The organism is Rhizobium sp. BK399 (genome assembly GCF_014194695.1).
Taxonomy (GTDB): domain Bacteria; phylum Pseudomonadota; class Alphaproteobacteria; order Rhizobiales; family Rhizobiaceae; genus Rhizobium.
Genome location: NZ_JACIAH010000011.1, coordinates 111920 through 167732 on the forward strand (window position 1 = coordinate 111920; position 55813 = coordinate 167732).

Annotated in this window: 61 protein-coding genes (2 of these 61 cut by a window edge); 48 read left to right on the forward strand and 13 right to left on the reverse strand. The window is 59.5% G+C overall.

Features of this window, described 5'->3' with window-relative positions; all coding sequences use genetic code 11:
* The 11 genes from pyrH to lpxB form a co-directional block, all read left to right on the forward strand.
* On the forward strand, positions 1 to 338 hold the 3' portion of the coding sequence (gene pyrH / locus FHT97_RS21385) for a UMP kinase (protein ID WP_016553824.1). Its footprint begins 385 nt before the window's first position; 338 of the gene's 723 nt are visible here — the last part of the coding sequence; its start codon lies off the left edge, out of view; its stop codon occupies positions 336 to 338.
* Positions 339 to 389: 51 nt separating this feature from the next.
* Positions 390 to 950, forward strand: coding sequence for a ribosome recycling factor (gene frr, locus FHT97_RS21390; protein ID WP_016553825.1), 561 nt, complete (start codon positions 390 to 392; stop codon positions 948 to 950).
* Positions 951 to 992: 42 nt separating this feature from the next.
* On the forward strand, positions 993 to 1739 hold the full coding sequence (locus FHT97_RS21395; protein WP_183864177.1) for an isoprenyl transferase: 747 nt from the start codon (positions 993 to 995) through the stop codon (positions 1737 to 1739).
* Entirely contained in the window at positions 1739 to 2572 is an 834-nt protein-coding gene (locus FHT97_RS21400) for a phosphatidate cytidylyltransferase (RefSeq protein ID WP_183864178.1), read from the forward strand. The genes FHT97_RS21395 and FHT97_RS21400 overlap by 1 nt, the downstream gene beginning before the upstream one ends.
* Positions 2573 to 2600: 28 nt before the next feature.
* Entirely contained in the window at positions 2601 to 3734 is a 1134-nt protein-coding gene (gene rseP, locus FHT97_RS21405) for an RIP metalloprotease RseP (RefSeq protein WP_183864179.1), read from the forward strand.
* Positions 3735 to 3929: 195 nt separating this feature from the next.
* The gene (gene bamA / locus FHT97_RS21410; protein WP_183864225.1) at positions 3930 to 6266 is read left to right on the forward strand and encodes an outer membrane protein assembly factor BamA; all 2337 of its coding nucleotides are present in this window, start codon (positions 3930 to 3932) and stop codon (positions 6264 to 6266) included.
* A gap of 50 nt (positions 6267 to 6316) precedes the next feature.
* Positions 6317 to 7378 (forward strand): UDP-3-O-(3-hydroxymyristoyl)glucosamine N-acyltransferase, encoded by a 1062-nt coding sequence (lpxD, locus tag FHT97_RS21415; protein ID WP_183864180.1) that lies wholly within the window; start codon positions 6317 to 6319, stop codon positions 7376 to 7378.
* The gene (fabZ, locus tag FHT97_RS21420) at positions 7371 to 7838 is read left to right on the forward strand and encodes a 3-hydroxyacyl-ACP dehydratase FabZ (RefSeq protein ID WP_183756936.1); all 468 of its coding nucleotides are present in this window, start codon (positions 7371 to 7373) and stop codon (positions 7836 to 7838) included. Before lpxD ends, fabZ begins: the two co-directional genes overlap by 8 nt.
* Positions 7835 to 8653, forward strand: a complete 819-nt coding sequence (lpxA, locus tag FHT97_RS21425; RefSeq protein WP_183864181.1) for an acyl-ACP--UDP-N-acetylglucosamine O-acyltransferase — start codon at positions 7835 to 7837, stop codon at positions 8651 to 8653. Before fabZ ends, lpxA begins: the two co-directional genes overlap by 4 nt.
* Positions 8654 to 8656: 3 nt before the next feature.
* Complete coding sequence (locus FHT97_RS21430; protein WP_183864182.1) at positions 8657 to 9538, forward strand: LpxI family protein; 882 nt, start codon at positions 8657 to 8659, stop codon at positions 9536 to 9538.
* Positions 9535 to 10716, forward strand: a complete 1182-nt coding sequence (gene lpxB / locus FHT97_RS21435; RefSeq protein WP_183864183.1) for a lipid-A-disaccharide synthase — start codon at positions 9535 to 9537, stop codon at positions 10714 to 10716. Before FHT97_RS21430 ends, lpxB begins: the two co-directional genes overlap by 4 nt.
* Before the next feature lie 30 nt (positions 10717 to 10746).
* On the opposite strand, the gene gltA is transcribed toward lpxB, so the two are convergent.
* Together gltA and FHT97_RS30985 are read right to left on the reverse strand one after the other, a co-directional pair.
* Positions 10747 to 12036 (reverse strand): citrate synthase, encoded by a 1290-nt coding sequence (gene gltA, locus FHT97_RS21440; RefSeq protein ID WP_016553835.1) that lies wholly within the window; start codon positions 12034 to 12036, stop codon positions 10747 to 10749.
* 190 nt (positions 12037 to 12226) lie between these two features.
* A complete protein-coding gene (locus FHT97_RS30985) occupies positions 12227 to 12448 on the reverse strand; it encodes a hypothetical protein (protein WP_246712713.1) in 222 nt (73 codons plus the stop codon).
* A gap of 91 nt (positions 12449 to 12539) precedes the next feature.
* On the opposite strand from FHT97_RS30985, the gene FHT97_RS21445 reads away from it, so the two are divergent.
* On the forward strand, positions 12540 to 14783 hold the full coding sequence (locus tag FHT97_RS21445; protein WP_246712714.1) for a ComEC/Rec2 family competence protein: 2244 nt from the start codon (positions 12540 to 12542) through the stop codon (positions 14781 to 14783).
* Here FHT97_RS21445 and lexA read toward each other — a convergent pair.
* Positions 14764 to 15480 (reverse strand): transcriptional repressor LexA, encoded by a 717-nt coding sequence (lexA, locus tag FHT97_RS21450; RefSeq protein ID WP_016553836.1) that lies wholly within the window; start codon positions 15478 to 15480, stop codon positions 14764 to 14766. The two genes, FHT97_RS21445 and lexA, sit on opposite strands and share 20 nt — an antisense overlap.
* A gap of 200 nt (positions 15481 to 15680) precedes the next feature.
* Between lexA and FHT97_RS21455 the strand changes: the two genes are divergently transcribed.
* From FHT97_RS21455 to FHT97_RS21525, 15 genes are all read left to right on the forward strand, one after another.
* Positions 15681 to 16565 carry a VOC family protein gene (locus tag FHT97_RS21455; RefSeq protein WP_183864185.1) on the forward strand — a complete coding sequence of 295 codons (885 nt, stop codon included), beginning with the start codon at positions 15681 to 15683 and terminating at the stop codon, positions 16563 to 16565.
* A complete protein-coding gene (kdsA, locus tag FHT97_RS21460) occupies positions 16562 to 17404 on the forward strand; it encodes a 3-deoxy-8-phosphooctulonate synthase (protein ID WP_183864186.1) in 843 nt (280 codons plus the stop codon). The genes FHT97_RS21455 and kdsA overlap by 4 nt, the downstream gene beginning before the upstream one ends.
* A 141-nt stretch (positions 17405 to 17545) precedes the next feature.
* The gene (gene eno, locus FHT97_RS21465; RefSeq protein ID WP_037127725.1) at positions 17546 to 18820 is read left to right on the forward strand and encodes a phosphopyruvate hydratase; all 1275 of its coding nucleotides are present in this window, start codon (positions 17546 to 17548) and stop codon (positions 18818 to 18820) included.
* Between the two features lie 141 nt (positions 18821 to 18961).
* The gene (locus FHT97_RS21470; RefSeq protein WP_007532419.1) at positions 18962 to 19282 is read left to right on the forward strand and encodes a septum formation initiator family protein; all 321 of its coding nucleotides are present in this window, start codon (positions 18962 to 18964) and stop codon (positions 19280 to 19282) included.
* Between the two features lie 146 nt (positions 19283 to 19428).
* Positions 19429 to 20475: a pyruvate dehydrogenase (acetyl-transferring) E1 component subunit alpha gene (pdhA, locus tag FHT97_RS21475; protein ID WP_016553840.1), complete on the forward strand. Its 1047-nt coding sequence runs from the start codon at positions 19429 to 19431 to the stop codon at positions 20473 to 20475.
* A gap of 17 nt (positions 20476 to 20492) precedes the next feature.
* Positions 20493 to 21872, forward strand: coding sequence for a pyruvate dehydrogenase complex E1 component subunit beta (locus tag FHT97_RS21480; RefSeq protein WP_183864187.1), 1380 nt, complete (start codon positions 20493 to 20495; stop codon positions 21870 to 21872).
* Between the two features lie 18 nt (positions 21873 to 21890).
* Complete coding sequence (locus FHT97_RS21485; RefSeq protein WP_183864188.1) at positions 21891 to 23231, forward strand: pyruvate dehydrogenase complex dihydrolipoamide acetyltransferase; 1341 nt, start codon at positions 21891 to 21893, stop codon at positions 23229 to 23231.
* Between the two features lie 19 nt (positions 23232 to 23250).
* Positions 23251 to 23892, forward strand: coding sequence for an SGNH/GDSL hydrolase family protein (locus FHT97_RS21490; RefSeq protein ID WP_183756927.1), 642 nt, complete (start codon positions 23251 to 23253; stop codon positions 23890 to 23892).
* A gap of 2 nt (positions 23893 to 23894) precedes the next feature.
* Positions 23895 to 24476, forward strand: a complete 582-nt coding sequence (locus FHT97_RS21495; protein WP_183864189.1) for a GNAT family N-acetyltransferase — start codon at positions 23895 to 23897, stop codon at positions 24474 to 24476.
* A 15-nt stretch (positions 24477 to 24491) separates the two neighbouring features.
* On the forward strand, positions 24492 to 25937 hold the full coding sequence (gene lpdA, locus FHT97_RS21500) for a dihydrolipoyl dehydrogenase (RefSeq protein WP_183864190.1): 1446 nt from the start codon (positions 24492 to 24494) through the stop codon (positions 25935 to 25937).
* Between the two features lie 76 nt (positions 25938 to 26013).
* On the forward strand, positions 26014 to 26268 hold the full coding sequence (locus tag FHT97_RS21505; protein ID WP_007790427.1) for a GlsB/YeaQ/YmgE family stress response membrane protein: 255 nt from the start codon (positions 26014 to 26016) through the stop codon (positions 26266 to 26268).
* A gap of 15 nt (positions 26269 to 26283) precedes the next feature.
* On the forward strand, positions 26284 to 26532 hold the full coding sequence (locus tag FHT97_RS21510) for a GlsB/YeaQ/YmgE family stress response membrane protein (protein WP_183756923.1): 249 nt from the start codon (positions 26284 to 26286) through the stop codon (positions 26530 to 26532).
* A gap of 40 nt (positions 26533 to 26572) precedes the next feature.
* The gene (gene lipA, locus FHT97_RS21515; protein ID WP_183864191.1) at positions 26573 to 27547 is read left to right on the forward strand and encodes a lipoyl synthase; all 975 of its coding nucleotides are present in this window, start codon (positions 26573 to 26575) and stop codon (positions 27545 to 27547) included.
* A 74-nt stretch (positions 27548 to 27621) separates the two neighbouring features.
* Positions 27622 to 28194, forward strand: a complete 573-nt coding sequence (locus tag FHT97_RS21520; protein ID WP_183864192.1) for an AAA family ATPase — start codon at positions 27622 to 27624, stop codon at positions 28192 to 28194.
* Between the two features lie 9 nt (positions 28195 to 28203).
* Positions 28204 to 28647 carry a type II toxin-antitoxin system RatA family toxin gene (locus tag FHT97_RS21525; RefSeq protein ID WP_113363054.1) on the forward strand — a complete coding sequence of 148 codons (444 nt, stop codon included), beginning with the start codon at positions 28204 to 28206 and terminating at the stop codon, positions 28645 to 28647.
* Here the strand turns inward: FHT97_RS21525 and FHT97_RS21530 are convergent.
* Positions 28638 to 29138: a CinA family protein gene (locus FHT97_RS21530; RefSeq protein WP_183864193.1), complete on the reverse strand. Its 501-nt coding sequence runs from the start codon at positions 29136 to 29138 to the stop codon at positions 28638 to 28640. The genes FHT97_RS21525 and FHT97_RS21530 overlap by 10 nt on opposite strands.
* Before the next feature lies 1 nt (position 29139).
* The gene (locus tag FHT97_RS21535; RefSeq protein ID WP_183864194.1) at positions 29140 to 30351 is read right to left on the reverse strand and encodes a bifunctional 2-C-methyl-D-erythritol 4-phosphate cytidylyltransferase/2-C-methyl-D-erythritol 2,4-cyclodiphosphate synthase; all 1212 of its coding nucleotides are present in this window, start codon (positions 30349 to 30351) and stop codon (positions 29140 to 29142) included.
* A 146-nt stretch (positions 30352 to 30497) separates the two neighbouring features.
* Between FHT97_RS21535 and dusB the strand changes: the two genes are divergently transcribed.
* The 8 genes from dusB to hflX all read left to right on the forward strand — a co-directional run bounded on the left by dusB (position 30498) and on the right by hflX (position 40615).
* A complete protein-coding gene (gene dusB / locus FHT97_RS21540; RefSeq protein WP_183864226.1) occupies positions 30498 to 31514 on the forward strand; it encodes a tRNA dihydrouridine synthase DusB in 1017 nt (338 codons plus the stop codon).
* Positions 31511 to 32665, forward strand: coding sequence for a nitrogen regulation protein NR(II) (locus FHT97_RS21545; RefSeq protein WP_183864195.1), 1155 nt, complete (start codon positions 31511 to 31513; stop codon positions 32663 to 32665). The genes dusB and FHT97_RS21545 overlap by 4 nt, the downstream gene beginning before the upstream one ends.
* Positions 32662 to 34113, forward strand: coding sequence for a nitrogen regulation protein NR(I) (gene ntrC / locus FHT97_RS21550; RefSeq protein ID WP_016553855.1), 1452 nt, complete (start codon positions 32662 to 32664; stop codon positions 34111 to 34113). Before FHT97_RS21545 ends, ntrC begins: the two co-directional genes overlap by 4 nt.
* A 188-nt stretch (positions 34114 to 34301) precedes the next feature.
* Complete coding sequence (locus FHT97_RS21555; RefSeq protein ID WP_183864196.1) at positions 34302 to 36572, forward strand: PAS domain-containing sensor histidine kinase; 2271 nt, start codon at positions 34302 to 34304, stop codon at positions 36570 to 36572.
* Positions 36562 to 37926, forward strand: a complete 1365-nt coding sequence (locus tag FHT97_RS21560; RefSeq protein ID WP_183756917.1) for a sigma-54 dependent transcriptional regulator — start codon at positions 36562 to 36564, stop codon at positions 37924 to 37926. Before FHT97_RS21555 ends, FHT97_RS21560 begins: the two co-directional genes overlap by 11 nt.
* Before the next feature lie 60 nt (positions 37927 to 37986).
* Positions 37987 to 38850: a D-amino-acid transaminase gene (locus FHT97_RS21565; RefSeq protein WP_183864197.1), complete on the forward strand. Its 864-nt coding sequence runs from the start codon at positions 37987 to 37989 to the stop codon at positions 38848 to 38850.
* Positions 38851 to 38960: 110 nt separating this feature from the next.
* Positions 38961 to 39203, forward strand: coding sequence for an RNA chaperone Hfq (gene hfq / locus FHT97_RS21570; protein ID WP_064692060.1), 243 nt, complete (start codon positions 38961 to 38963; stop codon positions 39201 to 39203).
* 77 nt (positions 39204 to 39280) lie between these two features.
* Complete coding sequence (gene hflX, locus FHT97_RS21575; protein ID WP_183864198.1) at positions 39281 to 40615, forward strand: GTPase HflX; 1335 nt, start codon at positions 39281 to 39283, stop codon at positions 40613 to 40615.
* 69 nt (positions 40616 to 40684) lie between these two features.
* Here hflX and mazG read toward each other — a convergent pair whose 3' ends face one another.
* A complete protein-coding gene (mazG, locus tag FHT97_RS21580) occupies positions 40685 to 41518 on the reverse strand; it encodes a nucleoside triphosphate pyrophosphohydrolase (RefSeq protein ID WP_183864199.1) in 834 nt (277 codons plus the stop codon).
* Between the two features lie 6 nt (positions 41519 to 41524).
* Positions 41525 to 42112: a nucleoside deaminase gene (locus FHT97_RS21585; protein ID WP_183864200.1), complete on the reverse strand. Its 588-nt coding sequence runs from the start codon at positions 42110 to 42112 to the stop codon at positions 41525 to 41527.
* Between the two features lie 262 nt (positions 42113 to 42374).
* On the opposite strand from FHT97_RS21585, the gene cysG reads away from it, so the two are divergent.
* From cysG to FHT97_RS21610, 5 genes are read left to right on the forward strand one after another with little or no spacing between them, the layout of a single operon-like run.
* Positions 42375 to 43811: a siroheme synthase CysG gene (gene cysG, locus FHT97_RS21590; protein WP_183864227.1), complete on the forward strand. Its 1437-nt coding sequence runs from the start codon at positions 42375 to 42377 to the stop codon at positions 43809 to 43811.
* A 2-nt stretch (positions 43812 to 43813) separates the two neighbouring features.
* Positions 43814 to 44128 carry a DUF2849 domain-containing protein gene (locus FHT97_RS21595; protein ID WP_016553863.1) on the forward strand — a complete coding sequence of 105 codons (315 nt, stop codon included), beginning with the start codon at positions 43814 to 43816 and terminating at the stop codon, positions 44126 to 44128.
* An 8-nt stretch (positions 44129 to 44136) separates the two neighbouring features.
* Complete coding sequence (locus FHT97_RS21600; RefSeq protein WP_183864201.1) at positions 44137 to 45807, forward strand: nitrite/sulfite reductase; 1671 nt, start codon at positions 44137 to 44139, stop codon at positions 45805 to 45807.
* A gap of 10 nt (positions 45808 to 45817) precedes the next feature.
* Positions 45818 to 46330: a DUF934 domain-containing protein gene (locus tag FHT97_RS21605; RefSeq protein ID WP_183864202.1), complete on the forward strand. Its 513-nt coding sequence runs from the start codon at positions 45818 to 45820 to the stop codon at positions 46328 to 46330.
* Between the two features lie 39 nt (positions 46331 to 46369).
* The gene (locus FHT97_RS21610) at positions 46370 to 47581 is read left to right on the forward strand and encodes a UbiH/UbiF family hydroxylase (RefSeq protein ID WP_183864203.1); all 1212 of its coding nucleotides are present in this window, start codon (positions 46370 to 46372) and stop codon (positions 47579 to 47581) included.
* On the opposite strand, the gene FHT97_RS21615 is transcribed toward FHT97_RS21610, so the two are convergent.
* The 5 genes from FHT97_RS21615 to FHT97_RS21635 all read right to left on the reverse strand — a co-directional run bounded on the left by FHT97_RS21615 (position 47561) and on the right by FHT97_RS21635 (position 50578).
* Complete coding sequence (locus tag FHT97_RS21615; RefSeq protein WP_183864204.1) at positions 47561 to 48511, reverse strand: AEC family transporter; 951 nt, start codon at positions 48509 to 48511, stop codon at positions 47561 to 47563. The genes FHT97_RS21610 and FHT97_RS21615 overlap by 21 nt on opposite strands.
* A 40-nt stretch (positions 48512 to 48551) precedes the next feature.
* Positions 48552 to 49301 (reverse strand): cytochrome c biogenesis CcdA family protein, encoded by a 750-nt coding sequence (locus tag FHT97_RS21620; RefSeq protein ID WP_114712656.1) that lies wholly within the window; start codon positions 49299 to 49301, stop codon positions 48552 to 48554.
* Between the two features lie 183 nt (positions 49302 to 49484).
* Positions 49485 to 49775, reverse strand: a complete 291-nt coding sequence (locus FHT97_RS21625; protein WP_183756905.1) for a hypothetical protein — start codon at positions 49773 to 49775, stop codon at positions 49485 to 49487.
* 259 nt (positions 49776 to 50034) lie between these two features.
* A complete protein-coding gene (locus FHT97_RS21630; RefSeq protein ID WP_183864205.1) occupies positions 50035 to 50262 on the reverse strand; it encodes a hypothetical protein in 228 nt (75 codons plus the stop codon).
* A gap of 163 nt (positions 50263 to 50425) precedes the next feature.
* Positions 50426 to 50578, reverse strand: coding sequence for a hypothetical protein (locus FHT97_RS21635; RefSeq protein ID WP_016553871.1), 153 nt, complete (start codon positions 50576 to 50578; stop codon positions 50426 to 50428).
* 477 nt (positions 50579 to 51055) lie between these two features.
* Here FHT97_RS21635 and msuE point away from each other — a divergent pair, with 477 nt between their 5' ends.
* The 6 genes from msuE to FHT97_RS30990 all read left to right on the forward strand — a co-directional run bounded on the left by msuE (position 51056) and on the right by FHT97_RS30990 (position 54150).
* The gene (gene msuE / locus FHT97_RS21640; RefSeq protein ID WP_183864206.1) at positions 51056 to 51619 is read left to right on the forward strand and encodes an FMN reductase; all 564 of its coding nucleotides are present in this window, start codon (positions 51056 to 51058) and stop codon (positions 51617 to 51619) included.
* A 19-nt stretch (positions 51620 to 51638) separates the two neighbouring features.
* Positions 51639 to 51797 (forward strand): hypothetical protein, encoded by a 159-nt coding sequence (locus FHT97_RS21645; RefSeq protein WP_183864207.1) that lies wholly within the window; start codon positions 51639 to 51641, stop codon positions 51795 to 51797.
* Positions 51798 to 51985: 188 nt separating this feature from the next.
* The gene (locus FHT97_RS31455; protein WP_259129730.1) at positions 51986 to 52117 is read left to right on the forward strand and encodes a hypothetical protein; all 132 of its coding nucleotides are present in this window, start codon (positions 51986 to 51988) and stop codon (positions 52115 to 52117) included.
* 39 nt (positions 52118 to 52156) lie between these two features.
* Positions 52157 to 52756 carry an alpha/beta hydrolase gene (locus FHT97_RS21650; RefSeq protein WP_183864208.1) on the forward strand — a complete coding sequence of 200 codons (600 nt, stop codon included), beginning with the start codon at positions 52157 to 52159 and terminating at the stop codon, positions 52754 to 52756.
* A 214-nt stretch (positions 52757 to 52970) separates the two neighbouring features.
* Positions 52971 to 53630, forward strand: a complete 660-nt coding sequence (locus FHT97_RS21655) for a peroxiredoxin (protein ID WP_183864209.1) — start codon at positions 52971 to 52973, stop codon at positions 53628 to 53630.
* A 337-nt stretch (positions 53631 to 53967) separates the two neighbouring features.
* Positions 53968 to 54150 (forward strand): hypothetical protein, encoded by a 183-nt coding sequence (locus FHT97_RS30990; protein WP_246712715.1) that lies wholly within the window; start codon positions 53968 to 53970, stop codon positions 54148 to 54150.
* 31 nt (positions 54151 to 54181) lie between these two features.
* On the opposite strand, the gene FHT97_RS30995 is transcribed toward FHT97_RS30990, so the two are convergent.
* Positions 54182 to 54370 (reverse strand): hypothetical protein, encoded by a 189-nt coding sequence (locus tag FHT97_RS30995; RefSeq protein WP_246712716.1) that lies wholly within the window; start codon positions 54368 to 54370, stop codon positions 54182 to 54184.
* A gap of 342 nt (positions 54371 to 54712) precedes the next feature.
* Here FHT97_RS30995 and FHT97_RS21660 point away from each other — a divergent pair, with 342 nt between their 5' ends.
* Together FHT97_RS21660 and FHT97_RS21665 are read left to right on the forward strand one after the other, a co-directional pair.
* A complete protein-coding gene (locus FHT97_RS21660) occupies positions 54713 to 55714 on the forward strand; it encodes a glycosyltransferase (RefSeq protein ID WP_183864228.1) in 1002 nt (333 codons plus the stop codon).
* Positions 55707 to 55813, forward strand: partial view of a GtrA family protein gene (locus FHT97_RS21665; RefSeq protein ID WP_183756900.1) — the start only. It continues 307 nt past the right edge of the window; 107 of the gene's 414 nt are visible here — the first part of the coding sequence; it begins with the start codon at positions 55707 to 55709; its stop codon lies beyond the right edge, outside the window. The genes FHT97_RS21660 and FHT97_RS21665 overlap by 8 nt, the downstream gene beginning before the upstream one ends.

Below are 55813 nucleotides of genomic sequence, written 5' to 3' on the forward strand. Positions count from 1 at the left end.
TCGTGATCTTCGCTGGCGGCACAGGCAACCCGTTCTTCACGACGGACTCGGCAGCAGCACTGCGCGCCGCCGAAATGGGCGCGGAAGCGATCTTCAAGGGAACACAGGTCGATGGTATCTATTCGGCTGACCCGAAAAAGGATCCTGAGGCGACACGTTTCAACCATCTGACGCACAAGGAAGTCCTCGACAAGGGACTTGCCGTCATGGACGTTGCAGCCGTCGCTCTGGCGCGCGAGAATTCAATTCCAATCATCGTTTTCTCGATCCACGAGAAGGGTGGTTTTGCTGAAATCCTCAAGGGCGGTGGCCTCAAGACCGTCGTCTCTGATAACTGATTGAGTGGGCGGCTCGTTTGCCGCAGCTTCTACCAAGACGGGAGCAATGAAATGAGTGAAGGCATCGACATCAAGGAACTCAAGCGCCGCATGGATGGTGCGATTTCCGCGTTCAAGCACGATATCGCATCGCTGCGCACCGGCCGCGCCTCGGCCAACATTCTCGACCCCGTCATGGTCGAGGCCTATGGTTCGCGCGTGCCGCTGAATCAGGTGGCAAACGTGACCGTCCCAGAGCCGCGTATGCTTGGCATCTCCGTCTGGGACAAGTCGATGGTCAACGCCGTGGATCGCGCGATCCGCGAGGCCAACCTCGGACTCAATCCGATCATCGATGGCCAGAACCTGCGCATCCCGCTGCCGGAACTGAACGAAGAGCGCCGCAAGTCGCTGGTGAAGGTCGCCCACGACTATGCCGAGAAGAGCAAGGTTGCGATTCGCCACGTGCGGCGCGATGGCATGGACGGCCTTAAGAAAGCCGAAAAGGACGGTGTGATTGGCCAGGATGAAAGCCGGGCGCAGTCAGATCGTGTGCAGAAGATGACCGACGAGACGATTTCTGAGGTCGACCGCTTGCTTGGCGACAAGGAAAAGGAAATCATGCAGGTTTAGGCGCGCTGCGGCTGCGCCTTGGCTGCAAGAACCGGACGGGAAATGTCGGAACGAACATTTTTGACTGTGCCAGAACACGTTGCCATCATCATGGATGGCAACGGCCGATGGGCAAAGCAGCGCGGACTTCCGCGAACGATGGGACATCGAAAGGGCGTGGACGCCGTGCGCGAGACGGTTCGTGCCGCCGGCGACGTGGGGATCAAATACCTTACTCTCTTCGCCTTTTCCTCGGAAAACTGGCGCCGCCCGGAAACGGAAGTGTCCGATCTGCTCGGCCTGCTGAAGGCCTTCATTCGCCGCGACCTAGCTGAGCTTCATCGCCAAAACGTGCGCGTAAAGGTGATCGGCGACCGATACAGCCTGAAGAGCGATATCCTCAATCTTCTCGTGGACGCCGAAGAGACGACGAAGTCGAACACCGCGCTCACACTCATTATCGCTTTCAATTATGGGTCGCGCGACGAGATTGCTCGCGCAATGGCAAGTCTTGCGCATGACGTTGAGGCGGGGCGATTGAGGGCCCAGGACATTTCTCCCGCGTTGATCAACGCGCGGCTCGACACGGCTGGTATCCCGGATCCCGATCTGATCATTCGCACGAGCGGCGAAGAGCGCCTTTCCAACTTCCTCCTTTGGCAGGCCGCTTATTCGGAGTTCATTTTCGTTCCGGAATATTGGCCGGACTTCAGCCGGGATATCTTCTATTCAGCACTGGAGACCTTCGCGTCACGCGACCGTCGCTTCGGCGGACTGGTGGCGCAGACTGCTGCGGCAGTGGGCACCTGATGCAGCAGGAGCTGAAGCTACGCATCGTCTCCGGCGTGATACTTGCCGTTCTCGTGCTGCTGGCCACCTGGTATGGTGGCGTCGCCTTTAGCTTGCTGTCCGCATTGATCGGACTGCTTATCTATTATGAATGGTCGACGATCACGAGGCTCGCGACGGAGCAGCCGGTTGCCAACGCCATCGGTTGGTTAGGGCAGGCGGCGATCGCGGTGGCCGTCGTCGCGGGTACGCTCGGATATTCTCTGATTCTCCTTGCGTTGTTCTTTCTGATTGCTGTCGGCTTCGTGTTTGTGTCCGGCGTATCGCGCTGGTTTCCTACAGGCATCGTGTATGCCGGCCTTACGGGAATTGCCCTCTCGAGCATCCGCGGTGCCGATAGCGTCGGGCTTTTCGCGATGCTCTTCGTATTCGCAGTGGTGTGGTCGACCGACATTCTTGCCTATTTCGTCGGGCGCGCCATCGGTGGTCCGAAGCTGGCGCCGAAGATATCCCCCGGAAAGACATGGTCCGGCGCCATCGGCGGCGCCGTCTCCGCTGTGATCGCCGGCAGCCTGGTTGCCTATTTTGCCTTTCCGCAAAGCGTCGTCCTCGCAGCGTCGGTCGCCTTCATTCTGTCGGTCTGCAGCCAGAGTGGCGATCTTTTCGAATCCTTCATCAAGCGCCGCTTCGGCGTCAAGGATTCGAGCCATCTGATCCCTGGGCACGGCGGCGTCATGGATCGCGTCGATGGGCTCATTTTCGCCTGCTTTGCGGCGTTCTTGCTAGCTGGGCTTTTTTCGCTGATAAAGGGCGGCGAAATAACGTCGCTCGGTGCAGCCCTGTTCGGCGTATAATGTCTGCAAAGGCTGGCGGAAAAATCAGATGCTTGGCTTGACCGGTATACTCGCGTTCCTGACGGGCTACATCGTGCCCTTCGTCCTCGTATTGTCGTTGCTCGTCTTCGTGCACGAGATGGGACACTATCTTGTCGGGCGCTGGAGCGGCATCCGGATATTGGCGTTCTCGATTGGCTTCGGCCCGGAATTGATCGGCTTCACCGACAGGCATGGAACGCGCTGGAAGCTCTCCCTGATACCGCTCGGCGGCTACGTGCGGTTCTTCGGCGATGAGGACGTGTCGAGCAAGCCCGATGACGACAAGCTGGCGGGAATGTCGGAAGAAGACAGAGCACGGTCTTTCGCCGGCGCCAAGTTGTGGAAGCGGGCAGCGACGGTTGCCGCCGGCCCGATTGCGAACTTCATCCTGGCGATTGCGATTTTCGCGGTTCTTTTTTCGATCTACGGCCGGTCGGTTGCCGATCCCGTCGTTGCAGAGGTTAAGGCCGGCAGTGCCGCTGCCGAAGCTGGTGTGGTGCCAGGTGACCTCTTGATCGCAATCGATGGCACGAAGGTCGAAACCTTCGATGATGTTCGGCGCTACGTCAGCATTCGGCCCGAGCAGCGGATTGTCGTGACGATCGAGCGCAACGGCGAGAAGCTGGATGTGCCGATGGTGCCGGCCCGGACCGACATGACCGATCAATTCGGCAATAAGATCGAGATCGGCCTGATCGGTATCGTCACCAACCAGGAGGTCGGCCACTTCCGGGTGCAGACCTACTCGCCGCTGGAGGCCGTCAAGGAGGGCACGATCCAGACCTGGCACATCGTAACCGGCACCTTCAAGTATATCGGCAATCTCATTTCGGGTTACATGAAGCCTGACCAACTCGGCGGACCCATCCGCGTCGCCCAGGCTTCCGGCCAGATGGCGACCTTGGGCGTTGCAGCTTTGCTGCAGCTCGCCGCTGTCTTGTCGGTTTCCATCGGATTACTGAACTTGATGCCGGTTCCGGTACTTGATGGTGGTCATTTGATGTTCTATGCGATTGAAGCGGTGAGGGGAAAACCGTTGGGTTCGTCTGCCCAGGACATTGCGTTCCGCATTGGCTTGGCGATGGTTTTGAGCTTGATGGTTTTTGCCACCTGGAACGATATAAGCGCTTTGATTGGTTGATTGCCGGACGAGGGAAAATTACCGTTTATTTACGATGTTTCAAAGGTGTAGTGGCGAATGCGTCACGCTTTGAAATGAAGTAAACAGAAATTAACTTGCTCCCTTGCTTGTATGACAAAAGCGGGTAAAACGACACACGTGGCCGGAATCGGGGGACGCCTGACGCCGGGGACGAGAAAAAAGGTAATGGGTGAAATGAAGGCTGGTTCAAGATTTTTGAACGCAGTATCGGCGGTTGCGCTGTCTGCAGGTATTGTTGCTTCGGGGGCAGGTGCAACGGTTTTCGTCTCGGCAACGACGGCAGAAGCTGCAGTTATTCAGCGTGTGGATGTGCGTGGCGCCAGCCGTGTTGGTGCTGAGGCCGTTCGCTCAAACCTCACCATCCAGCCCGGCAAGAGCTTCTCTAATACCGATATCGATGACTCGGTGAAGCAACTCTACGACACCGGCTATTTCTCCGACGTCAAGATTTCGGTCTCGGGTAGCACGCTCGTCGTTACCGTCGAGGAAGCTCAGCTCGTCAATCAGGTCGTCTTCAACGGCAACCGCAAGATCAAGGACGACAAGCTTGCGGCTGTCGTAAAGACGCATGCCGCTGGCCCTTACAATGAGGCGCAGATTCAGTCGGATATTCAGGCGATCAAGGACGCGTATGCCGCGACGGGTCGAAGTGAAGTTCAGGTAACCACGCAGGTCGTTCCCCTCGGCGAAGGACGCGTGAACTTGGCTTTCGTCGTCGACGAAGGTGACCGCACCAAGATTGCTGCCATCAATTTCGTAGGCAACAACGCCTACAGCTCCGGCCGTCTCTCCTCGGTCATCGCGACCAAGCGCTCGAACTTTCTGTCTTTCCTGACCCGCAAGGACGTTTACAGCGAAGACAAGCTTCATGCGGACGAAGAGGCGCTGCGCCAGTTCTACTACAACCGCGGCTACGCAGACTTCCGTATCATATCTTCCGACGCGGCTTTCGACGAGGCAACGAACAAGTACACGCTGACCTTCAATATTGAAGAAGGCCCTCGGTATGATTTCGGTGCTGTATCCGTGCAGTCGACGGTCCCGGGTATCGATTCCAATCAGCTTCAGGGGCTCGTCCGGACACACGAAGGTCAGGTCTACAGCGCCAAGGAAGTGCAGAAGTCCATGGAGGCGATCTCCGATCAGGTCGCTTCCGCCGGCTATCCGTTTGCCCGCGTTACGCCGCGCGGTAACCGTGATCTGGGCAACAACACGATCGGTGTCGAATACCTGGTTGACCAGGGTGAGCGCGCATACGTCGAGCGCATCGAAATTCGCGGTAACAGCCGTACGCGTGACTTCGTCATCCGTCGTGAGTTCGACATGAGCGAAGGCGACGCCTTCAATCAGCAGATGATCACCAGGGCCAAGCGCCGTCTCGAAGCTCTCGGCTATTTCTCGTCGGTTAACATCTCGACGCAGCCGGGCAGCTCGCCGGATCGCGTTGTCGTCGTCGTTGACGTCCAGGACCAGGCGACCGGCTCGTTCGGCATCGGCGCAGGTTACGCTGCCGGCGGTGATGGCCTTCTTCTCGAAGCCTCAGTTGAGGAAAAGAACTTCCTCGGTCGTGGTCAGTACATCAAGGTTAGTGCCGGTGGCGGTCAGGAAGGTTCGCAGACTTACGGCCTGAACTTCACCGAGCCGTACTTCCTGGGCTATCGTTTGGCGGTTGGTTTCGACCTCAACCACAGCGAGACGTCGAGCAACGATAACTACGACTACGAGGAAAACAGCGGTGTTCTGCGTGCGACAGCTCCGATCACGGAAGACCTCGCGACGACGTTCCGCTACAACTACAAGCAGATGAAGTACGACCCGTCGGGTTCGCTGAGTAACTTGTCTGCGCCGTACCAGAACCTCGTTGAAAATAGCCCGTGGGTGAAGTCGTCTGTTTCGCAGACGCTGACCTACAACACTCTTGACGACATGACGCTGCCTCGCGAAGGCATCTATGCAAGCGTTACGCAGGAAATTGCCGGCCTGGGCGGCGACTCGCAGTTCTACAAACTCTACGGTAAGGCACGCTATTTCCACCTGCTCGCTGACGATGCCGACATCATCGGGTCGCTTACCGGCTCGGCGGGCTATGTTGTCGGCTTTGACAAGAACCTGAACGTCTTTGACCAGTTCACGCTGACCAACGGCGATATCAGAGGCTTTGAAAACAAGGGTATCGGCCCGCGTATCGCCGGCTCCAACGACGACCCGCTTGGTGGCACGACCTACTTTACCGTGTCGGCTGAAGCGACATTCCCGCTGCCGTTGGTCCCGCGTGACTTCGGCTTGCGTGGCGCCTTGTTTGCCGATGCCGGTACACTGTTCGGCAATGATGTCGACCCGCTTGGTGATACCGTCAACGGCGAAGATGCATCGCTGCGCGCGTCCGTTGGCGTTGGTCTCATGTGGGCGTCGCCATTTGGTACGCTGCGCGTCGACTACGCTATTCCGGTCGCCAAGGAAGACTTCGACAAGACGCAGCACTTCAAGTTTGGCATAAACAACCAATTCTGATATCGGCAGTCCGGAACCGTAAAACCGAATTCCGTTCTGGAGATTTGCCGATGGAGCAAAATGGCTTTTTTCTGCCCCATGATGGCGTGAAACTCTCGGAGTTGGCGCAGTATCTTGGGGCAGAGCTTGCTGACCCCAAGGACGCAGATGTTGTGATACGCTCCGTTTCGCCCGTAAGCCGGGCGAAGGCGGGTGACATCTGTTATATCATGTCGAAGAGGAGCAAGGACGAGCTCGCGACGTGCGCGGCATCCGCTGTGCTTTGCACCGCCGGCTTGCGATCGTTGGTACCCGATCATCTGCCTGTCCTGATTTCGAAGAATGCCCATGCTGCCTTTGCTATGGCGGGTGGCTATCTCTACCCGAAGGCACTTCGGCCGGAGGCGCTGTTGTCCGAAGGCTCCGGCATCTCGGATCGTGCAGTTGTCGACAAGACGGCGCGTCTGGAAGGCGAGGTCTCGGTCGAGCCTTTCGCGGTCATCGGCGCACATGCCGAAATCGGAGAGGGCACGCACATCGGAGCCGGCGCGATCATCGGGCCAAACGTCAAGATCGGCCGCAATTGCACGATCGCCGCCGGCGCAAGCGTGCTTTGCGCGCTCTTGGGCAACGGCGTGATCATTCACAATGGCGCGCGCATTGGCCAGGATGGCTTCGGCTATGCTCCGGGCCCACGCGGGATGATCAAGATCGTTCAGGTCGGCCGCGTCATCATTCAGGATCATGTGGAGATCGGCGCCAATACCACGATTGATCGCGGTGCCATGGATGATACCGTCATCGGCGAAGGCACGAAGATCGATAATCAGGTCCAGATTGGTCACAACTGCCGAATTGGGCGTCATTGCGCCATCGTTTCGCAGGTCGGCATCGCTGGTAGCACGGTTCTCGGTGATGGCGTGCAGATCGGCGGGCAGGCCGGACTGAACGGGCATATCAAGATCGGTGACGGAGTGCAGATCGCCGCGAAGAGCGGTGTGGTCGGCGACATACCTGCCGGCGAACGTTACGGTGGTGTGCCGGCGCGTCCCATCAACGATTTTCTGCGAGAGACCGCAGCGATTTTGGCCCGGTCGACCGGCAGCAAGAAAACGGGAGAAAAGAATGACTGAAGAAGCAAAGACTTCGCTCTCTTCGGCAGACATCATGGAGATCATGAAGCTGCTGCCGCATCGTTATCCGTTCCTGCTGGTGGATAGGATCATCGATATCGACGGTGACGAGTCCGCGATCGGCATCAAGAACGTGACCGCAAACGAACCGCATTTTACCGGTCACTTTCCGGAGTCTCCGATCATGCCGGGTGTCCTGCTCATCGAGGGTATGGCACAGACAGCCGGTGCGATCTGCGCCAAGAAGCAGGGGGAGACCGGGAACCTGGTCTACTTCATGACGATTGACAACGCGCGCTTCCGCAAGCCGGTCGTTCCCGGCGACCGCGTCGAATATCACGTGAAGAAACAGAAGCAGCGCGGTAATATCTGGAAGTTCCACTGCGATGCGAAGGTTGATGGCGCGCTCGTCGCCGAAGCCGACATCGGGGCGATGATCGTTCGCAAGGATCAGGCATGAGCAGGATAGCAGCCAGCGCCAAGATTCACGCCATGGCGGTCGTCGAAGACGGCGCTGTGATCGGCGAGAACGTCAAGATCGGTCCCTTTTGTTACGTTGGACCGAATGTCACGCTGGGTGATAGCGTAGAGTTGCTTGCGCATTCCGTCGTATCGGGCCGCACGACGCTCGGCAGCGGGTGCCGCATTTTCCCAATGGCCGTGATCGGCGGGGATCCTCAGAGCGTTCATCACGGTGGCGAAGAGACGACCTTGACGGTCGGCGACAACTGCACCTTCCGCGAAGGTGTCACGGTCAACACGGGTACCGCTGATTTCGGTAGCCAGACGATTGTGGGCAACAACAACCTGTTCCTGGCGAATTCGCATATCGCCCATGATTGCCGGGTTGGAAGCAACGTCATCATGTCCAACAACGTCATGCTTGCCGGCCACGTAACGATCGAGGATCGCGTCATTCTCGGTGGTGGCTGCGCCGTGCATCAGTTCACGCGCGTCGGTCGACAGGCATTTGTAGGTGGGCTGTCCGCGGTTAGCTACGACGTCATCCCTTATGGGATGCTGAATGGCAATCCGGGCCTTTTGAGCGGCTTGAATGTCGTCGGTATGACCCGCGCCGGCATTGATCGCGCGACGATTCACACAGTGCGCCGGGCCTATAAGGCGATCTTCGAAGGCGATAATTCGATCCGAGACAATGCCGCCGCACTCCGCGACGAGTATGCTGGTTGCGAGCAAGTCATTCAAATTCTTGATTTCATCGCTGCCGAAAGCGACCGCGCTCTTTCATCTCCGACCAGGGGACAGAAAGGGTGATGCTTGGCTCTCGCGGGTGACATGGCAAAAGGCCGCTTGGCAATCATCGCAGGCAGCGGTCTTCTGCCGTCCTATGTTGCTACGGCCGCGCGCCAGGCAGGTGAAGATCCCTTCATTATCGCGCTGAAAGATGAAGCGGACCGCTCCTGGGATGGCTTTGATCACGCGGTGATCGGCGTCGGTGACTTCGCTGCTCTCAGTCGGATATTCGCGAGCAACGGCGTAGATCGAGTCGTCATGTCGGGAGGCGTGCGCCGGCGTCCGGAGTGGCGTGAGGTCCGCCCGACGCTGAAAACGATCGTGAAATTGCCGTCGACGGTCCGCACGCTGCTCGCTGGTGGCGACGATGCCGTATTGCGCATGGTCATTACCTTGATCGAGGGGAACGGACGCCGCGTCGTCGGCGCGCATGAGATCGCACCACACCTCCTTGCGACCGTCGGTCCGTTGGGCGCAGTGCGACCGGGACCTGATGATCGAAGAGATATCGCGCGCGCCGCGGAAGCGGCCGATGCGCTTGGCAGGCTGGATGTCGGGCAAGGGGCGGTTTCAGTTGGCGGCCGCATTGTTGCGCTCGAGGGCGTCGAAGGCACGGACAGCATGCTGGACCGTGTCGCTGACCTGCGATCAGCCGGGCGCATTTCTGCGCGTCGCCGCGGCGTACTGGTCAAACTCTGCAAACCTCAGCAAGATATCCGCGCGGATCTGCCATCGATCGGCATTTCGACGATCGAGAACCTGAAAAGGGCGGGCCTGGCGGGCGTTGCTGTCGAGGCGGGTCGCTCGCTCATCCTGGAGCGTGACGCTGTCATCAAGGCTGCGGATGAGGCCGGTATTTTCGTGTGCGGACTGGATAGAGGTTTGCCATCCTGGGGGCTAGCGTGAGCGATGCGTCGCTAAAAGTTGCCATCGTTGTTGGAGAGGTCTCGGGTGACCTTCTGGGGGCGGATCTGATCGCCGCCCTGAAACGACAGTTTCCGGGCGGTGTAGATCTCGTCGGCGTTGGCGGCGAGGGGCTCGAGACGCAGGGCCTGCGCTCGCTTTTCGATTTCTCTGAACTGCAGGTGATGGGCATCACGCAAGTACTGTCGACGTTGCCAAGGCTCGTCCGGCGTATTGGCGAGACGGCGTCGGCAATCATCGCGGCAAAACCCGACGTGCTCGTTATCGTCGACAGTCCGGATTTCACGCATAGGGTTGCAAAGCGGGTCCGCAGGGCGCTGCCCGGCTTGCCTGTTGTCAATTATGTTTGCCCGAGTGTTTGGGCATGGAAGGAATATCGCGCACAGCGCATGCTCGCCTATGTCGATCATGTGCTCGCTGTCTTGCCGTTCGAGCCTGAGGTGATGCGCAAACTGGGCGGGCCGCCGACGACCTATGTTGGCCACCGTTTGACGGCCGACCCAAACCTGTTGGACGCCCGACGCCGGCGTGCGCAGACCAAGCCACGGACACGGGCCGACCGCAAGACAGTGATGTTGCTGCCAGGCTCGCGCTCAAGCGAGATTACCAAGCTGCTGCCCCACTTTGGCGACGCCGTCACCGAGTTGGTGGCGCGCAACGGCGAGATGCGTTTCGTCTTGCCGACGATGCCGCGCCGCGAGGCCATGATCCGTGAGTTCGTCAAGGAGTGGACGACCAAGCCGGAGATCGTGGCCGGCGCCGAGGCGAAGTGGCAGGCGTTCACCGAAGCGGATGCCGCCATGGCGGCATCTGGGACCGTCGTGCTTGAGCTGGCGCTGACCGGCGTCCCGTGTGTTTCGGCGTACAAGACGGACTGGATCATCAAGCTCATGACCAGCCAGATCAAAACCTGGAGCGCGGCCCTTCCGAACCTGATCGCCGACTACGCCGTTGTGCCCGAGTATATCAACGACGTGGTGCGAGGCGGCAGCTTTGCGCGCTGGATGGAGAAGCTGTCGGTGGACACCTTGCCACGGCAGGCGATGATGGAAGGGTTTGACGTTCTCTGGCAGAGAATGCAGACCGAAAAGCCGCCGGGGGAACATGCGGCCGAAATCGTCCTCGATGTCCTTCAAAAGAAAAAGCCCGGCCATTCCTGACCGGGCTTCTTTGCTATCTGTGATCGCTGATTAGCGCTTGGAAACAGGCACGTAATCGCGTTGCGGCTCACCGACATAGAGCTGACGCGGGCGACCGATGCGCTGTTCCGGATCCTCGATCATTTCGTTCCACTGGGCAATCCAGCCGACCGTACGGGCGAGAGCAAACAGCACGGTGAACATGGTCGTGGGAAAGCCCAGAGCCTTCAGCGTGATGCCGGAGTAGAAGTCGATGTTCGGATAGAGCTTCTTCTCGATGAAGTACTCGTCAGTCAGTGCAATGCGCTCGAGTTCCATCGCCACTTCGAGCAGCGGATCGTCCTTGACGCCCAGCTCGCCGAGAACTTCATGCGTCGTCTTCTGCATGATCTTGGCGCGCGGATCGTAGTTCTTGTAAACGCGGTGACCGAAGCCCATCAGGCGGAACGGATCGTTCTTATCCTTGGCGCGGGCGATGTATTCCGGAATGCGGTCAACGGTGCCGATTTCGGTCAACATGTTCAGCGCTGCTTCGTTGGCGCCGCCGTGAGCCGGGCCCCAGAGGCATGCAATGCCGGCTGCGATGCAGGCAAACGGGTTCGCGCCCGACGAGCCGGCAAGGCGGACGGTCGAGGTCGAGGCGTTCTGCTCGTGGTCGGCGTGCAGGATGAAGATGCGGTCCATTGCTCGCGAGAGCACCGGATTAACGACATATTCCTCACAGGGAACTGCAAAGCACATGCGCAGGAAGTTCGAGGCGTAGTCGAGATCGTTCTTCGGGTAAACGAAGGGCTGGCCGATGTGATACTTGTAGGCCATGGCGGCGAGTGTCGGCATCTTGGCGATCATGCGCAGGCTTGCCACCATGCGCTGATGCGGATCCGTGATGTCGGTCGAGTCATGGTAGAAGGCGGACAGCGCGCCGACACAGCCGCACATGACAGCCATCGGATGCGCATCGCGGCGGAAGCCCGTAAAGAACCGGCTCATCTGTTCATGCACCATCGTGTGATGCGTGACACGATAGTCGAAATCCTTCTTCTGGGCAGCGGTCGGCAGTTCGCCGTAGAGAAGCAGATAGCAGACTTCGAGGAAGTCGCCGTGCTCGGCAAGCTGTTCGATCGGATAGCCGCGATGCAATAGCACACCGGCGTCGCCGTCGATGTAGGTGATTTTCGATTCACAGGATGCGGTCGAGGTGAAACCAGGATCGTAAGTGAAGGAAGCCGTGTTCTTGTAGAGGGCGCCGATATCGATGACATCAGGACCGATCGTGCCGCTCTTGACGGCGAGATCGACTGATTTGTCACCGATTTTCAGTGTTGCGCTTTGTTCCGTCATTCTGATCCTCCAAACTGGCGGGTGGCGCCATAAAAGCGCCATAGGGTTAAGCGTCGTCGATGATTGCTATATGATCGCGCGCCTAATGCCAAGTTACCGTGATGCCATTTTGTGCATCGCAGTATCAACTTTTGGGCACTGCTGCGATGAGCCCTGCGCATAGCAGAAGCCGATGATAATCCTTGGCTTTTCAGCGTTCAGATTTTCCTTCAGATTTCAATCGATTATTATTGCCCGACGCCTCGATAGCTTGCATTGTGGTTGCAAGGGCGGCTGTTTTTTGGCGCAAATGCATGCCGGGGTTGAAGCCATTTGAAGTAACGAAGGCCGTGCCTGCCGCGGATGCTTCCGCGCGTGCAGCGGAGCCGTCTCTCCTGTTGAATCGATCGGCCGCCAAGCTGTTGCCGGCCATGCGCACGCAGTCCTCCATCGCGTGGCCGACACGGATCAAAGCTGCGACACGGGACTGGGCTTCATGGCTCCAAGGTTCCGCGACAGCGGAGATGGAACATGGACGGTTGTTTCTGTTCTCGCCGGTCTTCCTCGGAGCCGGCGCCGTCCTCTGGTTCGAACTGGCAAGTGACCCTCCCACGATGCGCTTGATGGCATGGGTTGTTGTGTTGGCACTTGTTGCAATGGCGGTGGGCCAAGGGCGGCCGTTTGTCCGGAGTTCAGCACTGGCCGGCTTGCTTTGCATCGCGGGAATGCTTTCGGCCCAATACGAAACGCGGAGCAGGGCGACCGTCATACTGGATACGCCCGTCACCACAACGATCACTGGTCGGGTCGAGCGTCGGGAGGGGGATGGCGCGGGTCGTTGGCGCTATATCCTCTCCATTTCCGGCACTCAGTCGCCTCAGATTAGGCGGCCGCCAGACCGGGTTTCAGTCGTCGCGCGTGGGCAGAAAGAACCGTTCGAAATCGGGGAGTGGTTGACGGGGCGGGCACGATTGACCCCGCCTGCGGGACCCGCGCTGCCTGGGCTCAACGACTTTGCCTTCAGCGCTTATTTCGACGAGATTGGCGCGAACGGTTTCTTTTATGGTTCGCCAAGCGTTTCAATGCCGCCGGCGGTCGGCACACCATCGATTTCGGAGCGCGGAGCCAACTGGCTGGATTCCCTCCGAAGCGGAATCGGAGACCGCATCCGTGGAATCCTGCCGGGCGACACCGGCGCCTTTGCGGCGTCGCTTGTCACCGACGAGCGGCGCGCGATCTCGAGGGAAACCACCGACGCGCTGCGACAGGCGGGTCTGGCGCATATCGTGGCAATCTCCGGTCTCAACATGGCGCTCTCCGCGGGTATCTTCTTCGTCGGCCTACGCCAACTGCTGAGCCTGTTTCCATCCGTTACGCAGGCGTACCCGACCAAGAAGATTGCAGCTGCTGGCGCGCTCGTCGCCCTGACAGCCTATTACATGATCTCGGGCTTTGCGGTCTCGGCAGAGCGAGCCTTCATCATGATGGCAATCATGCTGGCCGCTGTATTCTTCGACAGGCCGTCAATCAGTCTACGCAACATTGCCCTATCGGCTTGGGTGATTCTGCTCTTGTCTCCATCCGAGGCGCTAGGCCCGAGCTTCCAGATGTCATTTGCGGCGACTCTTGCGCTGGTTGCCGGTTATGCGATGTGGGCGAAGCGAGCCGCGCGCGAGCATCCCTTGCTGCAAGTCAGGGCAGTGAAGCCCGTAGTTTTTGTCGCACGCTTCTTTGCTGGCATCCTCCTTTCCTCGATGATCGGAGGCTTCTCGACCGCGCTCTTTGCAGTCGAACATTTCCATCGGCTCAGCGCTTATGGATTGCCCGCAAATCTCATGGCCATGCCGGTAATCTCCTTCGTGGTGATGCCTATGGGCATGTTCGCGATGCTGCTGACGCCGTTTGGCCTCGATGTCGTTCCCTGGAAAATCGCCGGGTTCGGGCTCGAAATTGTGATCGCCATTGCAAAGATGGTCTCGGGATGGGGCGGCAACGTCGATATCGGCCGATTGCCGGTTTGGTACTTTCCTGTCGCCGTCGCAGGCTTCCTCGTGCTTGCGCTTCTGCGCACCAGACTGCGGTACCTCGGCGCTGTTGCGATCGCGTTGACAACTCTGCTCGTTGTGCTCGCGCCGTCCAGACCGGCGCCAGATTTCATCATTGCCGAGGATGGCGGTCTCGTCGCGATTGTCGACAATCAGGTTATTGCTTCCAACCGGACGCGCCCACCCGACTTCATTTTCGACCAATGGCGAAGGGCTCTGGTTGCGGAGCAAGCCCGGCCGCCGCTCCTGATAGAGGGTGTCAAACCGGTCCGCCGGCGAGACGGCGACGGCAAGCCCGGGAGGCTCTCGGCCGACGAATTGCATAACGCCCGCAACGCGTTGCGGCAGGCCGTTGCGAGAGGCGTTGAGAACCGTTTCGTCTGCCGGAAAGGCGCTTGGTGCACAGCGGCGCACGGCAGCGGCTACGTTCTGACAATCGTCGAAGATCCCGCCTACGTCGGCGCTGCCTGCGACACCGCCGACATCGTCGTTACGCCCGCTCGTCTGCGCGCAAGCGAATGCCGGTCAGGTGCATTGTTGTTCACGGGCGAAACCTTGCGCCGCTCGGGTGCGGCAGAGATACGAATAGACGAACAGGGAACGCCTGTCGTGACGACGGCCTATACGACACTTGACCGGCCCTGGATGCTGCATCGGGCATATAATTGGCGAAGCGGCACCTTCGACGGAGAGCTGCCTGTCTTTAGTGATAGCGGCGAATGAGGCCGACCAGCTTGCCCTGAACCTTGACGCGATCGGGTCCGAAAATACGCGTTTCATAAGCCGGGTTCGCAGCTTCAAGCGCGATCGAAGCGCCCTTGCGGCGGAAGCGCTTGAGGGTTGCTTCCTCGTCATCGACAAGTGCGACAACAATATCGCCGGCGTTGGCGGTGCTGCCGTTGCGGATAATCACCGTATCGCCGTCGAAGATGCCGGCCTCGATCATCGAGTCACCCTTCACCTCGAGCGCATAATGCTCGCCTGGGCCAAGCATGTCGGCCGGAACCGTGATGTCGTGCGTATTGTTCTGGATTGCAGAAATTGGCACGCCTGCAGCGATCCGCCCCATAACAGGTACAGAGGCCGAATTGCCATTGTCCGCATGCGCGGCCGGCTTTGGCGGCGCGACCGGTTGAGGTTTGCCAAGGCTGCCCTCGATCACGCTCGGCGAGAAACCGCGGCGCGGCTGGAGACTGGGATTATATGCCTCTGGCAGCTTGATGACCTCCAGAGCGCGGGCTCGATTCGGCAGTCGGCGAATGAAGCCGCGTTCTTCCAGCGCCGTAATCAGGCGGTGGATGCCCGACTTCGACGCGAGATCGAGAGCGTCCTTCATTTCGTCGAAAGATGGGGGGACACCGGACTCCTTCATTCGTTCGTGAATGAAGAGAAGAAGCTCCTGTTGCTTGCGCGTCAGCATCGAAGTTGAACCCCAGAGTTGTGAAACAAAGCCAGAACAGACACTATATGTTCCATATGTGTTCTGCAAGTACCTAAATTTTCGTAAAACTTGCCTGCAACTTGTTCAGTTTTTGCGTCGCTTTTGAGTGAATGCGGAGAAGGGGGTTGCATTGTTCTCTTGCCCGGCGCACATCTTCGCAAATCCCCGGGGAGTTTGCCATGAGCGAAGCACATCCGCTGGACCACATTGTGCTGCCGGTGTCCAACATCAGGCTTGCGCGCGAGCGCCTCGGAATGCTGGGATTCACCGTCGCGCCAGATGCGCGTCACCCGTTCGGAACAGAGAACGCCTGTATCTTCTTCGCCGACGAAACTTATCTGGAGCCGCTGGGCGTCGCCAGCCTCGAACTGCACGAGGCGTCGGCGAGGAAGGGCAACGTCTTCACCGCGCGTGACCGTGCCTTTCGGTTTCGATGCGGCGAGGATGGACTGTCCGCAGTGGTCTTCGCGACGGGGGACGCCGACCGCGACCACGCTAGATTCCTTGCGGAGAAGATCAACGGCGGTGAGATGCTGCAGTTCGAGCGGCCGATGAAGATGCCCGACGGCTCGGAAGCCACTGCTGCATTCAAACTCGCGTTCGCAGTTGACCTGCGCGCACCTGATTTCTTTTTTTTCACCTGCCAGAGGGTCAATCCGCTGCCTGCCGATCGAAGGGCACTGCAAGTGCACCCAAATGGCGTGGGCGGGATCGCGGAGATCGTTCTTGGCGCGCCGGACCCAAAGGCGTTTGCACCATTTGTGCGCGCCGCGGCGCACGGCCTGACGGTGATCAACGAGGCCTTTGGTGTGAGTGTTGCAACGCCCAACGCCAGGATCATCGTTCTGTCCCCCGATGGACTGGATGCCTACTTCGATATTTCTGCACCCTCAGACGATCGCGGCCTGCGCGGCGTTGCCGTTGTTTTCAAGGTCGGTGATCTCGCCGTGACAGAAGCGCATTTGGCTGCTAACGGGATGACCTACACGCGCAAGAACAATCGAATTCTGGTGAAGGCAGCGCCCGGGCAGGGTGCGCTCTTCGCCTTCGAGGAGAAACGATGAGCCAGACAAATTCCGAAGTCGCGGTCGGCGAAGGCGCCGGTCGCGTCACCTTTTCGAATACCGGCAAGCTGTCGCTGATTGCCGGACCGTGTCAGATGGAGAGCCGCGAGCATGCGTTCATGGTCGCCGGTGTATTGAAGGAGCTTTGCGACAAGCTTGGTATCGGCCTTGTCTACAAGTCCTCCTTTGACAAGGCGAACCGGACATCGCTCTCCGCCCAGCGCGGCATCGGCCTTGATAAGGCGCTGGAGGTTTTTTCCGACCTCAAGAAGGAATACGGTTTTCCTGTCCTGACCGACATCCATACCGAGGAGCAGTGCACCGAGGTGGCGACGGTCGTCGACGTCCTGCAGATCCCGGCCTTTCTCAGTCGCCAGACAGACCTGCTGGTCGCAGCCGCCAAAACCGGTCGCACAATCAACGTCAAGAAGGGCCAGTTCCTTGCCCCTTGGGATATGAAGAATGTCTTGAACAAGCTCAATTCCAGCGGCAACCCGAATATCCTGCTTTGCGAGCGCGGCGCTTCCTTCGGCTACAACACGCTGGTCTCCGATATGCGCTCGCTGCCGATCATGGCGGCGATGGGCGCCCCTGTTGTTTTCGACGCCACCCATTCGGTGCAGCAGCCCGGAGGGCAGGGCGGCTCCAGCGGCGGCCAGCGCGAATTCGTGGAAACGCTGGCGCGCGCGGCCGTTGCCGTCGGTGTCGCCGGTGTGTTCGTCGAAACGCACGAAGATCCTGACAACGCGCCGTCTGACGGTCCGAACATGGTCTATCTCAAGGACATGCCGAGGCTTCTCGAAAAGCTCCTGGCCTTCGACGCGATCGCGAAAAGCTGACGTTCAAAAGACTGACATGTTCGTGTAATAGGCCACGCACGAACGTCGCTGCGAAGCATGCGCAAAGCGCCATTGTAATTTGCGCATCTTCGATTAAGACGGATTTCAAACGATTTATCCACCCTCAAGCAGGAAAAGCCGATGACCGCAATTACCGACATTATCGCCCGCGAGATTCTCGACAGCCGTGGCAACCCCACCGTCGAAGTCGATGTCTATCTGGAAGATGGCAGCATGGGCCGCGCGGCGGTTCCGTCGGGCGCGTCGACCGGCGCGCATGAAGCCGTCGAAGTTCGCGACGGTGGCAAGCGCTACCTCGGCAAGGGTGTCGAAAAGGCTGTCGAAGCCGCCAACACGGAAATCTTCGACGCCATCGGCGGCATCGATGCCGAAAACCAGATCCAGATCGACAACATCATGATCGAGCTGGACGGCACGCCGAACAAGTCGCGCCTCGGCGCCAACGCCATCCTCGGCGTGTCGCTTGCTGTTGCCAAGGCTGCTGCCCAGGCTGCCGGACTGCCGCTCTACCGCTACGTCGGTGGCGCTTCCGCTCACCTGCTGCCGGTTCCGATGATGAACATCATCAACGGCGGCGCGCATGCCGATAACCCGATCGACTTCCAGGAGTTCATGATCCTTCCGGTTGGCGCTGATTCCATCCGCGAAGCCGTTCGCATGGGCTCGGAAGTTTTCCACGTCCTCAAGAAGGAACTGTCGGCCCAGGGTCACAACACCAACGTTGGCGACGAAGGCGGTTTCGCGCCGGGCCTGAAGAGCGCCCCCGAAGCCCTCGACTTCATCATGAAGTCGATCGAGAAAGCCGGCTACAAGCCTGGCGACGATATCTGCCTTGGCCTCGATTGCGCCTCGACCGAATTCTTCAAGGACGGCAAGTACGTGCTCGAAGGCGAAGGTCGCACGCTGGAGCCGGGCGCCATGGCCGAATACCTTGCTCAGCTCGCTGCCCAGTATCCGATCATCTCGATCGAAGACGGCATGGCCGAAGACGATTGGGACGGCTGGAAGGCTCTGACCGATCTCGCTGGCAAGAAGGTCCAGCTGGTCGGCGACGATCTCTTCGTCACCAACTCGGCTCGCCTGCGCGACGGTATCAAGATGGGCGTCGCCAACTCGATCCTCATCAAGGTCAACCAGATCGGCTCGCTGACGGAAACGCTCGATGCCGTCAACACCGCGCACAAGGCAGCCTACACCGCGGTCATGTCGCACCGTTCGGGCGAAACCGAAGATTCGACGATCGCTGACCTCGCGGTTGCCACCAACTGCGGTCAGATCAAGACCGGCTCGCTGTCGCGCTCGGACCGCCTCGCCAAGTACAATCAGCTGATCCGCATCGAAGAAGGTCTTGGCCCGCAGGCCCGCTATGCCGGTCGCTCGATCATCCGCGGCTAATTGCGGCTGATTTTAACCACTTCGACCCGCGCCTTCGAAAGGCGCGGGTTTTTTCTTGCCTGATTTTTCATAGTCAACGGACAGTTAATCTCTGCCCGGTAGTCTTGAGCGCATCGAGGTAATGCGTTCGAGCGTGCGTTTATGTGGACAAAGCATCACAAGAAGAAAAAGATCGGTCGTTTCGTGGTTCCAGCCATGACGGTCGCGTTTCTTTCCTACTTCGGCTATCATTGCATTCATGGTGATTATGGTCTGCGGGCAACCGAAGGGTTCGAGCGCCAGCGGATAGCGCGTGAGAGGGAGTTGGCGGTTCTGAAAGGCAAGCGCGAGCATCTCGAAAAGCAGGTCGCGCTGCTAAGTGACGGTTCGATGGACAAGGATATGCTGGACGAGAAAGCGCGTCTTCAGCTTAATGTTTCTCGTGCCGATGAGATCGTCATATTCAATCACTATTCCAATTAACTGGAATTTAGTTAATTCAAATAAAGTGTTATTTATCAGTGGCTTGCTGGTGAATACGAGCCATGCATTTATGGCATTGCTGTGGCGAAATTTCTTCCCTATGGTACGCCCAACCAAAGAACCGACAAACCCATAGGGAGGGTTGAATGGCGCCGCGAAAAACCGCGACCGTTTCCAGCCGTAAAACTAGCGCAAAGCCGGCAAACAAGGCCACCAATGGTGGTCCTGTTGCCGATTTCACGCGTGATGAAGAGCTCAGCGCTTATCGCGATATGCTGCTGATCCGCCGCTTCGAAGAGAAGGCCGGCCAGCTTTACGGCATGGGCTTCATTGGCGGTTTCTGTCACCTTTATATCGGCCAGGAAGCTGTCGTCGTCGGCATGCAGATGGCGCAGAAGGAAGGCGACCAGGTCATCACGGCCTATCGTGATCACGGCCACATGCTGGCAACCGGCATGAGCGCGCGTGGCGTCATGGCCGAGCTGACCGGCCGCCGCAGCGGTTATTCGCACGGTAAGGGCGGCTCGATGCACATGTTCTCGAAAGAGAAGCATTTCTACGGCGGTCACGGCATCGTCGGCGCTCAGGTCTCGCTCGGAACAGGTCTTGCCTTTGCAAACCGGTATCGCGGCAACGACAGCGTTTCCGTCGCTTACTTCGGTGACGGCGCTGCGAACCAGGGCCAGGTCTACGAGAGCTTCAACATGGCTGCTCTCTGGAAGCTTCCGATTATCTACATCGTCGAAAACAACCGCTACGCCATGGGTACCTCGACCGCTCGCGCAACCGCGCAGTCGAACTACTCGCTCCGCGGTTCCGGCTTCGGCATCCCCGGCATTCAGGTCGACGGCATGGATGTCCGCGCGGTCAAGGCTGCAGCCGACGAAGCCCTCGAGCATTGCCGCTCCGGCAAGGGCCCGATCATCCTCGAGATGCTGACCTATCGTTATCGTGGTCACTCCATGTCCGACCCGGCGAAGTACCGCACCAAGGAAGAAGTGCAGAAGATGCGCTCGGAGCAGGATCCGATAGAGCAGGTGCGTGCGCGCCTGCTGGAGAAGGGTTGGGCATCGGAAGACGATCTCAAGGCGATCGACAAGGACGTCCGCGATATCGTTGCCGACAGCGCAGACTTCGCCCAGTCCGATCCCGAGCCGGATGCATCCGAGCTCTACACTGACATTCTGCTCTAATCGGGGAGGGACGACCCATGCCAATCGATATTCTCATGCCCGCCCTCTCTCCGACGATGGAAGAAGGCACACTTTCCAAGTGGCTCAAGCAGGAAGGCGACACCGTCAAGTCTGGTGACGTGATCGCCGAAATCGAAACCGACAAGGCGACGATGGAAGTTGAAGCCGTTGACGAAGGCGTCATCGGTAAGCTGCTGGTTCCGGCCGGCACCGAAAACGTGAAGGTCAATGCCAAGATCGCGGTCCTGCTTCAGGACGGTGAATCGGCATCCGACATCTCGGCTGCACCTGCTGCTCAGCCCGCACCTGCCGCAGCCGCTCCGCAGGCGGAAGAAAAGCCTGCCGCCGCTGCTCCGGTTCCGGCCGAGCCGAAGGCCGCTGTGCCAAACGATCCGGAAATTCCGGCCGGCACCGAAATGGTCTCCATGACCGTTCGCGAAGCGCTTCGCGATGCCATGGCCGAAGAAATGCGCGCTGACGACAGCGTCTTCGTCATGGGCGAGGAAGTTGCCGAATATCAGGGCGCCTACAAGGTCACCCAGGGTCTTCTTCAGGAATTCGGCGCCCGCCGCGTCATCGACACCCCGATCACCGAGCACGGCTTTGCCGGCGTCGGCGTCGGTGCTGCCATGTCCGGTCTGAAGCCGATCGTCGAGTTCATGACCTTCAACTTCGCCATGCAGGCAATCGACCAGATCATCAACTCTGCCGCCAAGACGCTCTACATGTCCGGCGGTCAGATGGGTGCTCCGATCGTGTTTCGTGGCCCGAACGGTGCGGCTGCCCGCGTCGGCGCCCAGCATAGCCAGGACTACTCGGCCTGGTACAGCCAGATCCCGGGCCTCAAGGTCGTCATGCCCTACACGGCATCCGACGCAAAGGGCCTGCTCAAGGCCGCCATCCGCGATCCGAACCCGGTCGTCTTCCTCGAAAACGAAATCCTCTACGGTCAGCACTTCGACGTGCCGAAGCTCGATAATTTCGTTCTGCCGATCGGTAAGGCCCGCATTCACCGTCCGGGCAAGGACGTCACGATCGTTTCCTTCGGCATCGGCATGACCTATGCCACCAAGGCCGTCGCCGAACTTGAGAAGATCGGCATCGATGCCGAGCTGATCGACCTGCGCACGCTGCGCCCGATGGACCTTCCGACCGTGATCGAATCGGTCAAGAAGACCGGCCGCCTCGTCACCGTCGAGGAAGGCTATCCGCAGAACTCAGTCGGTACCGAAATCGCCACCCGCGTCATGCAGCAGGCCTTCGATTATCTCGATGCGCCGGTTCTCACGATCGCCGGCAAGGACGTTCCGATGCCTTACGCCGCAAACCTCGAAAAGCTCGCTTTGCCGAGCGTCGACGAAGTCGTGCAGGCCGTGAAGGCGGTCTGCTACAAGTAACAAGGGGAGGGTATTTCGATGCCTATCAACATCACGATGCCTGCCCTTTCTCCGACGATGGAAGAAGGCAATCTGGCCAAGTGGCTCGTCAAGGAAGGCGACACGGTAAAGTCAGGCGACATCATTGCGGAAATCGAAACCGACAAGGCGACGATGGAAGTCGAAGCCGTCGATGAGGGCACGATTGCCAAGATCGTTGTTCCTGCCGGCACGGAAGGCGTCAAGGTCAATGCCTTGATCGCCGTTCTTGCTGCCGATGGTGAAGACGTATCCGCTGCCGCAAGCGGTGCGGGCTCTGCTGCTCCGGCGCCGAAGGCTGCTGAAGCTCCGAAGGCGGAAGCAGCACCGGCCGCCCCGGCTCCGGCTGCTGCGGCACCGGCTCCGGCCGCGGCACCTGCTGCGGTTTCAGCTGGTGGCAATCGCACGTTTTCCTCGCCGCTCGCTCGTCGTCTGGCGAAGGACGCGGGGATCGACCTGTCAGCGATTGCGGGCTCCGGCCCGCATGGCCGCGTCGTTAAGAGCGACGTTGAAGCCGCCGTTGCAGGTGGTGGCGCCAAGGCGGCCCCGGCTGCCGCTGCGCCGCAGGCTGCTGCACAGGCTCCGGCCGCTGCCCCGAAGGGTGCTTCCGACGAGACCGTGCTCAAGCTCTTCGAACCGGGCTCCTACGAACTCGTGCCGCATGACGGCATGCGCAAGGTCATCGCCAAGCGTCTCGTCGAGTCCAAGCAGACCGTGCCGCACTTCTACGTCACGGTGGATTGCGAGCTCGACGCGCTGATGTCTCTGCGTGCCCAGCTCAACGACGCTGCACCCCGCAAGGATGGTGCGCCGTCCTACAAGTTGTCGGTCAACGACATGGTCATCAAGGCTATGGCGCTGGCTCTGCGCGATGTTCCGGATGCAAACGTCTCCTGGACTGAAACCAACATGGTCAAGCACAAGCACGCCGACGTCGGTGTTGCTGTCTCGATCCCTGGCGGCCTGATCACCCCGATCATCCGCAAGGCCGAGGAGAAGACCCTGTCGGCGATCTCCAACGAGATGCGCGACCTCGGCAAGCGCGCCAAGGACCGCAAGCTGAAGCCGGAAGAGTTCCAGGGCGGCACCTCGTCGGTCTCCAACATGGGCATGATGGGCGTGAAGCAGTTCGCAGCCGTCATCAACCCGCCGCATGCAACGATCCTCGCGGTCGGCGCAGGCGAGCAGCGCCCGGTGGTCAAGAACGGTCAGCTGGCTGTCGCAACCGTGATGACCGTCACGCTGTCGACCGACCATCGCTGCGTCGATGGCGCGCTGGGTGCGGAGCTGCTGCAGGCGTTCAAGGGCTACATCGAGAACCCGATGGGCATGCTTGTCTGAGACAACGGCGGAGGCGGAAATGACGAAGACCGTTCTTTGCTATGGTGACTCGCTGACCTGGGGCTATGACGCCGATACGATCGGACGTCATGCCTACAAGGATCGTTGGCCAAGTGCGCTTCAGGCGGCACTCGGCAACGAAGTGCGGATCATCGCCGAAGGATTGAACGGGCGAACCACCGCCTTCGATGACCATCTCGCCGACTGCGACCGGAACGGCGCACGCATTCTGCCAACGATTCTGCAGAGCCATGCGCCGCTTGATCTCGTCATTTTGCTGCTCGGTACCAACGACATGAAGCCCGTCGTGGCGGGGTCGGCCTTTGCCGCCTGCCAGGGCATCGCCCGGCTGGTGCGGTTGATCCGTAACCACGCTTGGCCCTTCGAATTCGATGGACCGGACATCCTGATCGTGGCACCGCCGAAGATCCGCGACACGGCGAATGTGCCCTTTGCGGCGTCGTTCGTCGGCGGCATCGAGGAATCGGCAATGCTGCCGACCCTCTATCGCGACCTCGCGGACGAGCTCGGATGCGGCTTCTTTGACGGCAATTCGGTGGCGAAGACGACACCGGTCGATGGCATTCACCTCGATGCGGACAATACCCGCGCTCTCGGGCGCGGCATGGAATCGACTGTGCGGATGATGCTGGGGCTTTGAGCATGGGATCCTTCGTCTCGCTTCGTCCTGCGACGCGGGAAGATGCGACGGAGCTGGCTATGCTCACGGATATCGCATCGCATGGGTTTGCTTCCTGGCTGCGGCTCTCTGAGCTCGGAAACGGCGGCTGCGATACGCCGATGGAGCGAGGACGGCAGAAGCTGAGCGGAGACCAGGGGCAGGGCAACTGGAGCGACGCGGTGATTGCCGAAGCCTATGGCGAGATCGCGGGAGCGGCGATCGGCTACGGCCTCGACGAAGGCATACGGAATATTGAGGCGGACCGCCCGGCGCTGAAGCCGGTCATCGATCTGCAGAAAATGGTGTTGGGAAGCTGGTTTATCGGAACGCTGGGTGTCTACAGCCATTTGCGAGGCATCGGGATCGGTCGACGGCTTCTTAGTGATCAGATTGAGCGGGCGGGAAGCGCCCCGGTCAGCCTGATTACTGCAGGTTACAACGAAGCGGCTCTGTCGCTTTACAAGAAGAATGGATTTTCGGAAGCGGCGCGAGCGAATGCCGTGGCCTTCTTCGAAAACGGCAGGAAACACGAGTGGGTGCTTCTCACCCGCGACGCCCGATAACAAAGGCAGGAAAACATGGCTGAGAATTACGACGTCATCATCATCGGTTCGGGCCCCGGCGGCTATGTCGCCGCCGTGCGCGCCAGCCAGCTTGGCCTCAAGACCGCGATCGTCGAACGCGAGCATCTGGGCGGCATCTGCCTCAACTGGGGCTGTATCCCCACCAAGGCGCTGCTGCGCTCGGCCGAGGTTCTCGACCATGCCAATCACGCCAAGGATTACGGCCTCGTGTTGGAAGGCAAGATGACTGCCGACGTCAAGGCTGTCGTCGCCCGCTCGCGCGGCGTGTCGGCACGGCTGAACGGCGGCGTCGGCTTCCTGATGAAGAAGAACAAGGTCGACGTGATCTGGGGCGAAGCCAAGATCACCAAACCCGGCGAAATCGTCGTCGGCAAGTCCTCCAAACCCGTCGTCGAGCCGCAGAACCCGGTTCCGAAGAACATCAAGGGTGAGGGCACCTATAACGCCAAGCACATCATCATCGCCACGGGCGCACGCCCGCGCGCGCTGCCGGGCATCGAGCCCGATGGCAAGCTGATCTGGACCTATTTCGAGGCGATGAAGCCGGCGGCCCTACCGAAGTCGCTGATCGTCATGGGCTCTGGCGCCATCGGCATCGAGTTCGCCAGCTTCTATCGCTCGATGGGCGTCGACGTCACCGTTGTCGAGGTCATGCCGACGATCATGCCGGTCGAGGACGTCGAAGTCACGGCGATCGCCCGCAAGCAGCTCGAGAAGCGCGGCATGAAGATCCTGACCAGCGCCAAGGTCACCAAGATCGAAAAGGCTGCCGACAGCCTGACGGCGCATGTCGAGACGGCTGACGGCAAGGTCCAGCAAATCACCGCCGACCGTATGATCTCGGCCGTCGGCGTGCAGGGCAATATTGAAAACCTCGGTCTCGAGGCCGTCGGCGTCAAGACCGACCGCGGCTGCGTCGTCATCGACGGCTACGGCAAGACCAATATCGCGGGCATCTACGCCATCGGCGACGTCGCCGGCCCGCCGATGCTCGCCCACAAGGCAGAGCATGAGGGTGTCGTCTGCGTCGAAAAGATCGCCGGCCTCCCGAACGTTCACCCGACGGACAAGGGCAAGGTCCCCGGCTGCACCTATTGCCACCCGCAGGTAGCCTCCGTCGGCCTGACCGAAGCCAAGGCCAAGGAATTGGGCCGTGACATCCGCGTCGGCCGCTTCTCCTTTGCCGCCAATGGCAAGGCGATCGCGCTTGGCGAGGACCAGGGTCTCTGCAAGGTGATCTTCGACAAGAAGACCGGCGAACTGCTCGGTGCGCACATGGTCGGCGCCGAAGTCACCGAACTCATCCAGGGCTTCGTCGTCGCCATGAACCTGGAGACGACCGAAGAAGAATTGATGCACACCATCTTCCCGCATCCGACGGTTTCCGAAACCATGAAGGAAGCGGTTCTGGACGCTTATGGTCGTGTGCTGAACGCTTGATAGTTTCCTTTTCCGCTCTCTATGACGGATTGGATCCCATCCGATCCCGGACTGGAAAAAGCGAAAGGAAATCATCATGTCTATGGGTACGCAGGCACTGCTTATCTTTCTCCTGATCGGCCTGGTGGCGGGGTTCCTCGCCAGTCTGGTCGTCGGAGGAGGCGGATTGATACGGTGCCTGCTGAGCGGCATTATCGGCGCGTTCGTCGGAGGCTTTCTCTTCAACGCGCTCGGCATATCGCTCGGTATCGACAATGCGTTGGTGGTGCAGATCATTCACGCGACGGTCGGGGCCATCATCGTGGTTCTGATTGCAAGGGCGATAGCGTAAAGGGGCGAGGGCAGGATGGAAGGCGTAGGTTGGATTGCCACGGTCATCATCGGGGGCTTGGCGGGGTGGCTCGCGGGCATTCTGATGGGCATACGTTTCGGCGTTCTGATGAACATTATCATCGGCATAGTGGGCGCGGTCATCGCCAGTGCGATCTTTACCCGCGCCGGGATCTATGTCGCCAGCGGTTGGCTGGGTTACCTTGTGACGGGTTTCATAGGCTCTTGTATCTTGCTATTTCTGGCAAAACTCGTCAGACGCTGACGAAAGAGGCCGCTTCCGGCGGTTTGAAGGCAGGTTATTGATGGTAACTATTCTCGACAGGATGAATCCAGACGCTGAAAAGCGCGTGCGGCACCCGGAAAAGGCCCATCGGCCCGATCAGGAAGTCATGCGCAAGCCGGATTGGATCCGCGTCAAGGCACCGACCTCCAAGGGATACGCGGAAACGCGCTCGATCGTGAAGGAGCACAAGCTCGTCACCGTCTGCGAGGAAGCCGGCTGCCCCAATATCGGCGAGTGCTGGGACAAGAAGCACGCGACTTTCATGATCATGGGCGAGATCTGTACGCGCGCCTGTGCCTTCTGCAATGTCTCGACTGGCAAGCCGAATGCACTCGATATGGCCGAGCCCGAGAACGTCGCAAAGGCCGTCAAGCAGATGGGCCTCAGCCATGTGGTCATCACGTCGGTTGACCGCGACGACTTGGAGGACGGTGGTGCCGAACATTTCGAAAAGGTGATCTGGGCGATCCGTGCAGCGTCGCCGACGACCACCATCGAGATCCTGACACCTGACTTCCTGAAGAAACCCGGCGCCCTCGAGCGCGTCGTTGCCGCCAAGCCCGACGTGTTCAATCACAACATGGAGACGGTCGCCGGCAACTACCTGACGGTCCGCCCCGGGGCCCGCTATTTCCACTCCATCCGCCTGCTGCAGCGCGTGAAGGAGCTGGACCCTACCATGTTCACCAAATCAGGCATCATGGTCGGCCTCGGCGAAGAGCGAAACGAAGTGTTGCAGCTGATGGACGACCTGCGGACCGCCGACGTCGACTTTCTGACGATCGGCCAATACCTGCAGCCGTCCCGCAAGCATCACAGGGTCATGAGCTTTGTCACACCCGACGAGTTCAAATCCTACGAGACGGTTGCCTACACCAAGGGCTTCCTGATGGTGGCTTCGAGCCCGCTGACCCGTTCGTCGCATCATGCCGGCGATGATTTCGCGCGCCTGAAGGCCGCACGCGAGAAAAAGCTGCTGATCGCAGCGGAATAATCAACGAGCGCTTGCATTTTTCGAAAGCCGCGGCGATTTTCCCCGCGGCTTTTTGTTTGCGGAGGCGACGAGAAATGCCGGCTTACATCTACGATACGCGGAAAGCCGCCAATGTACTCCGGCAGTCCGCGCGCATCATGATCATCGGCTGCTCCGGGGGCGGCAAAAGTACCTTGTCGCGGAAGATCAGCCGCAGGCTCGATCTTCCCTATTTCTCCATGGATAGGGAGTTCTTCTGGCTGCCGGGATGGGTCAAGCGCTCGAAGGACGAAGAGCGCCGCCTGATCACCGAGGTTGTCGCTGGCGAACGGTGGCTGATGGACGGAACCGGCCCATCGACTTTCGATCTTCGCGTCCCGCGCGTAGAGTTCGTTGTCTGGGTGCGAATGCCGCGCTGGCTTTGCCTCTGGGGTATCTGCAAGCGCGCATTCTTCCATTTCGGCAGAACGCGGCCGGACATGGCGCCCGGATGCCTGGAGCGCCTGCCGGACCGGGAATTCCTGACGTACATCTGGACCTTCGAGAAGCAGTTCGCGCCTCTTGTGATCGCGGGATTAGACAAGCACGGGCGAGATGTCCCGGTTTTTCAGCTGAAAAGCCGGCGGGAGGTGAACCATCTTCTTGATCTTCTCGGCGCTCCCACTTAACTGCCGGTCATGCCTCAGTTCGAAACGCATCGCCCCGTCCCGCATTCTGCCGATCAGATGTTCGACCTCGTCGCCGACGTCGAGCACTATCCGCAATTCCTTCCGCTCTGCGAGGCGCTGAGCATTCGCAGTCGCAAGGAGCGTGACGGCAAGGTTCTGCTGATCGCCGATATGACAGTCGGTTACAAGGCGATTCGCGAGACTTTCACGACGCAGGTGCTTTTGAACCGGGCCGAACGCGTCATCGAGGTCAAATATATCGACGGGCCATTCCGTTATCTCGACAATCGCTGGCGCTTCGAGGATACGGCTACGGGCAGCAACGTCCACTTCTTCATCGACTACGAGTTCAAGAGCCGCATCCTGGGCGCGGTCATGGGCTCGATGTTCGATCGCGCCTTCCGGATGTTCTCGGAAGCCTTCGAAACGCGGGCGACGAAGATCTACGGCTGAGCCAGTTCCCGGATCATGCTGAGCGCGGTTCTGACCGTCGCAAGCCGTACTTCAGCGCGACCGATGTCGCCATAGAGCATCTTCCGATGGATAAGGCCGCCCGCGCGCGACTTCGCGGCTAGGTGGACAAGGCCTACCGGCTTTTCAGCCGATCCACCGCCGGGCCCGGCAATTCCGGTGACAGCGACCGCAATGGCTGCGCGGGAGCGGAAGAGGGCCCCATGCACCATCTGCCGCGCCGTCTCTTCCGAGACTGCGCCGAACCGGATCAGCGTTTCCGCCTGCACGCCAAGCATCTCCATCTTGGCGGTATTCGTGTAGGTGACGAAACCTCTGTCCACGACAGCAGACGATCCTGAAATTTCAGTCAAGGCGCCGGCAATCAGCCCGCCGGTACAGGATTCCGCCATCGAGACCATCAGGCCCGAGGCTGCGAAGTCGCGAATGATTGCCTCTGCCTGCACGATGATATCGTCAGGGAAGATACTCATCTCAGGAGCTCCGATAGACGACCGTTGCGGTGGCGATCGCCGCGATACCCTCGCGCCGACCGACAAAGCCGATCGTCTCGTTCGTCGTTGCCTTCACCGAGCATCGGTCGATGGTGATGCCGAGAAACTCGGACAGTTTGGCGCGCATCTCGTCGCGATGCGGCCCGACCTTCGGCGCCTCTGCGATCAGCGACACGTCGGCGTTCATGATTGTGCCGCCGCGTTCCCGCACGATCTTGGCCGCGTGCTCGATGAAGATGCGAGACGGTGCACCCTTCCATTGCGGATCCGATGGTGGGAAATGATCGCCGATATCGCCCGCGCCACAAGTGGCAAGCAATGCATCGGTGAGGGCGTGCAGAGCCACGTCCGCATCGGAGTGGCCCTTGAGCTTTTGGTCGTGCGGAATGAACACGCCGCAGAGCGTTACGCCGTCGCCGGCCTCGAGCTGGTGGACGTCGTAACCGTTGCCGGTGCGCACATCCGGAAGTGCCTGTCCTGAAAGTTTGCTGTCTGCCATGGCGATGTCCCGTTTGACCGTCAGTTTTACATTGTCCGCCAGTCCCTCGATAATGCGCACCGGCAGGCTGGCCCATTCGGCAATGGCGGCGTCGTCGGTAAAATCGGTGAGGTTTGCGGCAGCCGCCTTCTCGTGGGCGGCGAGGATCGGCTCGAAGGCGAAGGACTGCGGCGTCTGCGCTGCGTAGAGGTGAGAGCGGGAAACGGTATCGAGTACCGTTCCGTCGAGATCAGCTCGCTTCAGCGTGTCGGAAACGGGCATGGCGGGGAGAATTGCCGGCACGCCCTCCGAGAGCAAGCCGGCGATGCGATCAAGAAGCGCATGATCGAAGAAAGGCCGCACGGCGTCGTGGATCAGAACATGCGAGAGGTTCTTGCCGCGCAAATGGCGCAGTCCCGCCAAAACGGATTGCTGTCGCGTTGCGCCGCCGTGAATAGCTTCGATCTGCGTGCCGGACTGGAGTTGAGCGGCGGCCTTGGCAAACAGGGCCTCGTCGTCGGGATGGATGACCACGACGATGTGGCGGGTAAGCTCCCAGCTGGCGAACTTTTCCAGTGTGTGCGTGATCACAGGCTTACCGCCAATCGCCCGATACTGCTTCGGGCCCTCTGCCGACGCGCCTGCGCGCTCGCCGCGTCCGGCCGCGACAACGACAACACCTATTGCTGGTTGCTTTTGATGCATTTGCGGCATAAATCCTCAAAGCGCGACTTTGCAGTCGGTGCTTAGCGGCTTGGCGCACCGAATTCCAGCATTTGCCCGAAAAATATCAATTCGCGCACTGCCCTCTTGGCAAGCCATTCAAACCTGTCTAAAAATAGTGCACGCATTCGGCGTGCCTGAAAGATAATCAATTGCTGGACTTTGACCTCGCTTCACCTTTGCGGATTGGACCTGTGGAAGTCAGGAACCGTGTTGTTCTGGCCCCTATGTCCGGCGTGACGGACATGCCGTTCCGGCAGCTGGCGTGGCGTTATGGCGCCGGGCTTGTGGTCACGGAAATGGTTGCGAGCCGTGAACTGGTCAATAGCACTGCCGAATCATGGGCGCGCCTCGAAAGCGCGGGTTTTGAGCCCCACATGGTGCAGCTCGCTGGCCGTGAAGCGCATTGGATGGCCGAGGCTGCGAAGATCGCTGCCGATCATGGCGCCGACGTCATCGATATCAACATGGGATGCCCCGCCAAAAAGGTGATTGGTGGCTACTCCGGCTCCGCCTTGATGCGCGATCCTGACCATGCCCTCAGCCTCATTGAGGCGACAGTCAAGGCGGTCAGCGTTCCCGTAACTCTGAAGATGCGGCTCGGTTGGGACGAGAATTCAATCAACGCGCCCGATATCGCACGTCGAGCAGAAGACGCTGGCGTCCAGTTGATCACCATCCACGGCCGCACGCGCATGCAGTTCTACGAAGGCCGGGCCGACTGGGATGCGATCCGCGCGGTTCGCGATGCCATTGCGGTGCCCCTGGTTGCAAACGGCGATGTCGAAACCGTCGAAGATGCACATGAGATCCTGCGTCGCTCGGGAGCCGATGCCGTCATGATTGGCAGAAGCTGTCAGGGCAGGCCATGGCATGCCGGCGTACTGGCTGGCAAGACGGCGCCGGAAGTGTGGGAAGTCCCCGACATCGCCACCGAGCATTACAGAATGATGCTCGAGTTCTACGGTGAGGCAGTTGCCGTTCGCCATGCAAGGAAGCACCTTGGCTGGTATCTCGAACGTTTCGCGCCTGGTCTTGCTGCGCAGGAGAAGGCCGCGATCATGACCGCGCGCGAGCCCGATGAGGTAGCTGCAAGGTTTTACGAGGCATTGATGGCTGCGGCATCGAACACGCAGACCCGGGAGGCTGCATGACGAATGACGTGCCATCGTCGATCGACAACGGCGGTAGCGCAGTTGCGATCGCTGTACTCAATGCGATCCAGAATCCGGTCGTGATGGTGAACGAGGCCGGCCTCGTCGCTTTCGCGAATTGGGAGGCGGAGGCCTTCTTCGGTGCAAGCGCCGCCCACCTTGCCCGCTACAAGATCTCGACCTTCATTCCGTTCGGCAGTCCGCTGCTGGCCTTGATCGATCAGGTTCGCGAACGGCGGGCGCCGATCAACGAGTATCGTGTCGACCTCAGCTCCCCGCGCCTCGGGCAGGACAAGCTCGTCGATCTGTATGTTGCCCCTGTTGTCAGCGATCCGGGTTCCGTCGTGATTGTCTTCCAGGAGCGATCTATGGCGGACAAGATCGATCGGCAGCTGACGCATCGCGCGGCGGCCCGCTCGGTCACCGGGCTTGCATCTATGCTGGCGCATGAGATCAAGAATCCGCTGTCTGGCATTCGCGGTGCGGCACAGCTGTTGGAGCAATCGGTCGTTGATGACGACCGCGCTTTGACGCGGCTGATCTGCGACGAAACCGACCGCATCGTCTCGCTCGTGGATCGTATGGAGGTCTTCTCGGACGAGCGGCCCGTTGATCGGATACCAGTCAATATTCACTCCGTTCTCGATCATGTGAAGGCCGTGGCGAAGGCCGGATTTGCGCGGCACCTCCGGATTACCGAGAACTACGACCCGTCGCTGCCGTCGGTCTACGCAAACCGTGATCAGCTCGTGCAGGTGTTCCTCAATCTCGTAAAGAATGCCGCTGAGGCTGTGGGCGATCGCCCGGATGGCGAGATCGTTTTAACGACGGCTTATCGCTCCGGCATTCGTCTGTCGGTCGCCGGGACCCGCGAAAAGATCTCGTTGCCGCTGGAGTTTTGTGTTCAGGATAACGGTCCCGGCGTGCCAGCTGACCTCCTGCCGCATCTGTTTGATCCATTCATTACGACGAAGACGAACGGCAGTGGGCTTGGCCTCGCGCTCGTCGCGAAGATTATCGGTGATCATGGCGGCATCATTGAATGCGACAGCCAGAACAACCGCACGACATTCCGCGTCTTGATGCCGGCCTCCAAGGACGCATCGATGGACGACGCAACGACCATAACTCCCACAGGACCTACTCGATGACAGCAACGATCCTCGTCGCGGATGATGATGCGGCAATTCGTACCGTGCTTAATCAGGCTCTGAGCCGCGCCGGCTATGACGTGCGAATTACCTCCAACGCCGCCACGCTCTGGCGTTGGGTGTCGGCGGGTGAAGGCGATCTTGTCGTGACCGATGTCGTAATGCCGGACGAGAATGCTTTTGACCTGTTGCCGCGGATCAAGAAAGCGCGTCCCGATCTCCCGGTCCTCGTCATGAGCGCCCAGAACACGTTCATGACAGCGATCAAGGCTTCCGAGAAGGGCGCCTACGATTATCTGCCGAAGCCGTTCGATCTGACCGAACTGATTGGTATCATCGGCCGTGCGCTGGCCGAGCCGAAGCGTAAACCTGCCAAGCTCGACGAGGACATGCAGGACGGTATGCCGCTTGTCGGTCGTTCGGCGGCGATGCAAGAAATCTACCGCGTCCTTGCTCGCCTGATGCAGACCGATCTGACGCTGATGATCACCGGCGAATCTGGTACCGGCAAGGAACTTGTGGCGAGGGCGCTGCATGACTATGGCAAGCGCCGCAACGGACCGTTCGTCGCCATCAATATGGCTGCAATTCCGCGCGACCTGATCGAATCCGAGCTATTCGGCCACGAGAAGGGTGCATTCACGGGCGCCCAGACACGTTCCACCGGCCGCTTCGAGCAGGCAGAAGGCGGCACGCTGTTCCTCGATGAAATCGGCGATATGCCGATGGACGCTCAGACGCGGCTACTACGCGTCCTGCAGCAGGGCGAATACACCACAGTCGGGGGGCGCACGCCGATCCGTACCGACGTTCGGATCGTCGCGGCGACCAACAAGGACTTGAAGCAGGCGATCAATCAGGGGCTTTTCCGCGAGGACCTGTACTACCGCCTGAATGTTGTTCCACTGCGTCTGCCGCCGCTGCGTGATCGTGCCGAGGATATACCGGATCTGGTGCGCCACTTCGTCCAGCAGGCGGAAAAGGAGGGACTTGGCTCCAAGCGTTTCGATCAGGAAGCGCTCGATCTGATGAAGGCCTATGCCTGGCCGGGCAACGTGCGCGAGCTGGAGAACCTCATTCGGCGGCTGATGGCACTTTATCCACAGGATGTGATCACCCGGGAAATCATCGAAGCCGAGCTTCGGTCGGATGTGCCCGACAGCCCTATCGACAAGGGGCCGATCCGCAATGGCAACATGACGATCGCCCAAGCTGTTGAAGAAAACATGCGGACATACTTCGCCGGTTTCGGCGACGGCCTGCCGCCGCCGGGACTTTACGACCGTGTGCTGACGGAAATGGAGTACCCGCTGATTCTTGCTGCCCTTACCGCGACGCGCGGGAACCAGATCAAGGCTGCCGATCTCTTGGGACTGAACCGCAATACGCTGCGCAAGAAGATCAGAGAGCTGGGCGTATCGGTGTATAGAAGCTCCCGAACTGCTTGACAATGTGACCGGCGACGTTGCATTTTCGCCACAATGCGTTGCTTAGAAGTCACGCATGGGGCTCGGGTTTTCGCAGCTGTCTAAGAGCGCAACGACACGGGTTGTTGTCGCACAGGCAGGCTGACGGTTTCCGCGCCTGTCCGCGGGAGCGGCGGAAGCGAGTGTCTGCCGCCAGGAGAATTAAGCGAATGGAACAGGATGCAGTGCCGCCGCCGGCGGAAGGCGAAGCTGTCACGGCAGTGACCGATCGCCGTGCCCTGTTTGCGCTGCCGGGCCTGATTCTTGCCGGTGGTGCGCTTCTCTGCGCCACGCTGACGCTGTTCGTGCTGCTGGGGCTGACACCTATCGCGCCGACCTATCACGTCGTGGTCACCTCGGTCGTCGTGAACTCGTTCTTCGTGCTCGGCCTAATGGCGTTGATCGCGCGCGAGGTCTCTCGCCTGCTCAAGGCACGCAAACGCGGGCGAGCGGCGGCGCGGCTTCACATCCGCATCGTTGTACTTTTCTCGATCGTCGCGATCACTCCGGCGATCCTCGTCGCCATCTTCGCCAGCATCACGCTGAACGCCGGCCTCGACCGGTGGTTTGCGCTTCGGACGCAGTCGATCATCAGTTCCTCCCGCAATATCGGGCAGGCCTACATGATGGAGAATGCGAGCTACTTGCAAGGCCAGACGGTGTCGATGGCGAATGACCTCGAACGCAACCGAGCGCTGTTCAATCTCGATCGCACGGGCTTTTCCGACCTTATGACTCGGCAGGCCCGTGGACGCGGGCTTCTTGGCGCCTTCCTTGTCCAGTCTGACGGTTCTGTGATCATTCAGGCCGATATCAAGACCGAGAAGCCATTGCCGGCGATTCCTCAGGACGCTCTGGATAAGGCGGCCGCCGGACAGCCGACCCTGATCCCGCCAGGCATCACCAACCTCGTCGGCGCCATCATCAAGCTTGAGGCGATCGATGGGGCGTTTCTCTACACTGTTCGCGCCGTGGACCCGAAGGTTATGGGCGCCATGCGGATGATGGAGGAGAACGCCACCGAGTACAAATCGATGGAGGCGGGGCGCTTCTCGCTGCAGATCGCCTTCGCGGTTCTGTACATCGGCTTTGCCTTGATCGTTCTGCTGGCCGCCATCTGGACAGCAATCGCCGTCGCCGACCGCATCGTGCGTCCGATCCGCTTGTTGATTACAGCCGCCGACAGTGTCGCTTCTGGCAACATGGATATCATTGTTCCCGTTCATGCTGTGGACGGCGACGTTGCCAACTTGTCACGTACTTTCAACAAGATGATCTCGGAAATTCGCACGCAACGTGATGAAATTCTGGAGGCCAAGGATGAGGTGGACGACCGTCGACGCTTCATCGAAGCGGTCCTTTCCGGCGTCACGGCCTCGGTTATCGGCGTCGAGCACGACCGCAGGATCACAATCGTCAACAGTTCGGCGGAAGCGCTGATGGCCCTCTCGGCCTCAGAGATGCTCGGCAAGCAACTCTCCGAGATCGCACCTGAAGTCGACCAGGTCCTGACGGAAGCCGCATCCCGCTACCGCGGCGATTTCCGCAAGCAGATTGCCCTTGTCCGAGCCGGGACCGTCCGGACGCTCAGCGTGCAGGTCACGCGCGAAGAAGTGCGCGACATGAGCGAATCCTATGTCATTACGCTCGATGACATTACTGACCTTGTCATCGCGCAGCGCTCGACCGCATGGGGCGACGTCGCTCGCCGTATTGCCCACGAGATTAAGAACCCGCTGACGCCGATTCAGCTGTCAGCAGAACGCATCCAGCGCCGCTATGGCAAACAGATCAACCAGGATGACCGCAGCGTCTTCGATCAGTGCACGGAAACGATCATCCGGCAGGTCGGCGACATCGGCCGCATGGTAGACGAGTTCTCTTCCTTCGCCCGGATGCCGAAGCCGACCAAGGAGCCAAGCGATCTGCGCAAGATCCTGCACGATGCCGTGTTCCTGCGCGAGATGGGCAATAGTCATGTGAACTTCCTGCAGGAACTGGGTGACCAGCCGCTGGAAGGGCAGTTCGACAGCCGCATGCTTGGTCAGGCCTTCGGCAATTTGATCAAGAATGCGGTTGAAGCGATCGAGGCGGTGCCGAGCGGAGAACGCGACGAGCGCAAGGTCCTGGTAAGAGCTTCGCTCGACCCGGTACGCGACCGCTTTACCGTCGATGTGATTGATAACGGTCGCGGTCTACCGGTGGAGAACCGCCACAGAATTCTGGAACCCTACATGACGATGCGCGAGAAGGGCACGGGCCTCGGACTAGCGATCGTCAAGAAGATTATTGAGGAACATGGCGGGCAGCTCGAACTTCACGATGCGCCCGCTGATTTCGACCAGGGAAGAGGGGCTATGATCCGCGTGCAACTGCCACGTCTGGAAGCCGCGCCGTCCGCCCTGGCCGCAAGTGACAAGGAAAGCGTTTATGGCCTCTGATATTCTGGTCGTCGATGACGAGCACGACATCCGCGAGATCGTCTCCGGTATCCTGTCTGATGAAGGACATGAGACCCGCACCGCACATGATAGCGACAGTGCGCTGGCTGCGATCTCCGATCGCGCCCCGCGGCTGATCTTTCTGGACATCTGGATGCAGGGCAGCAAGCTCGACGGTCTGGCGTTGCTCGACGAGATAAAGACACGGCACCCGGACATTCCTGTTGTCATGATCTCCGGCCACGGAAACATCGAGACCGCCGTGTCGGCGATCAAGCGAGGGGCCTTCGATTTCATCGAAAAGCCGTTCAAGGCCGACCGACTGATCCTCATCGCCGAGCGCGCGCTTGAGAATTCAAAGCTCAAGCGCGAAGTCTCTGAACTGAAGCGCAAGGCCGGCGATCCGGTCGAGCTTATCGGTACCTCCGTTGCAGTCTCGCAGCTCCGCCAGACGATCGAAAAGGTATCGCCCACCAACAGCCGCATCATGATTTTCGGCTCGTCGGGTTCCGGCAAAGAGCTCGTCGCGCGTATGATCCACAAGAAGTCGACGCGTGCAAACGGCCCATTCGTGGCGCTGAACGCCGCCAACATCACGCCCGACCGCATGGAGATCGCTCTCTTCGGTACGGAAGGCTCTCCGGGCCAGCCGCGCAAGATCGGCGCCTTGGAAGAGGCGCACCGCGGCATTCTCTACCTGGACGAAGTCGGCGAAATGCCGCGAGAGACGCAGAACAAGATCCTGCGTGTTCTCGTCGATCAGCAGTTCGAGCGCGTCGGCGGTTCCAAGCGCGTGAAGGTCGATGTTCGGATCATATCGTCGACAGCCTACAACCTGGAGACCCGCATCGCCGAGGGTTGGTTCCGGGAAGATCTTTATCATCGCCTTGCCGTCGTACCGGTGCGCGTGCCTGCACTCGCCGAACGGCGCGAGGACATTCCGTTCCTAGTCGACCAACTGATGCGGCAGATCTCCGAGCAGGCCGGCATCCGCCCGCGCCGGATCGGCGATGACGCGATGGCCGTGCTGCAGGCCCATGATTGGCCGGGCAACATCCGCCAACTCCGCAACAACATTGAGCGGCTGATGATTCTCGCCCGTTCGGACGGCCCTGATGCGCCTATTACGGCGGAAATGCTGCCGACCGACCTCGGCGACATGCTTCCGAAAGTCTCGGCGAAGAACGACTATCACATCATGACGCTGCCGCTTCGCGAAGCGCGCGAAATGTTCGAGAAGGACTACCTGATTGCGCAGATCAATCGCTTCGGCGGCAATATCTCGCGCACGGCGGAGTTTGTCGGCATGGAGCGCTCGGCTCTGCACCGCAAGCTGAAGTCGCTCGGCGTTTGATTGAGATGGCGCTGCGGCGCCGTCTCCCATTTTCCCGCACATATCCACGCACAGGTTTCCATGCCCAGAATAGCCTACGTAAACGGCCGCTATGTCCCACACGCGAATGCGATGGTCCATATCGAAGACCGCGGCTATCAGTTCGCTGACGGCGTCTACGAAGTCTGCGAGATAAGACACGGCTATATTGTTGATCTTACCCGCCACCTGAACAGGCTGGAGCGGTCACTGGGTGAGTTGCGCATTGCCTGGCCGATGAGCCGCAATGCGTTGACTCGAGTTATTCGCGAAACTGTGCGACGCAATCGGGTTCGTAACGGCCTCTTCTATCTGCAGGTCACCCGCGGTGTTGCGCGACGTGACCATGTGTTTCCAGTCGAGGGAACGCCATCCTCCCTGGTGATCACCGCCAAGAGCACGGATCCCTCTGTTATCGCGAAAAAGAATGCGACGGGCATCAAGGCGATCACGGTTGCGGACAATCGCTGGGACCGAGTCGACATCAAGTCCGTCGGCCTCCTGCCGAACACCCTGGCGCGCCAGCAGGCGAAAGAAGCCGGTGCGCAGGAAGCGATCTATGTCGACGCGGACGGCATGGTGAAGGAGGGAGCCGCCACCAACGTCTGGATCGTCGATCGTGACGGCACACTCGTTACGCGCCCGGCCGACCGCGGTATCCTCCGCGGCATCACCCGCACGACGCTGATCGACGTGGTAGCCAAGCTGGGAGTGAGAATCGAGGAGCGGAAATTCTCGGTCGCGGAGATGCTCGCCGCACGCGAAGTCTTCATCACAGCTGCCACGAGCATCTGCTTTCCGGTTGTGTCGATCGATGCGCAAACGATCGCAAATGGCCATCCCGGCAGTGTCTCCCAGAAAATCCGGGAAGCCTTTTTCGACGTTGCGGAAAAGATTGCGATTTGATACCAAGACTTTCTGGGCAGAGGGGATGAGGGTTGTCAGCTGCCTGCAGGCGAGGTTGATTAGTATTCCACCGGCAAAACAAAGCCGGCAATAAAGAAAGAAGCGGCGCGATGGCGGAACGTTCTCAGAATTTGCAGGACCTATTTCTCAATACTGTTCGCAAGCAAAAGATTTCCCTGACAATTTTTCTCATTAACGGCGTTAAGCTGACGGGCGTCGTTACGTCCTTCGACAACTTCTGTGTTTTGCTTCGCCGTGACGGCCATTCGCAACTCGTGTATAAGCACGCAATCTCGACCATCATGCCCGGCCAACCGATGCAGATGTTCGAAAACGAAGAAGCCGCCTCCTAACGGGACCTGCAATTATCTCGACACGCGATACCAAGAACGATTCGATCATCCCGGAAGCTTTAAAGCACCGGGATGATATGCGCGCGACTGTTGTCGTGCCTGTGCTCAAACAGCCGCGTGCTGGGCGGGGAGGCGGCGATTCTACGCCCCTGGTTACACGCACACCAGAAAGTCGCCTGGAAGAGGCGACTGGCCTTGCCCAGGCTATCGACCTTGATGTCGTGCACGGCACTATCGTGTCCGTCAACGATCCGAGGCCCGCGACGCTGATGGGCACCGGCAAGATCGCAGAGATCAAGGCAACGTTGGATGCCAACGATTCCGGCCTCGTGATCGTCGATCACCCGTTGACACCAGTGCAGCAGCGCAATCTCGAGAAGGAATGGAACGCCAAGGTTATTGACCGCACCGGTCTTATCCTTGAGATCTTCGGCCGACGCGCGTCGACCAAGGAAGGCACGCTGCAGGTCGATCTGGCGCACCTGAATTACCAGAAGGGCCGTCTGGTCCGCAGTTGGACCCACCTTGAACGCCAGCGCGGTGGCGGTGGCTTCATGGGTGGTCCCGGTGAAACCCAGATCGAAGCCGACCGCCGTTTGCTGCAAGACCGTATCATCAAGCTCGAGCGTGAGCTTGAGCAGGTGGTGCGCACGCGCCAACTCCATCGCGCGAAGCGCAAGAAGGTGCCACATCCCATCGTTGCGCTCGTCGGCTATACCAACGCCGGCAAGTCAACGCTTTTTAACCGCATCACGGGTGCAGGCGTGCTTGCCGAAGATATGCTCTTCGCAACGCTCGACCCGACGCTGCGCCGGATGAAGTTGCCACATGGCCGTACCGTGATCCTCTCAGACACCGTTGGTTTCATTTCGGACCTTCCGACCCATCTTGTCGCCGCTTTCCGCGCGACGCTGGAAGAGGTGTTGGAAGCGGACTTGATCCTTCATGTCCGCGACATGTCCGACGTCGACAATCAGGCGCAGAGTGCCGACGTGCTCCGCATCTTGAAGGACCTCGGCATCGACGAGGAAGAGGGCGACAAGCGGATCATCGAAGTCTGGAACAAGATCGATCGCCTTGAGCCGGAAGCGCACGATGCGATCGTGCAGAAGGCAAGTAGTGCCGAGAACGTCGTCGCCCTGTCCGCGATCAGCGGCGAGGGCGTCGATACGCTAATGGGAGAGATCAGCCGCAGGCTGTCGGGCGTGCTGACGGAGGCGACAGTACGCCTGCCTGTCGACAGGCTCGCGCTGCTGCCGTGGCTTTACGATCATGCGATTGTCGATAGCCGCGAAGACAATGAAGACGGCTCCATCACACTTGACGTGCGCCTGTCTGAAGCTGAAGCGGTCGAACTGGAACGTCGCCTTGGCAACGGGACGAAAGCCGCTAAAGAGGACTGGGAGCGCTAACGCAAGCCCGCCGGGACGACCGGCTTCGCGCTTCCGCAAGCGACTGTCTTCGCGCTAGGTGTCCTGGGGTCAGCCCAGCCGCCGTTCGATTGCCTTCGCTGCCTGCCAGATTTCCTCCATCCGCTCCAGACTCGCAGCCTCCAGTGTCTCGCCTTCTGCATCAAGAACCGTTTCTATATGATTGAAACGTCGGCGAAACTTCGTGTTAGTACCCCGCAATGAGTCTTCAGGATCGGCCTTTACGTGCCGGCCAATGTTGACGACCGCGAAGATAAGATCGCCGAGCTCATCGCTGACCTTTGCTTGATCCCCATCAGCCAGCGCAACGCGCAGTTCGCCAATCTCTTCCTCGATCTTGTCGAGGATCGGTTCAGGAGCGGACCAATCAAATCCCACCTTTGCGGCGCGCTCCTGGAGCTTCAACGCTTCGGTGAGGGCAGGGAAGCTCCGTTGGACGGACCCCAGGAAACCAGCGTTGAAATCCTCGCCGAGGCCGCGCTTGGATCGTCGTTCCGCGCGCTCGCGTTTTTCGGCCTGCTTGATATCATCCCACTGCTTCTTCACCGCATCCGGCGTGTCTGCATCGGAACGGGCAAAGACATGCGGATGCCGGCGGATCATTTTCCGCGTGATCGCCTCGACGACGTCGCCAAATGAGAACTCGCCTGCCTCTTCCGCCATGCGTGCGTGGAAAACGACCTGCAACAGCAGGTCTCCCAGCTCTTCGCAAAGGTCGTCCATGTCATTGCGCTCGATCGCGTCGGAGACTTCGTACGCTTCCTCGATCGTGTAGGGCTTGATTGTCTCGAAGGTCTGGACGATGTCCCACGGGCAGCCAGTTTCGGGATTGCGCAGCGCGGCCATGATCTCGATCAGGCGGGAAATGTCTTTGGAGGCTTCCATGGTCACTCAGTTCAGTGGAATGTCGTTGTCGCTCTTCGATGCCTGGTAGCTGTTCGAGAGCGTGTCGTAACGCGCCTTGATGCGCGCAGTCTGTGCCTTCAACTCGGCCTTCAAATGCTCGTCTTCGGTCTCAACCAGATCGGCGACGGCAAAGCTGTTCCAGAATGCATTGCTGCGCCTGTAGCCGCCCGGTTCCAGGCCGAAAACCTCCTTCAGGATCTTGAGGTCGTGCGGAATGGCGAAGGCGTCGCGCGAATCCTCGTGGCTAAAGAAATAGTAGAAATTGTCGAACCCGGCCCAGGTGATAGCCGACATGCACATGGTGCAGGGTTCGTGCGTCGACAGAAAGATGAGATCCTTGGTGGCCGGCTTTTCGCCCAGTTCGTAGAAGCGCTTCAGCGTGTGCACCTCGCCATGCCACAGCGGATTTTCAAGCTCGTTGTTGGTCTCTGCGATGACGAGCGAGAGATCTGATTTGCGCAGGATCGCGGCGCCGAACACCTTGTTGCCGGCAGCGACGCCGCGTTCGGTCATCGGCAGGATCTCCTTTTCCATGACGTTGAGCAGGCGGGCGGCGATAGTCTTATCGGGCATGGCGTTCTCCTTGGTGGCTGCACTCTAACGGCAGCGGCAGGCGAGGCAAACGCCGATTTCGACAGCGAGCGGGATTTGTCACAGTCTTTCTGCTGCGCTGCGGCAGACGCAGGTGTGTCCGCTGCGCCGCACCGGTGACTTTTACTCAAATCATTGGAAGACCGAGTAAAAGAATACGCGCCCGCGCGGGCATTGGAATTTCTGTTTCTTCATTTGGTTGGGCAGAGAGTGCATATTCCGGCAACTTCGAAATGGATTGATGATGTCTCCCAAGACTGAACAACTGTCGGTATTTCCTGCCTTCTTCCGCGTTGAAGGCAGGATCGCGGCTGTCTTCGGCAATGGCGACGAGGCCTTCGCCAAGGTCCGCCTGCTCCTCAATACCCAGGCGCGGATCGTTGCCTATACGGACCGTCCTGAGGCCGATTACCATGCCTTTCTGATCGCCAACCGGATCGAGACCGTACGATCAGGCTTTGCTGCCGAACAGATCGTCGGAGCAACACTCGTCTTCGCGGCGACCGGAGATGCTGCGCAGGATCGCGCCATCGTTGAGGCGGCGCGCGCCGAGAAGGTGCCGGCCAATGCCGTCGATCAGCCTGATTACTGCGACTTCTTCACGCCAGCGCTTGTCAATCGTGCGCCGGTGGCCGTCGCTATCGGCACAGAAGGTGCCGGCCCGGTTCTGGCGCAGATGATCCGTGCACAGGTCGATCAGTTGCTTGCGCCGTCGCTCGGTCGTCTTGCCGATTTCGCGATCGGTTACCGTAAGGCTGTCGAGCAGATTGTGCCCAAGGGCGCTGCCCGCCGCCTTTTCTGGCGCCGCTTCTTCTCAGGCGCTGTCGCCGATGCTGTCGCGAACGAGAACCTGCCGCAGGCGCGGCGTGCGGCCAATGGCTTGTTGCAGTCCGCCGAAAAGGTCCAGGGCCACGTCTGGCTCGTCGGCGCCGGTCCCGGTGCCGCGGATCTGCTGACGCTGCGCGCCCAGCGTGTGATGATGGAGGCCGATGTCATCGTCTACGACGCCCTCGTGCCGCAGGAAATCGTCGATATGGGCCGCCGTGACGCCGAGCGTTTGTCTGTCGGCAAGCGTAAGGGATGCCATTCGAAGTCCCAGGAAGAGATCAACGATCTGCTCGTGCATCTCGGTCGCGAAGGCAAGCGCGTGGTTCGTCTGAAGTCCGGCGATCCGCTCGTGTACGGCCGGGCAGGCGAGGAGATGGCTGCACTGCGGGCTGCAGGCATTTCCTATGAAGTTGTACCAGGCATCACGTCGGCTTTCGCCGCTGCCGCCGATTTCGAACTGCCGCTGACGCTGCGGGGCGTGGCGTCGTCGCTGGTCTTCACCACTGGCCACGATCTGACCGGTGACGTCTTGCCGGATTGGGCGAGCCTTGCGGTCTCGGGCGCAACGATCGCCGTCTACATGGGTCGCACCGTCGCGGCATCCGTCGCCGAGCGCCTGATGCAGGCAGGCCTGCCTGCGGAAACGACCGTCGCCGTCATTGAGAATGCAAGCCGTTCCGATCGCCGCCTGCTGCATGGTATTCTGCGGGATCTTCCCGACCTGCAGCACCGTGACGAGTTGACCGGTCCGGTCATGGTTATTATCGGCGATGCGGTCGCAGGCGCCAATTTCGAACTGTCGGAACCGCTTGTGCGCGAACGCGCCCGGTCCGAGGAATTTGCAAGGAGCTGAACATGGTAGACAAGGTTCTCACCGCCAACCGCTTGACGGATGGCATCGCCGTCTGGCTGAACGCCAACGGCGAATGGGTTACCTCGCTGCAGGAAGCCCTTGTGGCTCGTCACGCCGAGGCCGTCGCGGCTCTGGAAGCGATCGGCAAGAAGTCCTATGCCGACAACCAGGTGGTGGACGTCGCCGTCGTCGAGGTTCAGGAGACCGATGGCGTGCTCTGGCCGCTGCGTCTTCGCGAGCGCATTCGCGCCCAGGGTCCGACCATGGAATACGCGCCGGGCTACCAGCCCGCCGACCCCGCATTCATCGCAGTCTGAGGAAGCAGATGTATCGTTACGACGAATTTGACCACGCTTTTGTCGCCGAGCGCGTCGAGCAGTTTCGCGACCAGGTCCAGCGCCGCCTTTCCGGCGAGCTTGCCGAGGATGCGTTCAAGCCGCTGCGCCTGATGAACGGTGTTTATCTGCAGCTTCACGCCTACATGCTGCGTATCGCAATTCCCTACGGCACGCTGAGCTCGCGCCAGGTGCGGATGCTCGCCCATATCGCGCGCAAGTATGACCGTGGCTACGGCCATTTCACGACCCGCCAGAACCTGCAGTTCAACTGGCCGAAGCTGTCCGAGATCCCGGATGCGCTGGCCGAGCTCGCCTCCGTCGAAATGCACGCTCTGCAGACGTCGGGAAACTGCATTCGCAACGTGACCGCCGACCATTTCGCCGGCGCTGCAGCCGACGAAGTCGCCGATCCGCGTCCCTACGCCGAAATTCTGCGCCAGTGGTCTTCTGTCCATCCGGAATTCTCGTTCCTGCCGCGTAAGTTCAAGATCGCCGTCACCGGCGCCGAGCGCGACCGCGCGGCGATCCAGGTCCACGACATCGGCCTGCATCTGAAGAAGAACGAGAAGGGCGAAATCGGCTTTGCCGTTTACGTCGGTGGTGGCCAGGGCCGCACGCCGATGATCGCCAAGCTGATCCGTGACTTCCTGCCGGAAGAGGACCTGCTGTCCTACACGACCGCGATCGTCCGCGTTTATAATCTCAACGGCCGCCGCGACAATAAATACAAGGCTCGCATCAAGATCCTCGTGCACGAAACAGGCACGGAAGAGCTGACCCGTCAGATCGAGGCCGAGTTCGCGGAACTCAAGGACTCCGAACTGAAGCTACCCGAGGCCGATGTCGAAGCGATTGCTACATATTTCGCGCCGCCGGCTCTGCCTGACCGTGCCGAAGGATGGGAAAACCTGGCTCGCTGGAAGAAGGCCGACCCGGCTTTCGCCCGCTGGGTGCAGCAGAACGTGCAGCCGCACAAGCATCCCGACTACGGCATGGTGACGATCTCGCTGAAGCCGATCGGCGGCATTCCGGGCGATGCTTCGGACAGCCAGATGGATGCGGTGGCCGATATCGCCGAGGAATACGCCTTTGACGAAGTTCGCGTCAGCCATGAGCAGAACCTGATTCTGCCGCATGTGGCACTTGCTGATCTCGAGGCTGTCTATCGCGGTCTGGTTGCCATCGGCCTTGCCGAAGCCAATGCGGGTCTGATCACCGATATCATTGCATGTCCCGGGCTGGACTACTGCGCGCTTGCCAATGCGCGCTCGATCCCCGTTGCGCAGGAAATCTCCCGGCGCTTCGGCGATCCGGATCGCCAGGCTGAAATCGGTGAGCTGAAGATCAAGATCTCCGGCTGTATCAATGCCTGCGGCCATCACCATGTCGGCCATATCGGCCTGCTTGGCGTCGAAAAGAAGGGCGCTGAGCTATACCAGATCACGCTTGGCGGTTCGGGCGACGAGCATACGTCGATCGGCGAGATCATCGGTCGCGGCTTCGAGCCGGACAAGGTGACCGACGCGATCGAAACGATCGTCAATACCTATCTGACAATCCGCAAGGAGCCGTCGGAAATATTCCTCGAAACCTATCGTCGCGTTGGTCCGCAGCCGTTCAAGGACGCGCTCTATGGTTCAGCGGCAGAAGCGGCCTAAGGAGAGGACGATGACCGAGATTTGGAGAGAAACCGGCTTCGTCGAGAACGATCCCTGGGTGATCGAGACGGAAGAGGTCAAGGCGGGCGAGGGACAGAAGCCCCTCCTTACCCTGGACGAGCTGATCGCCAAGGCCGACGAGAGCAATGAGGTCGGCTTCGGCGTGCTGATCAAGCCGGCGGACGACATTCGCAAGCTTGAGCCCTACCTTTATCGCCTGGAGATTGTCGCTGTTGCCTTCCCGGCGTTCAATGACGGTCGCGCCTTCAGCCACGCGTCCCTGCTGCGCGACCGCCTGGGATATACCAACGAACTGCGCGCCGTCGGGGACGTGCTGATCGACCAGATTCCGCTGATGCAACGGGTCGGCATCGACAGCTTCGCCGTCACCAACGAGACTGCGATAAAGCGTCTCACGGAACATCGTCTGCCGGGGATTCCGCATCATTATCAACCGGCTGTGCGTGACGCGGACGCCGGCAAGGGCTATAGTTGGCGCCGTCAGGCGAAGCCGGCTGCGTAAGCACCGGATCGCCGTCAAGGAATTTGACGGAACGGTGCAATGAAGACTTTTGAAATCGCGGTGATCGGTGGCGGCCTTGCCGGCATGATCGCCGCTATCGCCTTGGCTCGCGGCGGACGCAACGTTGCTCTCGTTGCTCCGCCGTCATCAGGCCAGGATAGGCGCACGACCGCGCTCATGGATCAGTCGATCCGTTTCCTCGACAGGTTGACCCTTTGGGAAAAGCTGCGTCCGGCGGCCGCTCCGCTTTCGACGATGCGGATCATCGACGGCACGAATCGCCTGTTGCGGGCTCCCGTCACCACCTTCCGGTCCGTTGAACTCGATCTCGAAGCCTTCGGCTACAATTTCCCGAACAAGGCGCTGATGGAAGTGTTGGAAGCCGCGATTGCCGCTGAAGGCAACATCACGTGCTTCAACTCGTTTGCCGACCTGATCGATATCAGTGCCGATTCCGTGACCATTACGCTTGCCGATGGCGAAGTCCTGTCGGCCTCGTTCGTGGTGGGCGCGGATGGGCGCAAGTCCAAGGTGCGCGAGACTGCTGGTATCGATGTGAAGACCTGGTCCTATCCGCAATCGGCCATGGTGTTAAATTTCCAGCACTCGCTGCCGCACGAAAATATCTCGACGGAGTTCCACACCGAAAGCGGCCCCTTTACGCAGGTGCCGCTGCCGGGCAATCGCTCAAGCCTCGTATGGGTTCAGAACCCGTCCGATGCGGTGGCTCGCAATGAACTCTCGCTTGTTGAACTGAGCAACGTCGTCGAGGAGCGTATGCAGTCGTTGCTCGGCAAGGTGACGGTCGAAGAGGGCGTGCAGCTCTGGCCCCTGTCAGGCATGATGGCCCATCGCTCCGGCAAGGGACGAATTGCCCTGATCGGCGAAGCCTCGCATGTCTTCCCACCGATCGGCGCACAGGGGCTCAATCTCAGCCTGCGCGATGTGCTGACGCTGTCGGATATTCTGTGCACGCGGCCTGAGCTGCCGATCGCTGCCGATGCCGGCGACCAGTTCGATCGCAAGCGTCGCGCCGATATCATGACCCGTACGGCAAGCGTCCATCTTCTCAATCGCTCGCTGCTGTCCGATTTCCTGCCGGTTCAGATGATGCGCGCTGCCGGCCTGCATATCCTTTCGGCGCTGCCGCCGCTGCGCAGCATCGTCATGCGAGAGGGCATCGAGCCAGGGCGCGGCTTCCGCGACATTCCGGGCGCGATCAGGGAAAGACTAAGCCGGAAGAAAGCCTGATTTGATCGCAATCAGGACGGCCGAGACGGTCACGACGGATAGCGCCGTCGTGATCAGGATCGTCGCCGAAGCACGCTCCTGCCAGACGCCGTATTGTTGTCCGATGACGAACACGTTGGTCGCCGTCGGCAATGCGGCGAGCAGCACTGCCGCATAGACCCAGATAGGGTCGAAGCCACCGACGGTGGTCAGGGCAAGATAGACGACGATCGGGTGAATGATCAGTTTTGCCGGAACGATGTAGCCGATCTCAACAGGCACGCGCTTCAATGGCCGAAGTGCCAGTGTCACCCCCATTGCAAAGAGGGCGCACGGCGCGGCAGCCTGCGCGAGATAGTCGACGAAGCGCTGGAATGCAAGCGGCTGATCGACGTGCAGGCCGGCGGCAACAAAGCCGAGGGCTGTCGATAGAATAAAGGGATGAAAAGCCACCTTCCGAGCGATATCGATCGCCAGGCGACCAACGGAGCGCCGGTCGTCGCCAGCCACCGCCATGAGCGCCGGAGCGACGATGAAATGCAACGCATTCTCCAGGCAGACAATCAGCGCCACCGGCACAGCCGCACTTTCACCGAGCGCCAGCAAGGCGAGACCTGGCCCCATATAGCCGATATTGCCGTAGGCACCGGCAAAGGACTGGATTGTGCAGTCTGCCAGCGAATTGCCCCGGACCCATCGGCCGATCGCAAACAGCACAACGAAGATTGAATAGGTTGCCGCGAGGTCGGTAGCAATGAAATCGATGCGCGTCAGATCCTCGAAGGGCGTGCGTGAGACTAGCTTGAAGAAGAGCGCGGGTAGGGCGGCATAGATGATGAAGGTGTTCATCCAGCCGAGCGCCCCGGCCGGCTGCTTCGTCACTTTGCCTGCGATATAGCCAATGAAGATCAAGCCGAAGAACGGCAGAAGCAGACTGACGATATCGGACAACCATTATTCCAATGCAAATTTCTGTAGGGCGGTTTTCCGCTTAGCCGATTTTCATCAGGATTGGAAAGGTCTGCTGGAACCAGATTGCGACATCACTGACGAAACCGAACATAAAAGCGAGACCAGTTAGGACGAGAAATACTCCCATAACTTTCTCGACAGTCCCGAGATGTCGGCGGAAGCGCGTCAGGAAGCCCATGAAGGCACCGGAAAAGCCTGCGGCAATCCAGAAAGGTATGGCAAGACCAAGGGAATAGACGGCCAGCAGACCGGCACCCGAGCCGACGGTTTCTCGCGAAGCCGCAACGCCAAGGATCGCGCCGAGCACGGGGCCGATGCAAGGCGTCCAGCCGAAGGCGAAGGCTAGGCCCATCACATAGGCGCCGGTCAATGTCGCCGGTTTGCCGCTGCCTTGAAAACGCGCCTCACGGGCCAGGATGCCGATCCGAAAGATCCCCAGGAAATTCAGACCCATAACGATGATGATCAGGCCGCCGATCTTCGCCAGCAGATCGAGATGTTGGCGAAGCGCCATACCAATGCTGGATGCCCCGGCCCCGAGGGCGACGAAAACGGTGGCGAATCCGAGCGTGAAGAAAAGGGCTGAAAACAAAACGTCCCGTCGGCCGTTCGGCACAACGGCGACCGCGTTGCCACCGCGGAATTGCTCGACGGAAATGCCAGCCATATAGCAAAGATAGGGCGGAACGAGAGGCAGTACGCAAGGAGACAAGAACGATAGCGCGCCCGCAAAAAGGGCGCTCAATAACGAAATATCGGCAATCGACACTTAGGCACTCCGGCGGCAGGCAATCATCGGCCGAGTCCTACCCCAGGCGAGGCTTCTGGGCCAATCACCTTTTTGCGCTTTCGGATAACCGAGCATCTGCCAAGAGCGCAAAGCGTCCCAAAGCAGAAATGGCGCGCCAAATGGCGCGCCATCAGGAAATTCAGGCGTTATCAGACGCCAGCATCAACGATCCCGGCAGACGGTCCGGTACTTGGTGATATAGTGATGATGGCTCTTCTTCTGGTAAGGCTCTTCCCAGCATCTTTGCCGCGATGCGTAACGGGGACGATCGTAATCATAGTCTTCGTCATCATAGGCATAGCGCGGACCATGCCTGTAATAGCGCGGAGGTGGCTGATCGTCATAGTAACGCGGGCCGCCACCGCCGAATTCGAAGTAGACGCCGTCTGCAAAGGCGGGCGCGCTCACAAGCAGCGTCGCGAGACCGGCGGCCGCAATAACAAGCTTTCTCATAGTCAGTCTCCATGTGTCTCTGACGTAGCGCCCTCGAAGCGCTCTTGGTTGAACAGATTAGGGCCGACGAATGAATGTGCACTGAAGCCGGCGTTCATCTTACAGTCATGCTTGGCAGGTTCCCGAACAGCGGTGATGATTCCCTAAATGGCCGATGCAGGGCGCTGCAGCAGGCCGGGCGCGTCAAGTGCGCGCTTTTCTTGAGCGCGTCGCAGGGCGGCGGCACGCTTAATTATCAACGCAGGATCGGTGTTGCCGGTCAGTGATCAGTGTCGGAAATATGCGGAACGTGCAGTATCTGGCCATCGAGCAGAAGCAGGAAATGTTCTTCATCGAGCCGATTCACGATCTCGCCTTCCTCCGTTATATAGTCAGTCTTGGGCGAAGCCGCGTTCTGGCCGGAAATCCTCATCTGCTGAATGACGACATAAGTCTTCCCTCTGTCGTCCTGACACCGAAACCGCCTTTCCTCTCTATAGTTCGACATGGCCGAGCCTCCATCGCATTGAACAGAATCTTTGCTCGCAGCAGTGCAATTTCAAGGCCTACCGATTCCCTCGAGCAGATTTTGCTTTCTGCGCGGAAAACAGCATCTGGAGTGGCAGCCGAGGGAGGCTCGGCTGGGTTCGATCATCAACCGTCTTGCGAGATCAACGGGCAGCATTCGCGACGCGATTGCCGGCGTTCTGAGTGGCGTTGACGGTATTGGCGGCATCACGCCCGACACCCTTGATGGTGTTTGCGCATGAGGTGAGGGCGATGAGCAGGCACAAGGCGGCAGCGACTTTGGCGGTGATCGTCATTGAGGCGTTTCCCAGTTGAAGATGTTAGGTAATGCGCGAGACCGCAAGTTGTTCAAAACGAACCAAATTCGCGCCTGAGCGAGTGCGGGAGACGAAGAGAGGGACGGCCACAAAGAAAGCCCGGCGGGATATAGTCCACCGGGCCTTTTAAACGGACCTACATAGGCGATGCTGGTCCGGCAGCGCAGATTTCAGACGCTGCAATCAACTAACGACCGACGCGGCCAAAAGTTCCTCAATGCTCGCCAAAACCGAGTGGCCGAAGAGGCGGCCTTTCACTAGCCCGAACCGGCCGGAAGCGGTGTACCGACTACATTCAATCTTGCGGTCGGCTTAGGCGAACGGCGGAAGCCAAGGTGTGTGTGATGGGGCGTATGAGAGCATCGAATTTCAAGCTCTCCCCGCACAAGGAAACTTCATTTCTTTTGTTCACTAATTTTATAGACAATATTCGATGCGATAACGAAGGAGAGATATATGTCGCTGCGATTGGTGGGCATTGCCGGTAGTTTCAACCGTCCATCCAAGACCTTTGCCCTCGTCGGGCACATTGCTGGGCTTGCTGCAGAAACCTACGGGTTCTCCAAGACGGTTTACGATCTCAAGGACCTGGGGCCTTCTCTCGGAACTGCCTTGTGGCGAAGCGAGTTGGATGAGCAGGCGAGCCAGGTGATCGATGACATCGTCAAAGCCGACGTTCTTGTTATCGGCTCGCCGACTTACAAGGGGTCTTACCCGGGCCTGTTTAAGCATCTGATCGATCTGATCGAGCCAGCCGAACTTCGGGCCAAACCGATCATCATTTCCGCAACCGGCGGTGGGGACCGCCATGCGCTGATTGTCGAGCATCAACTGCGACCGCTTTTCGGCTTCTTCATGGCCCACACACTGCCGACGGCCGTCTATGCCTCGGACCGCGATTTCGTCGACTACAAGGTTACATCCGAAGCGCTGTCTACCCGCATCGGCTCTGTCGTCGATGAGCTTGGCAGCTTCTCTTTCGTACCGTCCGCAAGGGGTTCGTTGCAGGCGGCCGAGTGAACGGGCGAGGGAGGGTGACATGGTCAGTACAGAGAAAGGCGAGCTTTGGAGTGTGTTCGACTTCGCGCGCCGCTACCGGCTGACGATACGCGAGCAGAATCGCCTCCTGATGCTGTTTGGTCCCGTCGCCGGTGCTGCGGAGTTGCTTGCGAATGCCAGGCGCAACCAACTGATTTGAGCGAGAGGAAGGAAAAATGAGGATGCAGTCTCTTTTTCTATGGTTCCGGTCGGTGATCCACCACGGTCTTTCGCAACCGGCCGGGTCATGGAGTGAACTGACTAGGGAAGGCGAGCCGACCGCCCGCGATTACGAAATCTACTATTGGAACCCATCTCCCGGGCCCTGGTACTGAAAGAAGGATTGAGATGGTCGTTTTCGACGATCGCCGCGTCGCTCCGCGGTTCCGGTTTGCGGGTGCCGCAGCAGACCTTGCCGCCCAAGCGGCCACGATCCTCGCTTTCGGGTTCCTTTTCGCAGCCACCCTTGGGGTCTTCTAGGACCAATAGCTCGTTCATACGCCGCGATAAGGATTGATGATGACGCCAGTACTTATTCTTCCCGGGCTTTTTGGATCAGGGAACACGCACTGGCAAACCGCCTGGTTACAGGATCATCCCGAAAGTCGGCTCGTCGAACAGGACAACTGGGGCAACCCGCACCTCATGACATGGCGGGCAAAGCTTGAGGCGACACTTGAAGATGCAGGAGAAGCCTACATCGTTGCTCATAGTTTAGGATGTCTGCTGGCGGCAAGCCTCGCTGGTCGGTCCTCCGTGGCGCGAGTGAGGGGAGCGCTGCTGGTTGCGCCCTGCGACCTGCCGGCGACCGACAGATTGCATCCAGGACGGATCGCTTTCGGTACGATGCCGACGGCCGAGTTGCCGTTTCCGAGCATGGTGATTGGAAGCCTGAACGATCATTACATGTCGCTCGATCGCCTGACACTCTTCGCTCGCCTCTGGGGCAGTGAGCTGCACAATGTCGGCCTGGCAGGGCACATCAACGTCGCCAGTGGCTATGGCCGCTGGCCGGGTGGCTATCGTATTTTCGAGAAGCTGAAGGCCAGAACGCATCACCTCGACAAGATACCGACGAAAAGGCCGTTACTCGGCAGAGCGTCGTCTTCCGCGTGGTAGGGCTTACTCTGCCGGCGCCCCGATCGACCGTGCTGTCAAGCGTCAAACCAGCGACAGAATTACTTGGGATACTGTGAGGGCCAATCAGGCGGGCCCAGGCGCTATCCGCTGCCGTGACCATTTTGGGCACAAGTGCTTGAATGGCGACAAAAAACAGCTACACAATCACCCACCATTGAAAGCCGATATCACCTACCAACAAGGGTCACCGCTCATGAGCCTCCGTATCAACGATATTGCACCTAATTTCACCGCGGACACCACGCAGGGTCCCATCCAGTTCCATGACTGGATCGGCGATGGCTGGGCGGTTCTCTTCTCGCATCCGAAGAACTTCACGCCGGTTTGCACCACCGAGCTTGGCGCGATGGCGGGGTTGGAGCCCGAATTCCGGCAGCGCGGCGCCAAGATTATCGGTATTTCCGTGGATCCGGTAGAAAGTCACAGCAAGTGGAAGAGCGACATCAGGACGGCGACAGGCTTTGATGTCGACTACCCGCTGATCGGCGACAATGAGCTGAAGGTTGCCAAGCTCTACGACATGCTGCCGGCTGGAGCCGGTGAAACCTCGGAGGGCCGGACACCCGCCGACAATGCGACCGTCCGCTCGGTCTTCATCATCGGCCCGGACAAGAAGATCAAGTTGATCCTCACCTATCCGATGACGACGGGAAGGAACTTCAACGAGATCCTGCGCGCCATCGATTCCATCCAACTGACGGCGAAGCATCAAGTTGCAACGCCGGCGAACTGGCAGCAGGGCGAGGACGTGATCATCACGGCGGCCGTCTCGAACGAAGACGCCATAACCCGGTTCGGTTCGTTCGACACGATTCTTCCGTACCTGCGCAAAACCAAGCAGCCGCAGGCGTAATCTTTCGGGTGGGAGCCGGGTACGCCCGGGCGCCCATTCTACGCAGACTGGCTTGAAGCGCTTCACGGCTCTGCCCAAAAATTGAGAGGCGGCGAAATTCGGCGCCTCTTTTGTTGTTCGCCATGTTGTCGTCCTCGGCACGCATAGCGACACAAACTCCCACCTGTTTCTCGCGTTTGCCGGGCCAATGCGAGTAGGGTAGGGCCGCACACAGCAAGCAGGTCATTGGCGCCATTTGCCCATTTATTTCCACTTTTACGCGTGATGCCCCTCGCATCTGCTGGGAGGCACGGATACATTGCGTCGTGAGCATAATCGCCGGGCAGGAGAAACGAGCATGAGCAGATTTCGCGCTTTGATGGCAGCCGGAGCGATGTTTGGCCTTTCCGCGCTCGCGTCGGCGTGCGCGACCCCCCCGAACTCGATGGGCTCTGCCTCAGGCTATGTGCCTGGGGATTCAATGAATCGAGCCTGCGAGGATGGCTTCAGACCAAGCGACGGACGCTCGTGCAGCTATTGACGGAGCGCTGTGATTCGATAGCAGCGGATCGCTAATCTCGGCCGTCCGCCTGCTTGATCTCTTGCCAATGCGGATAGTGCTCAGCACACCACCATCGCGTTTCGCCGCTCTTCGACGATGTGTGCCCGAAGCCTCCCCATTTCCCGCATCCGGCAACACAGCAGTAGTGGTTTATATGGATGTTGGCGCCGGGCGCATTCGAGTGGTTTTCAATGCTCATCGCGAAGGATTCCCACTGTCCTCGTCAGCTTCAGGTGTGCGGCACCTCAGTCTACACTACTTAAATATCAAGTAAAAAAGCATGTATGGCGAGATAGTTGCCCGGCGAGCTGGCGGCCGCAAGTGCGCGTCATTGTTCCACTTCGCCGTGGAAATGTTGCAACTTCTCTTCCCAAAGTCCCCGCTGCTCGCCAAAGATTGCTATTGCCGCAATCGACCTCCGTAAGAGAAAAAGGGCATTCCGGCGCGTACGCGGTATTGACGTCGTCAGCGTGTTAGTATGGACAAGAACACTACGTCTGGCTCGCAGTACCATCCTCTCAAAACCGAAATTAGTCGCGGAATGATCACAGAAAGAAAGCAAGAAACCAAATCGGTCGAATCAAGCAGCCGTGAAGCGCCAAGCTTCCGCGCGCGTGTCGCCGTTGTCATCCCTTGCTATAATGAAGAGGTCACGATTGGAGCGGTCGTCCGCGATTTTCGCGTGGCACTTCCCGACGCAACGATCTACGTCTTTGATAACAATTCTTCTGACCGGACGATCGCCTGGGCGCGGGAGGCAGGCGCAATTGTCAACACTGTCCGTGAGCGAGGCAAAGGCAATGTCATCAGGCGCATGTTTGCCGATGTGGAAGCGGACGTCTATCTGCTCATTGACGGGGACGGGACATACGATGCGAGCGCCGCACCAATTCTGATTGAGGAAATGTTGGCGCATGGCTTGGACATGGTAGTGGCTAGCCGAACTTCCACAGAGCGGGAGGCATATCGGCCCGGACACAGGTTTGGAAACTGGCTCTTGACCGCTTGCGTAATGATGATTTTTGGACGGTCTTTGACTGATATGCTTTCGGGTTATCGGGTGTTCTCGCGGCGCTTTGTTAAGTCGTTCCCTGCCCACGCCTCCGGCTTTGAGACCGAAACGGAATTGACAGTACACGCTTATGAACTCCGGATGCCAGTGTCAGAGGTAAAGACCGTCTACCGGTCGCGCCCCCCGGGCTCGTCAAGCAAGCTTAATACATATCGTGATGGACTGCGGATTCTTCTGACAATATTCCGTCTTTTCAAGGCCGAGAAGCCGCTCGTATTCTTTGCAATAGGATTTCTATTCTGCGCTGCTGCCTCGGTGATACTCGCACTTCCTCTTCTGGCAACTTATTTGGAAACAGGCCTTGTTCCTCGCATCCCGACTGCTGTGCTGGCGGCATCACTCATGCTATTCGGTGCGCTGCTCTTAACATGTGGCATCGTATTGAACACCGTTACGAGAGGCCGCATGGAAATAAAGCGCCTTGCCTATCTCGCTGTGCCAGGGCTTTGGCGCTCAGGTACTCATGGCTGAACTGCCTAGACAGATACTGAGCTTCGCTGTCGCGGGCATCGTCGGTTTTGCGGTTGATCTGGGTGTCTTGCTGCTCGCCGTGCACTGCGGCTTAGGGTT

Coding starts and splice junctions, on each gene's coding strand:
- FHT97_RS21595 (WP_016553863.1), top strand. CDS start 43,814: ATGGTAGACAAGGTTCTCACCGCCAACCGCTTGACGGATGGCATCGCC.
- lexA (WP_016553836.1), bottom strand. CDS start 15,480: ATGCTGACGCGCAAGCAACAGGAGCTTCTTCTCTTCATTCACGAACGA.
- FHT97_RS21535 (WP_183864194.1), bottom strand. CDS start 30,351: ATGCCGCAAATGCATCAAAAGCAACCAGCAATAGGTGTTGTCGTTGTC.
- lipA (WP_183864191.1), top strand. CDS start 26,573: ATGGTAACTATTCTCGACAGGATGAATCCAGACGCTGAAAAGCGCGTG.
- FHT97_RS21445 (WP_246712714.1), top strand. CDS start 12,540: ATGGAACATGGACGGTTGTTTCTGTTCTCGCCGGTCTTCCTCGGAGCC.
- kdsA (WP_183864186.1), top strand. CDS start 16,562: ATGAGCCAGACAAATTCCGAAGTCGCGGTCGGCGAAGGCGCCGGTCGC.
- FHT97_RS21545 (WP_183864195.1), top strand. CDS start 31,511: ATGACGAATGACGTGCCATCGTCGATCGACAACGGCGGTAGCGCAGTT.
- FHT97_RS21480 (WP_183864187.1), top strand. CDS start 20,493: ATGCCAATCGATATTCTCATGCCCGCCCTCTCTCCGACGATGGAAGAA.
- FHT97_RS21645 (WP_183864207.1), top strand. CDS start 51,639: ATGGTCAGTACAGAGAAAGGCGAGCTTTGGAGTGTGTTCGACTTCGCG.
- FHT97_RS21490 (WP_183756927.1), top strand. CDS start 23,251: ATGACGAAGACCGTTCTTTGCTATGGTGACTCGCTGACCTGGGGCTAT.
- fabZ (WP_183756936.1), top strand. CDS start 7,371: ATGACTGAAGAAGCAAAGACTTCGCTCTCTTCGGCAGACATCATGGAG.
- lpxD (WP_183864180.1), top strand. CDS start 6,317: ATGGAGCAAAATGGCTTTTTTCTGCCCCATGATGGCGTGAAACTCTCG.
- lpxA (WP_183864181.1), top strand. CDS start 7,835: ATGAGCAGGATAGCAGCCAGCGCCAAGATTCACGCCATGGCGGTCGTC.
- FHT97_RS21560 (WP_183756917.1), top strand. CDS start 36,562: ATGGCCTCTGATATTCTGGTCGTCGATGACGAGCACGACATCCGCGAG.
- rseP (WP_183864179.1), top strand. CDS start 2,601: ATGCTTGGCTTGACCGGTATACTCGCGTTCCTGACGGGCTACATCGTG.
- mazG (WP_183864199.1), bottom strand. CDS start 41,518: ATGGAAGCCTCCAAAGACATTTCCCGCCTGATCGAGATCATGGCCGCG.
- FHT97_RS21485 (WP_183864188.1), top strand. CDS start 21,891: ATGCCTATCAACATCACGATGCCTGCCCTTTCTCCGACGATGGAAGAA.
- eno (WP_037127725.1), top strand. CDS start 17,546: ATGACCGCAATTACCGACATTATCGCCCGCGAGATTCTCGACAGCCGT.
- FHT97_RS30985 (WP_246712713.1), bottom strand. CDS start 12,448: ATGGCCGGCAACAGCTTGGCGGCCGATCGATTCAACAGGAGAGACGGC.
- FHT97_RS30990 (WP_246712715.1), top strand. CDS start 53,968: ATGAGCAGATTTCGCGCTTTGATGGCAGCCGGAGCGATGTTTGGCCTT.
- FHT97_RS21455 (WP_183864185.1), top strand. CDS start 15,681: ATGAGCGAAGCACATCCGCTGGACCACATTGTGCTGCCGGTGTCCAAC.
- msuE (WP_183864206.1), top strand. CDS start 51,056: ATGTCGCTGCGATTGGTGGGCATTGCCGGTAGTTTCAACCGTCCATCC.
- FHT97_RS21625 (WP_183756905.1), bottom strand. CDS start 49,775: ATGAGAAAGCTTGTTATTGCGGCCGCCGGTCTCGCGACGCTGCTTGTG.
- FHT97_RS21555 (WP_183864196.1), top strand. CDS start 34,302: ATGGAACAGGATGCAGTGCCGCCGCCGGCGGAAGGCGAAGCTGTCACG.
- FHT97_RS21630 (WP_183864205.1), bottom strand. CDS start 50,262: ATGTCGAACTATAGAGAGGAAAGGCGGTTTCGGTGTCAGGACGACAGA.
- FHT97_RS21585 (WP_183864200.1), bottom strand. CDS start 42,112: ATGCCCGATAAGACTATCGCCGCCCGCCTGCTCAACGTCATGGAAAAG.
- cysG (WP_183864227.1), top strand. CDS start 42,375: ATGTCTCCCAAGACTGAACAACTGTCGGTATTTCCTGCCTTCTTCCGC.
- ntrC (WP_016553855.1), top strand. CDS start 32,662: ATGACAGCAACGATCCTCGTCGCGGATGATGATGCGGCAATTCGTACC.
- FHT97_RS21565 (WP_183864197.1), top strand. CDS start 37,987: ATGCCCAGAATAGCCTACGTAAACGGCCGCTATGTCCCACACGCGAAT.
- FHT97_RS21495 (WP_183864189.1), top strand. CDS start 23,895: ATGGGATCCTTCGTCTCGCTTCGTCCTGCGACGCGGGAAGATGCGACG.
- FHT97_RS21400 (WP_183864178.1), top strand. CDS start 1,739: ATGCAGCAGGAGCTGAAGCTACGCATCGTCTCCGGCGTGATACTTGCC.
- FHT97_RS21520 (WP_183864192.1), top strand. CDS start 27,622: ATGCCGGCTTACATCTACGATACGCGGAAAGCCGCCAATGTACTCCGG.
- FHT97_RS21395 (WP_183864177.1), top strand. CDS start 993: ATGTCGGAACGAACATTTTTGACTGTGCCAGAACACGTTGCCATCATC.
- FHT97_RS21505 (WP_007790427.1), top strand. CDS start 26,014: ATGTCTATGGGTACGCAGGCACTGCTTATCTTTCTCCTGATCGGCCTG.
- gltA (WP_016553835.1), bottom strand. CDS start 12,036: ATGACGGAACAAAGCGCAACACTGAAAATCGGTGACAAATCAGTCGAT.
- FHT97_RS30995 (WP_246712716.1), bottom strand. CDS start 54,370: ATGAGCATTGAAAACCACTCGAATGCGCCCGGCGCCAACATCCATATA.
- FHT97_RS21510 (WP_183756923.1), top strand. CDS start 26,284: ATGGAAGGCGTAGGTTGGATTGCCACGGTCATCATCGGGGGCTTGGCG.
- lpdA (WP_183864190.1), top strand. CDS start 24,492: ATGGCTGAGAATTACGACGTCATCATCATCGGTTCGGGCCCCGGCGGC.
- hflX (WP_183864198.1), top strand. CDS start 39,281: ATGCGCGCGACTGTTGTCGTGCCTGTGCTCAAACAGCCGCGTGCTGGG.
- FHT97_RS21650 (WP_183864208.1), top strand. CDS start 52,157: ATGACGCCAGTACTTATTCTTCCCGGGCTTTTTGGATCAGGGAACACG.
- FHT97_RS21635 (WP_016553871.1), bottom strand. CDS start 50,578: ATGACGATCACCGCCAAAGTCGCTGCCGCCTTGTGCCTGCTCATCGCC.
- FHT97_RS21600 (WP_183864201.1), top strand. CDS start 44,137: ATGTATCGTTACGACGAATTTGACCACGCTTTTGTCGCCGAGCGCGTC.
- pdhA (WP_016553840.1), top strand. CDS start 19,429: ATGGCGCCGCGAAAAACCGCGACCGTTTCCAGCCGTAAAACTAGCGCA.
- FHT97_RS31455 (WP_259129730.1), top strand. CDS start 51,986: ATGGTCGTTTTCGACGATCGCCGCGTCGCTCCGCGGTTCCGGTTTGCG.
- FHT97_RS21610 (WP_183864203.1), top strand. CDS start 46,370: ATGAAGACTTTTGAAATCGCGGTGATCGGTGGCGGCCTTGCCGGCATG.
- frr (WP_016553825.1), top strand. CDS start 390: ATGAGTGAAGGCATCGACATCAAGGAACTCAAGCGCCGCATGGATGGT.
- bamA (WP_183864225.1), top strand. CDS start 3,930: ATGAAGGCTGGTTCAAGATTTTTGAACGCAGTATCGGCGGTTGCGCTG.
- FHT97_RS21525 (WP_113363054.1), top strand. CDS start 28,204: ATGCCTCAGTTCGAAACGCATCGCCCCGTCCCGCATTCTGCCGATCAG.
- FHT97_RS21655 (WP_183864209.1), top strand. CDS start 52,971: ATGAGCCTCCGTATCAACGATATTGCACCTAATTTCACCGCGGACACC.
- FHT97_RS21660 (WP_183864228.1), top strand. CDS start 54,713: ATGATCACAGAAAGAAAGCAAGAAACCAAATCGGTCGAATCAAGCAGC.
- FHT97_RS21470 (WP_007532419.1), top strand. CDS start 18,962: ATGTGGACAAAGCATCACAAGAAGAAAAAGATCGGTCGTTTCGTGGTT.
- FHT97_RS21530 (WP_183864193.1), bottom strand. CDS start 29,138: ATGAGTATCTTCCCTGACGATATCATCGTGCAGGCAGAGGCAATCATT.
- hfq (WP_064692060.1), top strand. CDS start 38,961: ATGGCGGAACGTTCTCAGAATTTGCAGGACCTATTTCTCAATACTGTT.
- FHT97_RS21605 (WP_183864202.1), top strand. CDS start 45,818: ATGACCGAGATTTGGAGAGAAACCGGCTTCGTCGAGAACGATCCCTGG.